The organism is Pseudomonas sp. CFBP 8758, from assembly GCF_014841725.1.
Lineage (GTDB): Bacteria > Pseudomonadota > Gammaproteobacteria > Pseudomonadales > Pseudomonadaceae > Aquipseudomonas > Aquipseudomonas baltica.
In genome coordinates this window covers 394,327-450,214 of the sequence record NZ_JACYUK010000004.1, presented here as the reverse complement: position 1 = coordinate 450,214, position 55,888 = coordinate 394,327, and the positions used below count along the sequence as shown (strand labels likewise).

General features: G+C 64.3%; 55 protein-coding genes (2 of these 55 running past the window's edge). 27 read left to right on the top strand and 28 right to left on the bottom strand.

Annotated elements, in window-relative coordinates:
* The 4 genes in view from IFT75_RS11490 to IFT75_RS11475 are tightly spaced (at most 19 nt apart) and all read right to left on the bottom strand, a layout consistent with a single transcriptional unit that may run on beyond the window.
* Positions 1-451 carry the 5' portion of a mandelate racemase/muconate lactonizing enzyme family protein gene (locus tag IFT75_RS11490; protein ID WP_192054861.1) on the bottom strand. 653 nt of this gene lie to the left of the window's left edge, so 451 of the gene's 1,104 nt are visible here — the first part of the coding sequence; the start codon lies at positions 449-451; the stop codon falls past the left edge of the window.
* Positions 448-1,761, bottom strand: a complete 1,314-nt coding sequence (locus tag IFT75_RS11485) for an NAD(P)-dependent oxidoreductase (RefSeq protein ID WP_192054859.1) — start codon at positions 1,759-1,761, stop codon at positions 448-450. Before IFT75_RS11485 ends, IFT75_RS11490 begins: the two co-directional genes overlap by 4 nt.
* A gap of 19 nt (positions 1,762-1,780) precedes the next feature.
* Entirely contained in the window at positions 1,781-2,704 is a 924-nt protein-coding gene (locus IFT75_RS11480; protein ID WP_192054857.1) for an isopenicillin N synthase family dioxygenase, read from the bottom strand.
* A 14-nt stretch (positions 2,705-2,718) separates the two neighbouring features.
* On the bottom strand, positions 2,719-3,396 hold the full coding sequence (locus IFT75_RS11475; RefSeq protein ID WP_192054855.1) for a class I SAM-dependent DNA methyltransferase: 678 nt from the start codon (positions 3,394-3,396) through the stop codon (positions 2,719-2,721).
* Positions 3,397-3,898: 502 nt separating this feature from the next.
* Here IFT75_RS11475 and IFT75_RS11470 point away from each other — a divergent pair.
* Entirely contained in the window at positions 3,899-4,426 is a 528-nt protein-coding gene (locus IFT75_RS11470; protein ID WP_192054854.1) for a glyoxalase superfamily protein, read from the top strand.
* Between the two features lie 346 nt (positions 4,427-4,772).
* On the opposite strand, the gene ppa is transcribed toward IFT75_RS11470, so the two are convergent.
* The 4 genes from ppa to exaC all read right to left on the bottom strand — a co-directional run bounded on the left by ppa (position 4,773) and on the right by exaC (position 8,719).
* A complete protein-coding gene (gene ppa, locus IFT75_RS11465; RefSeq protein WP_122475569.1) occupies positions 4,773-5,300 on the bottom strand; it encodes an inorganic diphosphatase in 528 nt (175 codons plus the stop codon).
* A gap of 268 nt (positions 5,301-5,568) precedes the next feature.
* Positions 5,569-6,360, bottom strand: coding sequence for a M90 family metallopeptidase (locus IFT75_RS11460; RefSeq protein ID WP_192054852.1), 792 nt, complete (start codon positions 6,358-6,360; stop codon positions 5,569-5,571).
* A gap of 4 nt (positions 6,361-6,364) precedes the next feature.
* Positions 6,365-7,012 (bottom strand): DedA family protein, encoded by a 648-nt coding sequence (locus IFT75_RS11455; protein ID WP_122475565.1) that lies wholly within the window; start codon positions 7,010-7,012, stop codon positions 6,365-6,367.
* Between the two features lie 186 nt (positions 7,013-7,198).
* The gene (gene exaC, locus IFT75_RS11450; RefSeq protein ID WP_192054850.1) at positions 7,199-8,719 is read right to left on the bottom strand and encodes an acetaldehyde dehydrogenase ExaC; all 1,521 of its coding nucleotides are present in this window, start codon (positions 8,717-8,719) and stop codon (positions 7,199-7,201) included.
* Between the two features lie 186 nt (positions 8,720-8,905).
* Here exaC and mpl point away from each other — a divergent pair, with 186 nt between their 5' ends.
* Together mpl and ubiX are read left to right on the top strand one after the other, a co-directional pair.
* A complete protein-coding gene (mpl, locus tag IFT75_RS11445) occupies positions 8,906-10,255 on the top strand; it encodes a UDP-N-acetylmuramate:L-alanyl-gamma-D-glutamyl-meso-diaminopimelate ligase (protein ID WP_192054848.1) in 1,350 nt (449 codons plus the stop codon).
* The gene (gene ubiX, locus IFT75_RS11440; protein WP_122795472.1) at positions 10,252-10,881 is read left to right on the top strand and encodes a flavin prenyltransferase UbiX; all 630 of its coding nucleotides are present in this window, start codon (positions 10,252-10,254) and stop codon (positions 10,879-10,881) included. The genes mpl and ubiX overlap by 4 nt, the downstream gene beginning before the upstream one ends.
* Before the next feature lie 15 nt (positions 10,882-10,896).
* Here ubiX and IFT75_RS11435 read toward each other — a convergent pair whose 3' ends face one another.
* Both IFT75_RS11435 and IFT75_RS11430 read right to left on the bottom strand, forming a co-directional pair.
* On the bottom strand, positions 10,897-11,538 hold the full coding sequence (locus IFT75_RS11435) for an oxidoreductase (protein WP_122475557.1): 642 nt from the start codon (positions 11,536-11,538) through the stop codon (positions 10,897-10,899).
* A 40-nt stretch (positions 11,539-11,578) separates the two neighbouring features.
* Positions 11,579-13,288, bottom strand: a complete 1,710-nt coding sequence (locus tag IFT75_RS11430; protein ID WP_192054846.1) for a C13 family peptidase — start codon at positions 13,286-13,288, stop codon at positions 11,579-11,581.
* A 203-nt stretch (positions 13,289-13,491) separates the two neighbouring features.
* Here IFT75_RS11430 and IFT75_RS11425 point away from each other — a divergent pair, with 203 nt between their 5' ends.
* From IFT75_RS11425 to IFT75_RS11415, 3 genes are read left to right on the top strand one after another with little or no spacing between them, the layout of a single operon-like run.
* On the top strand, positions 13,492-13,857 hold the full coding sequence (locus tag IFT75_RS11425) for a CidA/LrgA family protein (RefSeq protein WP_122475553.1): 366 nt from the start codon (positions 13,492-13,494) through the stop codon (positions 13,855-13,857).
* Positions 13,854-14,570 (top strand): LrgB family protein, encoded by a 717-nt coding sequence (locus tag IFT75_RS11420; protein ID WP_122475551.1) that lies wholly within the window; start codon positions 13,854-13,856, stop codon positions 14,568-14,570. The genes IFT75_RS11425 and IFT75_RS11420 overlap by 4 nt, the downstream gene beginning before the upstream one ends.
* A gap of 11 nt (positions 14,571-14,581) precedes the next feature.
* Positions 14,582-15,172, top strand: a complete 591-nt coding sequence (locus tag IFT75_RS11415; RefSeq protein ID WP_192054844.1) for an LON peptidase substrate-binding domain-containing protein — start codon at positions 14,582-14,584, stop codon at positions 15,170-15,172.
* A 48-nt stretch (positions 15,173-15,220) separates the two neighbouring features.
* Here IFT75_RS11415 and IFT75_RS11410 read toward each other — a convergent pair whose 3' ends face one another.
* Positions 15,221-16,540: a bifunctional DedA family/phosphatase PAP2 family protein gene (locus IFT75_RS11410; RefSeq protein ID WP_185795132.1), complete on the bottom strand. Its 1,320-nt coding sequence runs from the start codon at positions 16,538-16,540 to the stop codon at positions 15,221-15,223.
* 3 nt (positions 16,541-16,543) lie between these two features.
* On the bottom strand, positions 16,544-17,215 hold the full coding sequence (locus tag IFT75_RS11405; protein WP_192054842.1) for a DNA-3-methyladenine glycosylase: 672 nt from the start codon (positions 17,213-17,215) through the stop codon (positions 16,544-16,546).
* Between the two features lie 168 nt (positions 17,216-17,383).
* Between IFT75_RS11405 and IFT75_RS11400 the strand changes: the two genes are divergently transcribed.
* The 13 genes from IFT75_RS11400 (at position 17,384) to IFT75_RS11340 (ending at position 29,675) form a co-directional block, all read left to right on the top strand.
* Positions 17,384-18,655, top strand: coding sequence for a glutamate-5-semialdehyde dehydrogenase (locus IFT75_RS11400; RefSeq protein ID WP_192054841.1), 1,272 nt, complete (start codon positions 17,384-17,386; stop codon positions 18,653-18,655).
* A complete protein-coding gene (gene nadD, locus IFT75_RS11395; RefSeq protein WP_122475541.1) occupies positions 18,624-19,346 on the top strand; it encodes a nicotinate-nucleotide adenylyltransferase in 723 nt (240 codons plus the stop codon). The genes IFT75_RS11400 and nadD overlap by 32 nt, the downstream gene beginning before the upstream one ends.
* 17 nt (positions 19,347-19,363) lie before the next feature.
* On the top strand, positions 19,364-19,753 hold the full coding sequence (rsfS, locus tag IFT75_RS11390) for a ribosome silencing factor (protein WP_122475539.1): 390 nt from the start codon (positions 19,364-19,366) through the stop codon (positions 19,751-19,753).
* A gap of 9 nt (positions 19,754-19,762) precedes the next feature.
* Complete coding sequence (rlmH, locus tag IFT75_RS11385; RefSeq protein WP_043192648.1) at positions 19,763-20,230, top strand: 23S rRNA (pseudouridine(1915)-N(3))-methyltransferase RlmH; 468 nt, start codon at positions 19,763-19,765, stop codon at positions 20,228-20,230.
* A 15-nt stretch (positions 20,231-20,245) separates the two neighbouring features.
* Entirely contained in the window at positions 20,246-22,141 is a 1,896-nt protein-coding gene (mrdA, locus tag IFT75_RS11380) for a penicillin-binding protein 2 (RefSeq protein WP_122795465.1), read from the top strand.
* 31 nt (positions 22,142-22,172) lie between these two features.
* Complete coding sequence (gene rodA / locus IFT75_RS11375; RefSeq protein ID WP_163007397.1) at positions 22,173-23,276, top strand: rod shape-determining protein RodA; 1,104 nt, start codon at positions 22,173-22,175, stop codon at positions 23,274-23,276.
* A gap of 17 nt (positions 23,277-23,293) precedes the next feature.
* Positions 23,294-24,304 carry a lytic murein transglycosylase B gene (gene mltB, locus IFT75_RS11370; RefSeq protein WP_122475533.1) on the top strand — a complete coding sequence of 337 codons (1,011 nt, stop codon included), beginning with the start codon at positions 23,294-23,296 and terminating at the stop codon, positions 24,302-24,304.
* The gene (locus IFT75_RS11365) at positions 24,304-25,323 is read left to right on the top strand and encodes a septal ring lytic transglycosylase RlpA family protein (protein WP_192054839.1); all 1,020 of its coding nucleotides are present in this window, start codon (positions 24,304-24,306) and stop codon (positions 25,321-25,323) included. Before mltB ends, IFT75_RS11365 begins: the two co-directional genes overlap by 1 nt.
* Positions 25,324-25,444: 121 nt before the next feature.
* The gene (locus IFT75_RS11360) at positions 25,445-26,605 is read left to right on the top strand and encodes a D-alanyl-D-alanine carboxypeptidase family protein (RefSeq protein WP_122475529.1); all 1,161 of its coding nucleotides are present in this window, start codon (positions 25,445-25,447) and stop codon (positions 26,603-26,605) included.
* 79 nt (positions 26,606-26,684) lie between these two features.
* Positions 26,685-26,960 (top strand): DUF493 domain-containing protein, encoded by a 276-nt coding sequence (locus tag IFT75_RS11355; protein ID WP_122475527.1) that lies wholly within the window; start codon positions 26,685-26,687, stop codon positions 26,958-26,960.
* The gene (lipB, locus tag IFT75_RS11350) at positions 26,960-27,607 is read left to right on the top strand and encodes a lipoyl(octanoyl) transferase LipB (RefSeq protein WP_122475525.1); all 648 of its coding nucleotides are present in this window, start codon (positions 26,960-26,962) and stop codon (positions 27,605-27,607) included. Before IFT75_RS11355 ends, lipB begins: the two co-directional genes overlap by 1 nt.
* 1 nt (position 27,608) lies before the next feature.
* A complete protein-coding gene (lipA, locus tag IFT75_RS11345) occupies positions 27,609-28,640 on the top strand; it encodes a lipoyl synthase (protein ID WP_122475523.1) in 1,032 nt (343 codons plus the stop codon).
* 123 nt (positions 28,641-28,763) lie between these two features.
* Positions 28,764-29,675 (top strand): S66 peptidase family protein, encoded by a 912-nt coding sequence (locus tag IFT75_RS11340; RefSeq protein ID WP_192054837.1) that lies wholly within the window; start codon positions 28,764-28,766, stop codon positions 29,673-29,675.
* A 34-nt stretch (positions 29,676-29,709) separates the two neighbouring features.
* Here IFT75_RS11340 and IFT75_RS11335 read toward each other — a convergent pair whose 3' ends face one another.
* From IFT75_RS11335 to leuS, 4 genes are all read right to left on the bottom strand, one after another.
* Positions 29,710-31,029 (bottom strand): lytic murein transglycosylase, encoded by a 1,320-nt coding sequence (locus IFT75_RS11335; protein ID WP_192054835.1) that lies wholly within the window; start codon positions 31,027-31,029, stop codon positions 29,710-29,712.
* A 293-nt stretch (positions 31,030-31,322) separates the two neighbouring features.
* On the bottom strand, positions 31,323-32,360 hold the full coding sequence (gene holA, locus IFT75_RS11330; RefSeq protein WP_192054834.1) for a DNA polymerase III subunit delta: 1,038 nt from the start codon (positions 32,358-32,360) through the stop codon (positions 31,323-31,325).
* A gap of 74 nt (positions 32,361-32,434) precedes the next feature.
* Complete coding sequence (locus IFT75_RS11325; protein ID WP_122800624.1) at positions 32,435-33,040, bottom strand: LPS-assembly lipoprotein LptE; 606 nt, start codon at positions 33,038-33,040, stop codon at positions 32,435-32,437.
* 72 nt (positions 33,041-33,112) lie between these two features.
* The gene (gene leuS, locus IFT75_RS11320) at positions 33,113-35,719 is read right to left on the bottom strand and encodes a leucine--tRNA ligase (RefSeq protein ID WP_192054833.1); all 2,607 of its coding nucleotides are present in this window, start codon (positions 35,717-35,719) and stop codon (positions 33,113-33,115) included.
* Positions 35,720-35,969: 250 nt separating this feature from the next.
* On the opposite strand from leuS, the gene IFT75_RS11315 reads away from it, so the two are divergent.
* Together IFT75_RS11315 and IFT75_RS11310 are read left to right on the top strand one after the other, a co-directional pair.
* A complete protein-coding gene (locus IFT75_RS11315) occupies positions 35,970-36,308 on the top strand; it encodes a hypothetical protein (RefSeq protein ID WP_192054832.1) in 339 nt (112 codons plus the stop codon).
* Positions 36,309-36,367: 59 nt separating this feature from the next.
* On the top strand, positions 36,368-37,132 hold the full coding sequence (locus tag IFT75_RS11310) for a YdcF family protein (RefSeq protein ID WP_192054831.1): 765 nt from the start codon (positions 36,368-36,370) through the stop codon (positions 37,130-37,132).
* Between the two features lie 42 nt (positions 37,133-37,174).
* Here IFT75_RS11310 and lnt read toward each other — a convergent pair whose 3' ends face one another.
* The 5 genes from lnt to miaB all read right to left on the bottom strand — a co-directional run bounded on the left by lnt (position 37,175) and on the right by miaB (position 42,665).
* On the bottom strand, positions 37,175-38,692 hold the full coding sequence (lnt, locus tag IFT75_RS11305; RefSeq protein WP_192054830.1) for an apolipoprotein N-acyltransferase: 1,518 nt from the start codon (positions 38,690-38,692) through the stop codon (positions 37,175-37,177).
* Positions 38,693-38,725: 33 nt separating this feature from the next.
* Positions 38,726-39,565, bottom strand: coding sequence for an HlyC/CorC family transporter (locus IFT75_RS11300; RefSeq protein ID WP_122475507.1), 840 nt, complete (start codon positions 39,563-39,565; stop codon positions 38,726-38,728).
* 6 nt (positions 39,566-39,571) lie between these two features.
* Complete coding sequence (ybeY, locus tag IFT75_RS11295) at positions 39,572-40,072, bottom strand: rRNA maturation RNase YbeY (RefSeq protein ID WP_185795146.1); 501 nt, start codon at positions 40,070-40,072, stop codon at positions 39,572-39,574.
* On the bottom strand, positions 40,065-41,072 hold the full coding sequence (locus IFT75_RS11290) for a PhoH family protein (protein WP_122475502.1): 1,008 nt from the start codon (positions 41,070-41,072) through the stop codon (positions 40,065-40,067). Before IFT75_RS11290 ends, ybeY begins: the two co-directional genes overlap by 8 nt.
* A 264-nt stretch (positions 41,073-41,336) precedes the next feature.
* Positions 41,337-42,665 carry a tRNA (N6-isopentenyl adenosine(37)-C2)-methylthiotransferase MiaB gene (miaB, locus tag IFT75_RS11285; protein ID WP_185795147.1) on the bottom strand — a complete coding sequence of 443 codons (1,329 nt, stop codon included), beginning with the start codon at positions 42,663-42,665 and terminating at the stop codon, positions 41,337-41,339.
* Positions 42,666-42,798: 133 nt separating this feature from the next.
* On the opposite strand from miaB, the gene IFT75_RS11280 reads away from it, so the two are divergent.
* Positions 42,799-43,125 carry a DUF1820 family protein gene (locus IFT75_RS11280; RefSeq protein WP_043192686.1) on the top strand — a complete coding sequence of 109 codons (327 nt, stop codon included), beginning with the start codon at positions 42,799-42,801 and terminating at the stop codon, positions 43,123-43,125.
* A gap of 24 nt (positions 43,126-43,149) precedes the next feature.
* On the opposite strand, the gene IFT75_RS11275 is transcribed toward IFT75_RS11280, so the two are convergent.
* From IFT75_RS11275 to IFT75_RS11260, 4 genes are all read right to left on the bottom strand, one after another.
* Complete coding sequence (locus IFT75_RS11275; RefSeq protein ID WP_185795148.1) at positions 43,150-43,701, bottom strand: tetratricopeptide repeat protein; 552 nt, start codon at positions 43,699-43,701, stop codon at positions 43,150-43,152.
* A gap of 362 nt (positions 43,702-44,063) precedes the next feature.
* A complete protein-coding gene (gene hemL / locus IFT75_RS11270; RefSeq protein WP_122715033.1) occupies positions 44,064-45,347 on the bottom strand; it encodes a glutamate-1-semialdehyde 2,1-aminomutase in 1,284 nt (427 codons plus the stop codon).
* Positions 45,348-45,364: 17 nt separating this feature from the next.
* Entirely contained in the window at positions 45,365-45,991 is a 627-nt protein-coding gene (thiE, locus tag IFT75_RS11265; RefSeq protein ID WP_185795149.1) for a thiamine phosphate synthase, read from the bottom strand.
* A 34-nt stretch (positions 45,992-46,025) separates the two neighbouring features.
* Positions 46,026-46,823: a hydroxymethylpyrimidine/phosphomethylpyrimidine kinase gene (locus IFT75_RS11260; RefSeq protein ID WP_185795150.1), complete on the bottom strand. Its 798-nt coding sequence runs from the start codon at positions 46,821-46,823 to the stop codon at positions 46,026-46,028.
* Between the two features lie 152 nt (positions 46,824-46,975).
* Here IFT75_RS11260 and IFT75_RS11255 point away from each other — a divergent pair, with 152 nt between their 5' ends.
* From IFT75_RS11255 to IFT75_RS11245, 3 genes are all read left to right on the top strand, one after another.
* Positions 46,976-49,399 (top strand): hybrid sensor histidine kinase/response regulator, encoded by a 2,424-nt coding sequence (locus IFT75_RS11255; RefSeq protein ID WP_192054829.1) that lies wholly within the window; start codon positions 46,976-46,978, stop codon positions 49,397-49,399.
* A gap of 81 nt (positions 49,400-49,480) precedes the next feature.
* Positions 49,481-50,950, top strand: a complete 1,470-nt coding sequence (amn, locus tag IFT75_RS11250; RefSeq protein WP_122715037.1) for an AMP nucleosidase — start codon at positions 49,481-49,483, stop codon at positions 50,948-50,950.
* 118 nt (positions 50,951-51,068) lie between these two features.
* Entirely contained in the window at positions 51,069-51,635 is a 567-nt protein-coding gene (locus IFT75_RS11245) for a pseudouridine synthase (protein WP_185795243.1), read from the top strand.
* A 69-nt stretch (positions 51,636-51,704) separates the two neighbouring features.
* Here IFT75_RS11245 and IFT75_RS11240 read toward each other — a convergent pair whose 3' ends face one another.
* Entirely contained in the window at positions 51,705-52,181 is a 477-nt protein-coding gene (locus tag IFT75_RS11240) for an Lrp/AsnC family transcriptional regulator (RefSeq protein WP_122475484.1), read from the bottom strand.
* Positions 52,182-52,652: 471 nt separating this feature from the next.
* On the opposite strand from IFT75_RS11240, the gene IFT75_RS11235 reads away from it, so the two are divergent.
* Positions 52,653-53,684 carry a DUF6515 family protein gene (locus IFT75_RS11235; protein ID WP_192054828.1) on the top strand — a complete coding sequence of 344 codons (1,032 nt, stop codon included), beginning with the start codon at positions 52,653-52,655 and terminating at the stop codon, positions 53,682-53,684.
* A gap of 259 nt (positions 53,685-53,943) precedes the next feature.
* Here IFT75_RS11235 and IFT75_RS11230 read toward each other — a convergent pair whose 3' ends face one another.
* Together IFT75_RS11230 and IFT75_RS11225 are read right to left on the bottom strand one after the other, a co-directional pair.
* Positions 53,944-54,813, bottom strand: a complete 870-nt coding sequence (locus IFT75_RS11230; protein ID WP_122475480.1) for a cation diffusion facilitator family transporter — start codon at positions 54,811-54,813, stop codon at positions 53,944-53,946.
* Positions 54,814-54,822: 9 nt separating this feature from the next.
* Complete coding sequence (locus IFT75_RS11225; protein WP_185795154.1) at positions 54,823-55,242, bottom strand: polyribonucleotide nucleotidyltransferase; 420 nt, start codon at positions 55,240-55,242, stop codon at positions 54,823-54,825.
* A gap of 166 nt (positions 55,243-55,408) precedes the next feature.
* On the opposite strand from IFT75_RS11225, the gene hrpB reads away from it, so the two are divergent.
* On the top strand, positions 55,409-55,888 hold the 5' end (the start) of the coding sequence (gene hrpB, locus IFT75_RS11220; RefSeq protein WP_192054827.1) for an ATP-dependent helicase HrpB. 2,028 nt of this gene lie beyond the right edge of the window; 480 of the gene's 2,508 nt are visible here — the first part of the coding sequence; its start codon is at positions 55,409-55,411; the stop codon falls past the right edge of the window.

Here is a 55,888-nt window from a genome sequence, read left to right as displayed (position 1 = left end):
TGTCGGCGACCATTTGCCGGGGCGTGGCGGTGGGGATGCTGCTCTGCAGGGTCAGCTCGGCGTTCAGGCGCCCCCCCAGCAGGGCGTGTACCGGCAGGTTGCTGTGGCGCCCGAGAATGTCCCAGCAGGCCATGTCGATCGCTGTCTTGACGTAGGGGTGGCCAGGCAGTGCCTGGTCCATGACCTGGTTGATCGCATTCAGGTTGAGCGGGTTGCAGCCCAGCAGGTGAGGTGCCAGTTCGGCCAGCCCGGCACGCACGCCGAGGGCGAACGCCGGCAGGTACGAGGCGCCCCACGGGCAGCTTTCGCCGATTCCGAACAGCCCCTGGTCGGTTTCGATCACCACGATGGTGCTGTCCAGCGCGCTGTAGTGCAGGCGCCCGCCGGACAGCGCGTAGGGTTTGTCCAGCGGCAGGTCGACCTGGTAGATACGCAGGCGGGTGATCTTCATGATGCATGCCTCACGGGGTCGACGACGGTGGCGAGGTTCAGCTGATGCAGCATGGGCAGGTGCAGCGAGCCCATCAGTTCGGGGAGGTCACGCAGCAGCGCAAGGTTCGGCCTGTAGTGGTCGCGGTGATCATCCACCCAGCTGGCGCCGCAACTGCGGCTGACCACCTGCTCGAGCAGCGACGGCTCCAGGCCCATGGCGCGCCCCAGTTGCAATGCCTCCTGCCGGAGGTTGTGGTTGATCCAGGCCATGACCTCCAGCAGGCACTGGGCGTAGCGACCGCAGGCGGGATGGCTGAGCGGGTAGCGAAAGCGTTCCGGCAAGCTGGGCTTGTGCCGCCCGCGCGCGTCGATGACAAAGGTGCCGGGATGGCGATAGGTGCGGTCGGCGCCATAGGGGGAGGGCGCGGTGAAACCGTCGATCAGCAGGCGGCGCTGGTTTTCCGTTTCCATCAGCGCCACCACCTTGAGGTGGTTGGCATGGGCCGGATAACGTTTGCCGGCCTGGCGATAGCGCGTCTCGATCCAGCGACCCAGCCGCAGCTCGACATCGAGTTCGTCGGCCAGGGCCACGGTCAGGGCCATGTCCTTGACGGTGATCTCCAGGGTGCAGGAGTGGTCATAGCTGCCGTCGAGGAGCATCGGTGTGACCTGGTCGACGACGAAGCAATCGGCTCGCGAGTCCTTCGCCACGTTCCACAGCCAGCGCAGGTCCAGGCCCTGGTTCTGTGCCACCAGCAACAGCTCGCCCCACGCCAGCGTGGCGCCGTAGAACAACAGGTTGGTCAGTAGCTTGACCGACTGGCCGTGACCAATGGCGCCGACGTGAAGCGTGTGTTGGCCCATCGCGTCCAGCACCGGGCGCGCGATGTCGCACGCCGCTTGCTCGCCGCCGACATAGAAGCAGACGTTGTTGAAGTCCACGCCCATGTGCGAGAGGTTGCTGACCGGTGCTTCCAGGCTCATGACCCCGCGCTGCCCGGCCAGTCGGGCGATATCCAGCGTGTTGTGGTAGTCGGTGGTCGAGGTGTCGATCCATACCGCGCCACTGCCCAGGGCAGCCAGGGCGCCGCCGTGACCGAGCATCGTTTCGCGTACGTGCTTGGGCAGCGGCAGGCAGGTGATCAGCACGGCGGCGCCTTCGGCCGCAGCGGCGGGGGTCGCTGCCCAGTGCGCACCTTGGCTGCGTACCCAGCGCTCGCAACCGGGGTCATGGTCGTGGACGGTCACTGTGAAGCCGTTGTCGAGCAATGCGCGAACGAATGGGCGGCCCATGTTGCCTGCGCCGATAAAACCGATAGAGGGGGTCATCGAACCAATCCTTGTGTGTTCAAACCAGTTGGCGGGCCCTTCCAGCGCCCTGCTTGCGTACCCAGATCGAATCGAAGTTCTCCAGCATCACCTCGGCCGTGGAGAAGCTTGGCCCGCCGCCGATGGGTGCGATGATCGCGTCGATATCCGGGTAGATGAAAAACGCCAGTGACACCCGTGGGCTCGGCTGACGATGCAGGACCTGATGCGCGGTGCTGACCAGGCGCTCGTTGGTCCAGCGCTGCAGCATGTCGCCCAGATTGACCAGTACCGCGCCCTCCAGGCACGGCACGTCGACCCACTGGCCACGGCTGTAGATGCGCAGTGAAGGCTGCGGCAGGGGTTGCTGGATCAGCAGGGTGAGAAAGCCGTTGTCGGTATGTTTGCCGGCCGTTCCCGCCCCGGCTGGATAATATGAAGCGCGCTGGATCAGGGTTGGCTGACGGAAGTGCGCATCGAACGCCTGCGCTGGCAGCTGCAAGGCGCTGGTGATGGCTCGGCGCAGCTGGGGAAACACCTGTTCCATGACGTTGTCCTGCAGGGCGTAGGCGCAAGCGTTCAGACCAGGCGCGAGCTCGTCGTCGGGCAGCAGGCTCGGCCCGCTGAACGGCGCGCCACCGGGCCGGTCGATGCCCCAGTCCAGGTGCTGCTTGTTGTCTGGGCCTGCATCGGGATGCAGCGTTTCGCCATAGGCCCCGACGTAACCCCGTGCGGTGTGCGGGTAGCCGGGCTGGTGAGCATGGCCGAAGCGCTGCTTGACCGGCTCTGGCAGCGCGAAGAACGCCTCGGCGGCACTCAGGTAGCGCTCGATCAACGCGGCCGGAAGCCCGTGATCCACCAGATAGAAGAAGCCGTCGTCGGCGCACGCTGCGCTCAGTTGCGTAATTGCCCCAGGCTCACGTGCCGCCAGTTGCGCCAGGGAGATGACAGGAAGAATCGGCATGTCGTAGACCCCGTTCATGCGACGTACAAGGCCAGGTAGTGGGCGCGCGCGTTTTGCAGGTAGCGGGCCGACATCCGGGCTTCGAGCACGACGAGTCCCTGCTCGCGCCCCAGGCTTTGCAACAACGGCTCGAAGCCGGCGGTGTCGAAGTAAGTCTCGCGAACACTCAGCACCACCACGCCGCCAGGCCGGGTCATGGCGACCAGGCCACGCAGTGCGGAGGCAGGCAGGTGCCCGGGAATGAAGGCGCCGCAGCAGACTACCGCGTCGAAGTGCCGAAGCAGGGCCGGTGGCAACGGCTGGGTCAGGTCTATCTGGCTGTGCAGATGCTGGTAGGCCCGGGAAGCCTGAGCCTGGTCGAGCATGGGCCGGGACAGGTCGCAGCCGCTGATCTGCCGATAGCCGCGCTCCTGCAGGGTGCGTCCGACCAGGCCGGTGCCGCAGCAGGCATCGAGCACGCGACTGTCGTGACCGAGGTTGCCTCGCTGAGCCACGGCATCGAGCAAGTCGACGACCATCGTCGGCCCGCAATAGGCCTCGGCCTCGACGTCGGCGTCATAGTGGCGAGCCCAATGATCGTAATAGCGCTCCAGGTTGTGAATGCTCTGGTGCGACAGCGCAGCGGCGATCGAGCGGGTGCTCGAAGCCTCTGGCGGCAAGGCCGGGGGTAGGGCGGTCGTGGCTGTATTCATGGATAGCGCCTCGAAGGAAAACTGACGGTCGGTGTCGCTGTCCTAAGAGTTAGCAGCGCGCCAGGGCATGGTCAATCGAGGCGGAACAGGCTTGGTTTGAAAGGATTTTTACACTCGGGCACGCACCGTTCGCACGCATGAGCCTGTCATCGCAGCCCTCGCCAATCACCCACAACGATATCCCCATGAATGCGAGTCGGCGGGTCTGAAAATTCCTGCACACGGGTTTTTTCACGCCGGTTGCCCACGCCCCAGTCACGATATTTTCGATGGCCATGCCGGCCTTTTAATCGTGTCTGAAAAACGGGATTTTCCAGTGGCGAGAGTGTCTCGTGGTGACCCCTTCGACGCTTTGCGCTAACATCGGCGGCGGCCCATGCTGCCCGCCGCTCGCTCCGCAAGGAAAGGTGAAAGCATTGTTGCACCCTCACGCCTTCACACCTCTCTTGATGGTCGAGGCCTGGCAACGCGAGCACCAGCATGCATCGACTCGGGAGTTGTCATGTTTTCAATCGAGCACGCCAAGCAGATGGCCAAGACGCTGCGCGTCGCACTGCAGGCGCAGGGTCACGACGTATCGCATTCCACCGCCCTGGAAATGGTTGCACGGCAGTTGGGGCACAAGGACTGGAACACCGCTTCGGCCACCCTGGCACCGACTGCCTCAGCGGTGATCGGTTTCGACAAGGCCATCCCCATCCTGCGGATTTTCGACGAAGCCAAGGCCCGCGAGTTCTATCTTGACTTCTTGGGTTTCACGGTCGAGTTCGAGCATCGCTTCGAGGCCGACCTGCCGCTGTACCTGGGGGTCGAGCGGGGGAGTCTGCAGTTGCATCTTTCCGAACACCACGGCGATTGCTCACCGGGCTCGACCGTGTTCGTGCCGATGCACGGTGTCGAAGCGTTGCGTGATGAACTGCTGGCCAAGCGTTATGGCTACGGCCGTCCGCAGATCGTCGAGCAGGGCTGGGGGCGGCTGTTGGAGGTGTATGACCCCTTCGGTAACCGGATTCGGTTCTGCGAGGGGTGATGAGGGCAGGGTCGGGTCGGCCGCGGTGGAGTCTTCGTGGCCGATGACCGCTTTCACAGGGAGCGTGTTTCCGCTGCTGTTCGGTAGGAGCGGTCCGTGGCCGCGAAACAGGCGCTACGGACTTTTCTCGGGGCATTAAAAAGCCGGCTTATGGCCGGCTTCTCGTCGACGATCTTGCCTTACTTTTGGTAAGCCGCAACCGCCTGCAACTGATGACCAGCCTGGGCTGGTGAGGGCCAAAGAATACGCAGGGCCGCTCGCCGGTGCAAATCTCTTTTCGCCCGATACCTTTGCAGCGCCCATGAAAAACCCCGGCCATGGCCGGGGTTTTTCGTACAGCGACGGCTCAGCCCTTGAACGCGGCGACCGACTTGGTGATTTCGGCGCGGGCGGCGTCTGCGTTGCCCCAGCCTTCGATCTTCACCCATTTGCCTTTTTCGAGATCCTTGTAGTTCTCGAAGAAGTGCTTGATCTGTTCCAGCAGCAGCGGCGGCAGATCGGTGTATTCCTTGACGTCGACATACAGCTGCGACAGCTTGTCGTGCGGTACGGCGATGACCTTGGCGTCGCCGCCGCCGTCGTCGGTCATGTGCAGGATGCCGACCGGACGGGCGCGGATGACCGCACCAGGCGTGACCGGGTAAGGCGTGACGACCAGCACGTCGAGGGGGTCGCCGTCGTCGGCCAGGGTGTTGGGGATGAAGCCGTAGTTGGCCGGGTAGAACATCGGCGTGGCCATGAAACGGTCGACGAACAGCGTGTCGCTGTCCTTGTCGATTTCGTATTTGATCGGCGCGTGGTTGGCCGGAATCTCGATGGCGACGTAGATGTCGTTCGGCAGGTCTTTGCCAGCCGGAATCTTGCTGTAGCTCATTGGGCGTTGCCCCCGTGGTTTGGGCCAGTCTGAAGGCCATGCAGGCCGAAAATGTGGGCGCGATTATAGGCACATTGCAGGGGCGCATGCCATATGCGCCGTGGGCCACGTGACATCATGCGGCGCCCGCCGACGCGGCTTGCGCCGCTGCTACAGGGAATGGTTTTGCCATCAAGCACGGCGTTGGGGAATGGGATTGGATGTCGACGGCCGACGCGGCGTGGATGAACGCGGTCCCTGTAGCAGCGGCGCCAGCCGCGTCACGGCGTTACGCAGGTCGGGGGAGGGCCGAGAGCCGTTCGAGCGGATCCTGGCGGTAGAACAGGCGCAACTGCTCGTAGACCTGTGGGTAGGCCTGGTGCAGCAAATCCGGCGCGGTGAAGAAATACTCGCTGGTGACGGCGAAGAATTCCGCCGGGTTTTCCGCGGCATAGGGGTCGATGGCGGTTTGCGCATCAGGATTGGCATCGAGCTGGCGATCGAGGTCGTCGTAGGCGTCCTGCATGGTGCGGGCCCAGTCGCTCACGCGCATGTCGCCATGCAGTGGCGGCAGCCCATTGGCGTCGCCATTGAGCATGTCGAGCTTGTGCGCCAGTTCGTGGATGACCAGGTTGTAGCCATCCCAGCCGCCGCTGGCTGCCACACCCGACCAGGCGAGAATCACCGGCCCCTGCTGCCAGGCCTCGCCACTGTGCTCGCCGTCCCATTGATGCTCCACGCCGCTGGGGTCGCGGTAGCGCTGGGGGCTGACGAAATCGTCGGCGTACAGGACGATCTCGTGGAAACCGTGGTACCAGTCCAGATCGCCCAGCTGCAGCAACGGCAGTTGCGCCTGTGCCGCCAGGTGCAGGCGCGCCCGGTCGTCGAGTTCGACGCCGGGCAGGCAGGTCAAGGTCTTGGCCTGCAGGAACAGCACGCAGGCCTCGCGCAAACGGAGGTCCTGCCGGGCATCGAGGCCGTCGAGGATCGGCAGCTCGGCACGCACCGCCCGCCACAGCGATTCATCGATACGGTGGCGGTTCAGGGTTCGCTGTCGCCGCCAGGCCTTGTACGACCACATGGGCTCAGCGCGTCGGTGCGGTGCGGGCCGTGCGGCTGCGCAGCAAGCCGACGATCATCGGCAGCAGCGAAATCAGAATGATCGCGACGATCAGCAGGGTCAGGTTCTGCTTGATGAACGGCATGTTGCCGAAGAAGTAACCCAGGGTCACCAGACCACCGACCCACAACACCGTGCCCAGCACACTGAAGCCCAGAAAGCGCGGGTAGTGCATCTTGCCAACGCCAGCCACGAACGGGGCGAAGGTGCGCAGGATCGGCAGGAACCGCGCCAGGGTTACCGTCTTGCCGCCGTGGCGGGCATAGAAGGCGTGAGTCTGGTCCAGGTAATCGCGGCGGAAGATCTTCGAGTCCGGGTTGCTGAACAGCTTGTCGCCCACGGTACGCCCGACGATGTAGTTGGTGCTGTCGCCAAGGATGGCGGCGGTCATCAACAGGCCAGCGAGCAGGAACGGGTCCATGCCGCCGCCTGCCGCCACCGCGCCGGCGATGAACAGCAGCGAGTCGCCAGGCAAGAAAGGCATTACCACCAGGCCGGTTTCGCAGAAGATCACCAGGAACAGGATCGCGTAGACCCAGGTGCCGTACTGGGTCACCAGCATGTTGAGGTACACATCCAGGTGCAGGATGAGGTCGATGAAGCTGAATTCCATGGGAGGTACCTGTGCGGATCCGGTCGTGAAGAATCCGCGCAGTATACCGATGGGTGAGGCAGGTTTGTTGGGCAGGCTCGTCACGCCGGGCAAACCGACGAACGGTCGCGCGCCGGGCGTGCGCAACATCCCGTGTTCGCAGCGGTAGGCGACGGACGCCGGAGCGTCCCTGCGCCGCCGTTTGGGTCAGAAAAAGCCCAGTGGGTTGATGTCGTAGCTGACCAGCAGGTTTTTGGTCTGCTGGTAGTGGTCGAGCATCATCTTGTGCGTCTCGCGGCCTACACCGGATTTCTTGTAACCGCCGAACGCGGCGTGCGCCGGGTACAGGTGGTAGCAGTTGGTCCAGACACGCCCGGCCTTGATCCCACGGCCCATGCGCCAGGCGCGGTTGATATCGCGGGTCCAGACCCCGGCGCCCAGGCCGAACTCGGTGTCGTTGGCGATGGCCAGGGCTTCGGCTTCGTCCTTGAAGGTGGTGATGCTGACCACCGGGCCGAAGATTTCTTCCTGGAAGACACGCATCTTGTTGGTGCCCTTGAGCAGGGTCGGCTGGATGTAATAGCCGGTCGACAGGGCACCTTCAAGTTTCTGCACCTGGCCACCGGTCAGCAGCTCGGCGCCTTCGCTCTTGGCGATCTCCAGGTAGGACAGAATCTTGTCGAACTGTTGCTCCGACGCCTGGGCGCCGACCATGGTGTCGGTGTCCAGCGGATCGCCGCGTTTGATCTGCTCGACCTTCTTCATGACTTCCTTCATGAAGGCCGGGTAGATGGATTCCTGCACCAGCGCGCGGGAAGGGCAGGTGCACACCTCGCCCTGGTTGAAAAAGGCCAGCACCAACCCTTCGGCGGCCTTCTCGATAAAGGTCTGCTCGGCCTGCATGATGTCTTCGAAGAAGATGTTCGGCGATTTGCCGCCCAGTTCCACGGTCGAGGGAATGATGTTCTCGGCGGCGCACTTCATGATGTGCGAGCCCACCGGCGTCGAACCGGTGAAGGCGATCTTGGCGATGCGCTTGCTGGTGGCCAGGGCTTCGCCTGCTTCCTTGCCGAAACCCTGGACCACGTTGAGCACGCCCGGTGGCAGCAGGTCACCGATCAGTTCCATCAGCACGGTGATGCCCAGCGGCGTCTGTTCGGCCGGCTTGAGCACCACGCAGTTGCCGGCGGCCAGTGCCGGGGCGAGCTTCCACGCCGCCATCAGGATCGGGAAGTTCCACGGGATGATCTGCCCGACCACGCCCAGCGGTTCATGGATGTGGTAGGCGACAGTGTTGCCGTCGATCTCGGCAGCGCTGCCTTCCTGGGCGCGCAGACAGCCGGCGAAGTAGCGGAAATGATCGGCCGCCAGCGGAATGTCGGCGTTCAGGGTTTCGCGGATAGCCTTGCCGTTGTCCCAGGTTTCGGTGATGGCCAGGGTTTCCAGGTTTTGTTCGATACGGTCGGCGATCTTCAGCAGGACCAGCGAGCGGGCCTGCACCGAGGTCGCGCCCCAGGCGTCGGCGGCAGCGTGGGCGGCGTCCAGCGCCTTGTCGATATCCTTGGCGTTGGAACGGGGAAATTCGGCAATGGGCTGGCCGTTGACTGGCGAGGTGGTGGTGAAGTAATTGCCGTCCACCGGCGCGACGAACTCACCGCCGATATAGTTGCCGTATTTGGCCTTGAATTCGACCTTGGCGCCTTCGGTGCCCGGGTGTGCGTAACGCATGGGGTGTCTCCTGCTGTTGTGGTTCTGTGGAGGACGCGCCGTGGCGCCCAGTAAGCGTAGAACAAAGGCGAGCACGGCGCCTTGAAACACCTGTAAACAGCAGGCCGAAGAGCAAGGATCACCAATCAAAGGATGCGATTTTTCCTACCCTACGCTACCCTGCCTCGACGTTTTACGAGGCCAATCATGCACATTCACATTCTCGGTATCTGCGGCACCTTCATGGGCTCCCTGGCAGTGCTCGCCAAGGAACTGGGGCACCGTGTCACCGGTTCGGACGCCAATGTCTATCCGCCCATGAGTACCCAGCTGCAGGCTCAGGGCATCGAGCTGACCCAGGGTTACGACGCTGCCCAGCTGGAACCTGCGCCTGACCTGGTGGTGATCGGCAATGCCCTGTCGCGCGGCAACCCGGCGGTCGAGCATGTCCTGAACAAGGGCTTGCCCTATGTATCGGGGCCGCAGTGGCTGGCCGACCACGTGCTGCAGGGACGCTGGGTGCTGGCCGTGGCCGGTACCCACGGCAAGACCACCACCAGCAGCATGCTGGCCTGGGTGCTGGAGCATGCGGGCATGGCGCCCGGCTTCCTGATCGGCGGCGTGCCGCAGAATTTCGCGGTGTCGGCGCGCCTGGGGCAGACGCCGTTCTTCGTGGTCGAGGCAGACGAGTACGACAGTGCGTTCTTCGACAAGCGTTCCAAGTTCGTCCACTACCGTCCGCGCACGGCGATTCTCAACAATCTGGAATTCGATCATGCCGACATCTTCCCCGACCTGGCCGCCATCGAGCGCCAGTTCCACCACCTGATTCGAACCGTGCCCAGCGAGGGCCTGGTGATCCACCCCACCACCGAGCCGGCACTGGGCCGAGTGATCGAGATGGGTTGCTGGACACCGGTACAGACCACGGGGGAGAACGGCCAGTGGCAGGCAAACCTGCTCAGTGCGGATGGGTCGCGCTTCGAGGTTTCCTTCGAAGGTGTCGTGCAGGGCACCGTGGAGTGGCCGCTGACCGGCCAGCATAACGTGGCCAACGCCTTGGCAACGCTGGCTGCTGCCCGCCACGTGGGCGTGGTCGCGCCGTTGGGTATCGAGGCGCTGTGCGCGTTCAAGAGCGTCAAGCGGCGCATGGAGTGGGTGGCCGAAGTGCAGGGCGTTACCCTCTATGACGACTTTGCCCACCACCCCACGGCTATCGCCACTACCCTGGACGGCTTGCGCAAGCGCATTGGCGATGCAGCGTTGATCGCCGTGATCGAGCCGCGCTCCAACTCCATGAAGCTGGGCGCGCACCGCGACGGCCTGCCCGAGAGTGTCCGCGATGCCGATCAGGTCATCTGGTATGCGCCGCCCAACCTGGGCTGGGATCTGGCCGCCACGGCTGCCCAGTGCCCGGTTCCGGCCATCGTCGCCGATTCGCTGGAAGCCATCATCGAGCGGGTCAAGAGCCAGGCACGGCCAGGCACCCACGTGGTGATCATGAGCAACGGCGGTTTCGGCGGCCTGCATCTGAAACTGGCGGAGGCCCTCAAGTGAGCGGCCCGCAGCGGATCACCCTGGCCATGACCGGCGCGTCGGGCGCGCAGTACGGCTTGCGCCTGCTCGACTGCCTGGTGCGCGAAGACCGCGAGGTGCATTTCCTCATCTCCAAGGCCGCGCAACTGGTGCTGGCCACGGAAACGGACGTCAGCTTGCCGGCCAAGCCCCAGGCCATGCAGGCCTTTCTCAACGAGTACACCGGGGCGTCCGCCGGACAGATCCGCGTGTATGGCAAAGAAGACTGGATGTCGCCGGTGGCATCGGGCTCCGGCGCGCCCAGCGCCATGGTGGTGGTGCCGTGCTCGACCGGCACCCTGTCGGCCATCGCCAGCGGCGCCTGCAACAACCTCATCGAGCGCGCTGCCGATGTAACGCTCAAGGAACGTCGGCAGTTGATCCTGGTGCCGCGCGAGGCACCGTTCTCGACCATCCATCTGGAGAACATGCTCAAGCTGTCGCAGATGGGCGCGGTGATCCTGCCGGCAGCGCCGGGCTTCTATCACCAGCCGCAGACCATCGACGACCTGATCGACTTCGTCGTCGCACGGGTGCTCAACCTGCTGGATATTCCTCAGGACATGCTGCCGCGCTGGGGCGAGCACCACCACGGCAGCGACGACTGACGCGCCGGCTGCGGGCTATTTGCCCAGGCGCCGCAGCTCGTCCGACTCCACCACGCGCACGCCGTCCTGCTCTTCGAGCGCCAGGCGCCACAGGGCGCGCGCCAGTTGCAGCGCTTCGATGCCGTGGTACTTGCCCGGAATCAGCTTCGACAAAGGCCCGGCAATGCGCTCGGCCAGGCGTGCTTCGACGCGGTCGCCGATCAGCACCGACGGCCGGGCGATGGTCAGTTGCGGCCAGCCCTGGGCACGCAGCGCCTGCTCGGTCTCACCCTTGACGCGGTTGTAGAACACCGAGGATTGCGGGTCTGCATCAATGGCGCTGATCAGCAGGAAGTGACGTGCACCCAGTTCGCGGGCACGCTGGGCATAGGCGACGATGAGCTGGTGGTCGACTTCGCGAAACGCCTCTTGCGAGCCGGCCTGCTTGATGGTCGTGCCCAGGCACGAGAAAGCGATGTCCACCGGGCCCTGCAGATCCGCCAGCAAGGCCAGCAGTGGCCCCACCGGGTTGTCCAGGTGCGCGTGCTCGGCCAGAGGGCGCCGGGTGGGGGCCAGGACCCGTTGCACGGTCGGCTCGGCGAGCAGGCGGTCGAGCAAATGCTCGCCGGTCAGGCCGGTGGCGCCGGCCAGAAGGATGTGCTGCGGCGTCAAGTACATGCAATGTCTCCCTTGATACAGGCAGCGTGAAGCAGATGCCCTATTGCTTGTTGTCAGGCGTGGCGGCGTCGAGCAGCGCCCGCTTGGCCTGTTGTTGGCGCAATCGCTGCCAATGCGCGAGGACCCCTTTGGGCGCCCAGATCTGCGGCTGCGAGGCTTCGTAATTATCGGCGATCTCCCGTTCGGCAACGTGCCGGCTGGCAAGTTCGAAAGCCTGCTGCAGGTCGTCCGTCTGGTTGAAGGCCTGGGCGAACAAGGCGTCGCCGAAATAGGTAAAGTCGGCTTCTTCGGAGCAGCCGAAAGACACCCGGTCGGCCCGCGAAGCGGTCATGACCAGGGTTTTCTCGTCCCTGAGCGCGGGGATGAATCCGCCCGAATAGCAAGCCGAGATGACCACCACCTTGTCGCGGCCCTTGAGCGGCGCCAGCACTGCGGCGAGTTCATCGGCCGGCAGGTCGCCCAACTGCAGGCGTGGCTGATCGAGCACCAGTTCATGTTCGCTGGTGCCGTGACTGGTCAGGTAGATGAACACCAGGTCTTCCGGGCCGCTGCGCGCGGCCAGCGTCTGCACGCTGCGGCTGAGGGTCTCGCGGCTGGCCATCAGCCGATCGGCCAGATGATCGCGGTGGTTGGCCAGGGTGATCTGTCCGACCGCGCCAAAACGACTGGCGAGCATGCCGGAGACGTAGTCGGCTTCGCGCATGAACACGCTTTGCTTGCCGTCGCCAGCCAGCGCCAGGCTGTAAAGCTCGATCGCTGCAGTGGACTGCGGGATTGCCGCGAGCGCTTGTTCCAGCAGTTGCCCCTGATTGAGCAGCCCCAGTTCCAGCGGATCGGGCAACAGATGACCTTGCGCATCACGGATACGCTGGCCATTGAGCCAATAGCCGACCTGGCTGCTGCCGTCCTTCAGGGTCAGGCTGCCCTGGCCCTGGTAGGTGTCGTTCTCGAAGGTGCCGCTGTAGATGCTGCCGTCGGCCAGCGCCAGCCAGCCCTTGCCACTGAAGCGCCAATCGGCGAACTCGCCCTTGTAGTGGCTGCCGTCGCTGGCGAACATCTCGCCCTTGCCGCTGAGTACGCCTTCCTTGAACGTGCCGATCCACACATCGCCTGCGGCGTTTTCGTAGCGGCCGCGACCATGCAGCTGGTTGAGGTGGAAGTTGCCGATGTACTGATCGCCGTCGGCATTGCTGAACGTGCCGTGGCCTTCGAGCAGGCCATTGACGAAGGTGCCGCTGAACTGGTTGCCTGCGGCATCGCTGCGGGTGCCTTCGCCATTGGGCTTGCCGTGGGCGAACCAGCCCTGGTACTGGCTGCCGTCGTCGAGTTCGATGTGCCCGGCACCCGAATACTGGTCTTCCTTGAACCCGCCGCGGTACGCCACGCCGGCTTCCTTGAAGGTCCCTTCGCCCTGGCGCCGACCCTTGACGAAGCCGCCGGTGTAGGTGGTGCCGCGAGCGATCAGGGTGCCCTGGCCATGGAACAGGCCATGATCGAAGCCGCCGGTGTAGACCTCGCCGTTGCGCCCATGCCACTGGCCCTGACCCTGCCACTGGCCGTCCTTGAACTGCCCGGCGTAGCCGCTGCCATTGGGATAGTCGACACGGCCCTGACCCTGCAACAGCCCATTGACCACCTCTCCGCGGTAGCGACCGCCATCGGGCAGTCGCGCGTCGGGCGGCGACAGTGGCTCGCCATCTCCGCAAGCGGCGATCAACAACGAAAGGGCGAGGGGGGCGAGAGGGCGCATGACGGGGTCCGGGCGATTGAGGCGCCGAGTATGCCGCAGATGCCAGGGTGCACAACAGATGCAGGGCGCTTTTAAGGCCAGAGCCGGACGACTGTCGGATGGGTGTACCGTTGCCGGGTCCGATCATGGGGGTGCGCCATCTTGCATCACCCTGGGGCATGCCTTGGGGGCTTATAATGCCTGGCTTGCGAAGGAGACCTGCAATGTTGCTACGCGGTTTGACCTGGCTGGTCCTGTTCCAGCTGCTGGGCACGGCCCTCAATCATCTGTTGCTGCCCGTGTTGCCCGGTCCGATCATCGGCCTGGTGCTGCTGCTCATCTACCTCATGGTACGTGGCGAGGTCGGCGAACCCCTGGGCCTGGCGGCCAACAGCCTGCTGCGCTACCTGCCGCTGCTGCTGGTGCCACCTGCGGTGGGCGTGATGGTCTATGCCCAGCAGATCGCCGATGACTTCTGGGCCATCGTCGGCTCGCTGGTGATTTCCGTCACGGTCTCTACCGTGTTCGTCGGTTGGTTGATGCAGCGGTTGATTCGCAGGCGTCGGCATGATCACCCGGTGCAACCATGATGCTGGACTGGCAAGGCACCCTGCAGGCGGTCATCCACCATCCGCTGTTCGGCATCGGCATCACCCTGGGCGCCTACCAGTTGGTGCTCGCCGGCTACGAAAAAACCCGCTGGATCTTTCTGCAACCGGTGCTGCTGTCCATGTTGCTGCTGGTTGCGGTGCTGGTAGGCTGCGGCATCAGCTATGCCGAATACCGCAAGAGCACCGAGATTCTCGGCATCCTGCTCGGCCCGGCGACCGTGGCCCTGGCGGTGCCGCTGTTTCTCAACCTGCGGCGCATTCGCCAACTGCTCTGGCCGACCCTGATTACCCTGGGCCTGGGCGGCCTGTTCGCGACCGTGCTGTGCCTGCTGCTGGGTTGGGGTTTGGGCGCCGACCACATGATTCTGATGACCATGGCGCCCAAGTCGGTCACCTCGCCGATCGCCATGCTGGTGGCGGAGCAGATCGGCGGCGTCGCGGCGCTGGCGGCCGTGTTCGTGCTGATCACCGGCGTCATCGGCGGAATCTTCGGCCCCGGCCTGCTGTCTTTGCTGGGCATCGACCACCCGGCGGCGCGGGGCATGGCATTGGGCCTCAACGCGCATGCCGTGGGCACATCGCTGGCGTTGCAGGAAAGTGAAGAAACCGGCGCCTTCGCGGCGTTGGCCATGAGTCTGATGGGTGTCGGTACCGCCGTTTTTCTGCCCCTGGCCATCAGCGTATTCGCGTGAGGACACAAGCCATGACATTGCCACTCTTTCCCCTCAATACCGTGCTGTTCCCCGGTTGCGTGCTGGATCTGCAGCTATTCGAAGCGCGCTACCTGGACATGATCGGGCGCTGCATGAAGCAGGGCGCCGGCTTTGGCGTGGTCGGCATCATGGCCGGGCGCGAAGTGGGCCAGGCACCCAGCGAACACGCCGCAGTCGGCTGCGAAGCGCTGATCACCGATTTCCAGCAGCAAGACAACGGTCTGTTGGGTATCCGCGTGCAGGGCGCTCGGCGTTTCCGTGTCGAGGCCACCCATGTGCAACGCGATCAATTGCTGACGGCAGACGTGCACTGGCTGGAAGAGCAGGCGGACCGACCGCTGGCCGATGCGCATGCCGACCTGCAGGCACTGTTGCTGGCCTTGGCCGAGCACCCGATGGTGGCGGCGCTGGGCATGACCGCCGGCGCTCAGGGCCAGCAATCGCTGGGCAACCAGTTGGCCTATCTGCTGCCGTTCACCGAGCAGGAGAAAGAACAGCTGCTCGCCGAAAGCGACCCAGGCCTGCGCCTGGTGGCGATCCAGGCCCTGCTCGACAGCCTGCAGGGCGACGCCTTGGTCTGAGACGGACAGGCCTGGGACGAACAGGCCCAGCGCGCCGGGTGCGCCTGGTTACATGTAGCGATACCCTTCGAGTGCCGACGGCAGCCCGTGCACCGCAAAAAAGCCCAGCAGCAACGCGCACGCCGGTACCACCAGCCACCAGACACGCAACGGCATCGCCGGCAGCGGCTGGCGATATTCCACGGCCGCCAGGCACGAAGCGCAGACGAAGCAGGCCAGCATGCTGCCGGCAATGATGTCGGTCGGCCAATGCGCGCCCAGGTACACCCGCGACAACGCAATCGACAGCGCCGGAATGCTTGCCAGAATGACCCACACCAGGCGCATGCGCGGTGTCTGCCGACGCCCGGCGAGTATGGCCAGGCTCAGAAAGAAGGCAAAGGCCGCCGAGCTATGCCCGCTGGGCATGCTGAACGTGGTCAGCGGTTCGAGCAGCACGTCGGGCCGCTGCCGGGCGACCAGGTGTTTCAACGAGCCGTTGAGCAGCGCCGTGATCAGCATGGTCGCGCAGGCGAACAGCGCCTGACGCCATTGCCGGGTGATCAGCAGCAGCGCGGTGAGCAGTCCGGCCACCATGAACTGAGTGCGGAAATCACCGATGCGCGTGACCAGCACCACAAAGGTTTCCGCCGCCTCACTGCGATGCTCCTGGACCAGCGCCTTGAGGCCGTTGTCCAGCGCGCTCAGGTGCGGGAAGCCGAAGAACAGGGCAATCAGCATGATCAGCGAGGCGAGGGCGATGAGCAGCGTGCCGCGTCTGCGATCGCGCCAGGTGGCATGCAGGCTCAGGCCCATCAGCAGGGCGATGCAGGCTGCAACGATACCGGCCTGTGGCCAGAAGTCCTCGGGCAGCGGCAGGCGGAAAGCGGCGCCCGTCGCCCAGCCCGGCAGCAGATAGGCCACCGACCAACCGGCGGCCGCCACCAGGCTGACCAGGATGAAGCGCGGCAACGGCATTTCCAGCATGCCGGCGACCATGGGCAGCATCGGCCGCAACGGGCCGATGAAGCGCCCGATCAGAAGGCTCGCCACGCCATAGCGATGGAAGTAGCCTTCTGCGGTTTCCAGCCATTGCGGGTGCGTGCGCAGCAGCGGCAGGCCACGGATGCTCTGTTGAAACCGTCGACCCAGAGCGTACGAGATGGCGTCGCCGAGAAGGCCGCCGGCATAGCCCAGCATCAGTGTCTCACTGAGCGACAACGCGCCGTTGCCGGCCAGTACGGCCACAGCGAACAACACCACGGTGCCGGGTACGACGATGCCGGCGATCGCCAGGCATTCGATGCAGGCGATGGCGAAGATTGCCACCCCCAGCCACTGTGGATGCAGCGTCAGCCAGCCTGTCAGACTGTCCAGCCATTCGCCCATGAGTCAGGTTCCTTGAAAGATCGAGAAGTAATCGCGGCCGTCTGTCTGGCCGCGACGCAGGGGGTTGCGCGTGCAGAACCGGGCATAGCCGGCATCCACGAAGCGGTACGGCAGGTGTTCGTCGCGGCCTAGGGGAATACCCAGGCGCGTGGTCTGCAGGATGTGCGGGACATCGGCGCCGACGTCGTCGACGAACAGCTGTTCAGTGTCGAAGCGCTGGGCGTCCCACACCGGTACCTTCAGCCCCAGGGCCTTGCACAGCAGGGTCTGCCCAGCGCACAGGCGCTGGGCCGGGCGCGGCAGGCCGCTGGCGTCGGGGTTGTTGAGCTGCATCCGGGCGAAGGCATCGTCGCCGGTGTGTGCGTCGAGCCAAGGGTAGGCGGACTTGATCAGTACCGCGTTGCCCGGACCCTGCGCGCTGAAGTTCAGCGAGTCGCCGCCACGGGCGTAGTACATATAGATGTGCCCGCCTTCGAGGAACAGCGCGCGGCGTTTGTGGGTATAACCCAGCGATGCATGGCTGCCGCGATCCGTGACGTAGTACGCCTCGGTTTCGATGATGCGCGCCGACAACCAGTACGGACCCTGACGGTGGCGGATCACCTTGCCCAGCAGTGCAAGGGCGAGGGATTGCGCGTCGGTGTCGAAAAAGGCATCGGGCAACGGGTTGAACATAACGGGGTCCATTCGGTGTCGCGGTGGATGATAGCAATTGCACATCGGTGAGGCCCGCGGACATATGTTTAAAGAGGTGTTTTCGACCATCCGCCCGTCACCGCTGTTAGTGGGCGTACGTGACAGCTATAATCAGCCGCTTTCCTCTTTGCCAAGACCACAGAGACCATGACCGAGTCCGTTCTTGACTACATGACCCGCCTGGGTCGCGCTGCCCGTGAAGCCTCGCGGGTCATTGGCCGTGCCAGCACCGCGCAGAAGAATCGCGCCCTGCAGGCGGCGGCCAGTGCCTTGGACAGCGCCCGTGCCGAACTGGTTGCCGCCAACGAGCAGGATTTGGCAGCCGGTCGCGCCAATGGCCTGGACGCGGCCATGCTCGAGCGGTTGGCGCTGACCCCTGCGCGTATCGACGGCATGATCGTCGGCCTGCGCCAGGTGGCCAGTCTGCCGGATCCGGTCGGGGCGATCCGCGACATGAGCTACCGGCCCTCGGGCATCCAGGTCGGCAAGATGCGCGTGCCGCTGGGTGTGGTCGGCATCATCTACGAGTCGCGGCCCAACGTGACCATAGACGCGGCCAGCCTGTGCCTGAAATCGGGTAACGCCACCATTTTGCGTGGCGGCTCCGAGGCCATCCACTCCAATCGTGCCATCGCCACCTGCATCCAGCGCGGCCTGGCCGAAGCCGGCTTGCCCGCCGCCGTGGTACAGGTCGTGGACACCACCGACCGCGCCGCGGTCGGCGCGCTGATCAGCATGCCCGAGTACGTCGATATCATCGTGCCAAGGGGCGGGCGAGGGCTGATCGAGCGGGTCAGTCGTGATGCCAAGGTGCCGGTGATCAAGCACCTGGACGGCATCTGCCATGTGTTCGTCGACGCAGGCGCCGACCTGGCCAAGGCGCAACGGATCGCTTTCAACGCCAAGACCTATCGCTACGGCATCTGCGGCGCCATGGAAACGCTGCTGGTCGACCAGTCGGTGGCGGCGAGTTTCCTGCCGCCGATGGCGGCGCAGTTCCGCGAGAAAGGCGTCGAGCTGCGCGGTTGCCCGCGCACCCGCGACCTGATCGAAGCCGTACCGGCCAGCGAAGAAGACTGGAACACCGAGTACCTGGCCGCCATCCTGTCCATTCGAGTGGTCGACGGCCTGGACCAAGCCATCGAACACATCAACCAGCATGGCTCCCATCACACCGATGCGATCGTCACCGAGCAGCAGGGCCATGCCCGTCGCTTCGTTGCCGAAGTCGACTCCGCGTCCGTGATGGTCAACGCGCCGACCTGTTTCGCCGATGGTTTCGAATATGGCCTGGGTGCCGAGATCGGCATTTCCACCGACAAGATCCACGCCCGCGGCCCGGTGGGCCTCGAAGGCCTGACCTGCGAGAAATACGTGGTGATCGGCGATGGCCAGTTGCGCGGCCAGGAGCCGGTCTGAGTTGACCGCACCGAACCGGCCCGGTCCCTACGCTGTACAATCGCGCACTGCACGTCGAATCGGCGTGCTGGGCGGTACCTTCGACCCGGTGCATATCGGTCATCTGCGCGGCGCCGTGGAAGTGGTCGAGGCCCTGGGCCTGGACGATCTGCGATTGGTGCCCAGCGCCCGGCCGCCGCATCGCGACCAGCCGCAGGTATCGGCCGAGCAGCGCCTGGCCATGGTGCGGGCCGCAGTAGAGGGGCTGGCGCCCCTGACCGTGGATGACCGTGAACTGGCGCGCGACAAACCGTCGTACACCCTCGACACGCTGGTGTCGATGCGTGCCGAGCTCGACCCGCAGGACCAGTTGCTCCTGCTGCTGGGGTGGGATGCCTTTTGTGGCTTGCCCTCCTGGTACCGCTGGGAAGAACTGCTGCAACACTGCCACATCGTCGTGTTGCAGCGACCTGATGCGGACACCGAGCTGCCGGATGCCCTGCGCAACCTGGTGGCGGCGCGTTCCATCAGCGACCCGCAAGCCCTCAAGGGGGCCTGCGGGCAGATTACTTTCGTCTGGCAGGCACCGCTCGCGGTGTCGGCCACCCAGATCCGTCAACTGCTGGCCAGCGGCAAGTCGGTACGTTTCCTGGTGCCCGACGCAGTATTGGCCTACATCGAGGCGCACGGGCTGTACCGTGCGTCCAATTGAACTGAACGAGTTTTTTTATGAGCAATAAGCAAGCAATCCCCGCTGAAGAAATCGTCGAGCTGACCCAGCTCGCCCTCGAAGACGTCAAGGCTCAGGACATCCTGGTCATCGACGTGCGTGACAAGAACAGCATCACCGACTTCATGGTGATCGCCACCGGTACCTCCAACCGCCAGATCAGCGCCATGCGCGAAAAGGTGCGCGAGCTGGTCAAGGCCAAGGGCGTCAAGCCACTGGGCGAAGAAGGCGCGGGCGACAGCGACTGGGTGCTGCTGGACCTGGACACCGTCGTGGTGCACATGATGACCGCTGCCGCGCGCCAGTTCTACGACCTGGAACGCCTGTGGCAGGGTGCCGAGCAGAGCCGTGCCGCCAGCGCTGCGCACCACACCCCTGGCAACGAATAAGCCTGGGCCATGCGTCTGCGTCTGATCGCGGTGGGTTCGCGCATGCCCAAGTGGGTGGAAGAAGGCTGGCATGAATATGCCAAGCGTCTGCCCGCCGAGCTGGCACTGGACCTGGTCGAAATTCCGCTCAATACCCGCGGCAAGAACGCTGACGTGGCCCGCTTTATCCGCCAGGAAGGCGAAGCGATGCTGGCCAAGGTCGGTCCGGGGGAGCGCATCGTTACCCTGGAAGTGCACGGCAAGCCCTGGAGCACCGAGCAGTTGGCGGTGGAACTGGATCGCTGGCGCCTGGACTCGCGCACGGTGAACTTCATGGTCGGTGGCCCCGAGGGGCTGGCGCCGGAAGTCTGCGCCCGTGCCGAGCAGCGCTGGTCGCTGTCGCCGCTGACCTTGCCTCACCCGCTGGTACGGATACTTATCGGTGAACAGCTGTATCGCGCCTGGACCGTGCTGTCCGGGCACCCTTATCACAAATAGGCCGCAAACCAGCCGATGTCCCAGCCGATTCGCCTCAAGGACCACGAGAAAGACGCGCGCACCGTGCGCAGCCGCGTCGTGGTCGGTGCAGCGGCCATCCTGGTTCTCATCTGCGTGCTGATCGCGCGCCTGTATTTCCTGCAGGTGATCCAGTACGAATATCACTCCACGCTTTCGGAGAACAATCGGGTGCATGTGCAGCCGATACCCCCCACCCGTGGGCTGATCTTCGACCGCAACGGCGTGGTCGTGGCCGACAACCGCCCCAGCTTCAGCCTGAGCATGACCCGCGAACGCTCCGGTGACTGGCGTCAGGTACTCGATACCATCGTCGAGGTGCTGGAGCTCAGCGACGAAGACCGGCAGCTGTTCGAGCGTCGCATGAAGCAGGGCCGCCGGCCGTTCGAACCAGTACCGATCCTGTTCGAGCTCAACGAAGAGCAGATCGCCCGGGTCGCGGTGAACCAGTTTCGCCTGCCGGGTGTGGAGGTGGTCGCGCAGTTGGTACGGCATTACCCGCAGGGGGCGCATTTCGCGCACTCGGTGGGCTATGTCGGGCGCATCAACGAGAAGGAACTCAAGACCCTGGATCCGGTGGACTACAGCGGCACGCACCATATCGGCAAGACCGGCATCGAGCGCTTCTACGAGCCTGAATTGCACGGCACGGTGGGCTACGAGGAAGTCGAGACCAACGCTCGCGGTCGCGTGCTGCGGGTGCTCAAGCGCACAGATCCGAAACCGGGCAAGGACATCGTCCTGAGCCTGGACATCAAGTTGCAGGAAGCCGCCGAAGAGGCGCTGGGCGGCCGTCGCGGCGCGATCGTGGCGATGGACCCGCGCACCGGGGAGGTGCTGGCAATGGTCAGCCAGCCCAGCTTCGACCCCAACCTGTTCGTCACCGGCATCGGTTTCCAGGCCTATGCCGACCTGCGCGATTCCATCGACCGGCCGCTGTTCAACCGTGTGTTGCGCGGCCTGTATCCGCCCGGTTCGACGATCAAGCCTGCGGTGGCGATCGCCGGGCTGGACTCAGGCGTGATCAACGCCGGGTCGCGGGTGTTCGACCCAGGCTTCTATCAACTGCCCAACTACGACCATAAATACCGCAACTGGAACCGCACAGGCGATGGCTGGGTAGACCTGGACACCGCCATCATGCGTTCCAACGACACCTATTTCTACGACCTGGCGCACAAGCTGGGCATCGACAAGCTGGACAACTACATGGGCCAGTTCGGCATCGGCCAGAAGGTCTCGCTGGACATGTTCGAAGAGTCGCCGGGCCTGATGCCCTCGCGCGAATGGAAACGCAAGACCCGCCGGCAAGCCTGGTTCCCCGGCGAAACGCTCATTCTGGGTATTGGTCAGGGCTACATGCAGGCCACGCCACTGCAACTGGCCCAGGCCACCGCCCTGGTCGCCAACAAGGGCAAGTGGAACCGCCCGCGGCTGGCGCGCACCATCGAAGGCGTGCCGCCGGTGGACGAGAACCCGGTGCCCGACATCGTGCTGCGCAATCCGTCCGACTGGGCCAAGGTCACCCACGGCATGGAGCAGGTCATGCAGGGTGCCCGCGGTACCGCGCGCAAGGCTGCCATCGGTGCCAAGTACCGAATCGCCGGCAAGTCCGGTACGGCCCAGGTCGTCGCCATTCGCCAAGGCGAGAAGTACGACCGCAGCAAGGTCCAGGAGCGCCATCGCGACCATGCCTTGTTCGTCGGCTTCGCGCCCGCGGACAACCCGCGCATCGTGGTCTCGGTCATGGTCGAGAACGGCGAGTCCGGCTCGGGCGTGGCGGCGCCGGTGGTGCGCCAGATCATGGACGCCTGGCTGCTCGGCCCCGACGGCCAGTTGAAACCCGAATACGCCAGCGCCACGGGCGCGGAGATCACCGCCCTTGAAGAGTAATTTCGACCGCATCCTCTCCAGTGAGGATGTGATGCGTCGCCGCGCAACATTTTTGCAGCGCATTCACATCGACGGCCCGTTGCTGATCCTGCTGCTGACCCTGGCGGCGGGCAGCCTGTTCGTCCTCTATTCGGCCAGCGGCAAGAACTGGGACCTGCTGATCAAGCAGGCCACGTCCTTCGGCCTGGGCCTGGTGTCGATGTTCGTCATCGCCCAGCTCGAACCGCGTTTCATGGCGCGCTGGGTGCCCCTGGCCTACGTGACCGGGGTGATACTGCTGGTGGTAGTGGACGTCATGGGCCACAACGCCATGGGCGCCACGCGCTGGATCAACATCCCCGGGGTCATCCGCTTCCAGCCCTCGGAGTTCATGAAGATCATCATGCCGGCGACCATCGCCTGGTACCTGGCCAAGCGGACCCTGCCGCCGACCCTCAAGCACGTGGTGGTGAGCCTGGCCCTGATCGGCATTCCCTTTGCGCTGATCGTGCGCCAGCCAGACCTAGGCACGTCACTGCTGATCCTGGCTTCCGGCTCCTTCGTGCTGTTCATGGCCGGGCTGCGCTGGCGCTGGATTGCCAGCGTGCTGGCAGCGGCGGTGCCGGTGGCGGTCGGCATGTGGTTCTTTATCATGCACGACTACCAGAAGCAGCGGATCCTGACCTTTCTCGATCCGGAGAGCGACCCGCTGGGTACCGGCTGGAACATCATCCAGTCCAAGGCGGCGATCGGTTCGGGTGGCGTGTTCGGCAAGGGCTGGCTGCTGGGCACCCAGTCGCACCTGGACTTCCTCCCCGAAAGCCACACCGACTTCATCATCGCGGTGCTCGGCGAGGAGTTCGGCCTGGTCGGTATCTGCGCGCTGCTGTTGATCTATCTGCTGCTGATCGGCCGTGGGCTGGTGATCACCGCGCAGGCCCAGACCCTGTACGGAAAGTTGCTCGCCGGCAGCTTGACCATGACTTTTTTTGTTTACGTTTTCGTCAATATCGGTATGGTCAGTGGCCTGCTGCCGGTGGTGGGGGTGCCGTTGCCTTTCATTAGCTACGGCGGAACTTCGCTGGTGACCCTGCTGTCAGCGTTTGGCGTTTTGATGTCGATCCACACCCATCGCAAGTGGATCGCACAGGTTTGAATAAGGTGAGCAATTGCATGCAAGTAATGCGTAGCTGGGCAGCTCGGAACGTTCCCTGGATCGGCCTGATGGGCCTGTTGGGGTCGGCACAGCATGCCAGCGCCGGCGACTACGGTGGCTCGCCCCAGGTGACCCAGTTCATTGGTGAAATGACCCGCGACTATGGCTTCGCCAGCGAGCAGTTGAACGAAGTGTTCAGGGAAGTCGAGCGCAAGCAGTCGATTCTGGACGCGATCTCGCGTCCCGCCGAACGGGTCAAGCCGTGGAGCGAGTATCGGCCGATGTTCATCACCGATGCGCGCATCGCCCGCGGCGTGGATTTCTGGCGCCAGCACGAAGCGGTGCTGGCCCGTGCGGAACGCGAATACGGCGTACCGGCGCAGGTCATCGTCGCGATCATCGGTGTCGAAACCTTCTTTGGTCGCAACACCGGCAATTTTCGGGTGATCGACGCGTTGTCCACCTTGAGCTTCGATTACCCGCCACGCGCGGCATTCTTCCGCAAGGAGCTGCGGGAGTTCTTCCTGCTGGCCCGCGACGAACAGCTCGACCCACTGACCCTCAAGGGTTCGTACGCCGGCGCCATGGGCCTGCCGCAGTTCATGCCCAGCAGCTTCCGCGCCTACGCGGTGGATTTCGACGGCGACGGTCACATCAACATCTGGACCAACCCCGATGACGCCATCGGCAGTGTTGCCAGCTATTTCAAGGAGCATGGCTGGGTGGCCGGGCAACCGGTGGTCAGCCGTGCCGGCGTTTCCGGCCCGCAGGTCGACGACGGCTTGAGCCCGGGCATCGACCCGGTCAAGAATGTCGCGCAGTTGCGGGCGCTGGGCTGGTCGAGTCATGATGCGCTACGCGATGACCTGCCGGTGACCGCCTTTCGCCTGCAGGGCGCCGAGGGCCCGGAATATTGGCTGGGCCTGAAGAATTTCTATGCAATCACTCGCTATAACCGCAGTGTGATGTACGCCATGGCTGTGCACCAACTGTCGGAATCGCTGGTTCAAGCACGGGGCGTCAAGTAATGCGGGCAATGCCGATACATACATCCTCCGCCATCGCGGCCTGCGCGGTCTTGGGCCTGCTGCTCGCCAGTTGCTCATCGACGCCGCCGCCGTCGCGTACCGTGAAGCAATCCGGCCCGACCGTCAAAGCCATGCCTGGCCTGAACATCAACCGGGCACACAAGGACGGCGCGCCGTGGTGGGACGTCGACGTGTCGAAGATTCCCGACGCCGTGCCCACCCTGCACACCGGACCGTACAAGGCCAACCCCTACACGGTACTGGGCAAGACCTACTTTCCGATCGCCGAGTCGCGTCAGTATCAGGCGACCGGCACGGCGTCATGGTACGGCACCAAGTTCCATGGCCAGAACACCGCCAACGGTGAGGTCTACGATCTGTATGGCATGAGCGCGGCGCACAAGACCCTGCCGCTGCCCAGCTATGTACGCGTGACCAACCTGGACAACAGCCGCAGCGTGGTGCTGAGGGTCAATGATCGCGGGCCGTTCTACTCCGACCGCATCATCGACCTGTCCTATGCCGCGGCGAAAAAGCTGGGCTACGCCGAAACGGGTACGGCGCGGGTACGTGTCGAAGGTATCGACCCGCAGGAATGGTGGGCGCAGCGCGGCCGTCCGGCGCCACTGGTGCTCAACCAGGGCCCGGTGGTGGCGCAGGCCCGGCCCAACATCACGCCGTCGGCTGGTACGGTCGAGCAATACACGCCGCCGCCGCAGCAGCACGCGGTCGCCACGCTGCCGGTGCAGATGGACGCAAAAAAAAACGGTTCTGCACAAGCGTCTGGCCTGTATCTCCAGGTGGGAGCGTTCGCCAACCCCGACGCTGCGGAGCTGCTGCGTTCCAAGCTGAGCTCGATGGTGAGCGCGCCGGCCTTCACCAGCCAGATCGCCGTCAACCAGCAGACGTTCTATCGGGTACGCCTGGGACCGATCAATTCCCAGGGTGAAGCCCAGCAGATTCAGGACAACGTGCGCATGGCCAATCTTGGCGTGCCCAAGTTGGTGACACTGGATTGAACCGCGCCGCCTGCGGGCGGCGCTGCAATGAGCGCCCGGCAACGGGCGTGCGACACCGGGCCGCCGCCCACAACAAGACTGCCCGCAAGGGCATGTGCCCATCAGCAATTTCGAGAGACGGATGAACATCACCACACTTGCCAAACGCCTGTGCCTGCTTGTACCGCTGATCATCGCCCCTGCCGCTTGGGCGGCAGATCAGATGATGCCAGCGCCGCCGCAACTGGCTGCCAAATCCTACGTGCTGATGGAAGCTTCCAGCGGTAACGTGCTGGTTGAAAACAACGGCGACCAGCGTCTGCCGCCAGCCAGCCTGACCAAACTGATGACCGCGTACATCGCGACCCTGGAAATCCGTCGTGGCCAGATCGGCGAGAACGACCCGGTTACCGTCAGCGAAAACGCCTGGCGCACGGGCGGTTCGCGGATGTTCATCAAGGTCGGTACCCAGGTATCGGTCAGCGACCTGCTGCACGGCATCATCATCCAGTCGGGCAACGACGCTTCGGTGGCGCTCGCCGAGCACATCGCCGGCAGCGAAGACGCCTTCGCCGACATGATGAACACCACGGCTGGCAAGCTGGGCATGACCAACAGCCACTTCATGAACCCGACCGGCCTGCCGAACCCCGAGCATTACTCCACGGCCCACGACATGGCGGTACTGGCCCGTGCCATCATTCACGAAGACCCGGCTCACTATGCGATCTACTCGCAGAAGGAGTTCTTCTGGAACAACATCAAGCAGCCCAACCGCAACCTGCTGCTGTGGCGCGACAAGACCGTCGACGGCCTGAAGACCGGCCATACCGAAGAAGCCGGCTACTGCATGGTGTCCTCGGCCGTACGTGACGGCATGCGCCTGATCGCCGTGGTCTTCGGCACCAACAGCGAGCAGGCCCGCGCTGCCGAAACCCAGAAGCTGCTGACCTACGGCTTCCGCTTCTATGAAACCCAGACCTTCTACCAGAAGGGCACCGAGCTGGCCAAGGCACCGGTGTGGAAGGGCGACATCCGCGAAATCAAGGCCGGCCTGGCCGAAGACCTGACCATGACCCTGCCCAAGGGCCAGTTGAAGAACCTGGCTGCGAGCATGACCATGAATCCACAGCTGACCGCGCCTATCGCCAAGGGCGACGTGATCGGCAAGGTCGAAGTGAAGAACGGTGACAAGATCGTTCAGACCACCGACCTGATCGCGCTGGACGATGTACAGGAAGGTGGTATTTTCCGCCGCGTATGGGATAGCGTTCGTCTATTCTTCTACGGCTTGTTCAACTGATATCGTGACCGCACGCCCTCGCCTTTGCAACAGGCGAGGGCGTTGTCGTTTTCACGGTTTACCCGAGGCCGTCATCGCCATGACCGATACCGAAGTAAAAGAGCCGAAAATCGAATTTCCCTGCGCCGACTACCCGATCAAGATCATCGGCGATACCGGTGTGGGCTTTCGCGACACGGTGGTGCAGATCGTCGAAAAGCACGCAGCCGTCAATCACGACAAGAATGCCGAGCGCCAGAGCAGCAACGGTAACTACACCACGTTGCAGCTGCATATCCTGGCCACCGGCCAGGAGCAGCTCTACAACATCAACAGTGAGCTGCGCGCCACCGGCATCGTCAAAATGGTGCTGTGATGCCGCAATGCCTGGGGTTTCGCGAACTCGGCCCGTTGCCTTACGAGCCGGTATGGCACGCGATGCAGCGGTTCACCGACCAGCGCGATGCAGAGACTGCCGATGAGGTCTGGCTGGTCCAGCACCCGGCCGTGTTCACCCAGGGCCAGGCCGGCAAGGCCGAGCATCTGCTGGTGCCCGGCGAGATCCCGGTGGTGCAGGTCGACCGCGGCGGCCAGGTGACCTACCACGGTCCCGGGCAGTTGGTCGTGTACCTGTTGCTGGACGTGCGCCGGCTGGGCTACGGGGTGCGAGAGCTGGTCACCCGCATGGAGCACACCCTGATCGATCTGCTGGCCTCCTACGGCGTGCAGGCTGCCGCCCGTGCGGATGCACCCGGAGTCTACGTGGACGGCGCGAAGATCGCTTCGCTGGGCTTGCGTATCCGCCGCGGTTGTTCGTTCCATGGGCTGGCGTTGAACGTCGACATGGACCTTGCGCCGTTCCGGCGGATAAATCCATGTGGATATGCCGGCCTGCCGATGACGCAGATGTGCGATCATGTCGCACCCCTTGAATTTGCCGAGGTCAGTGCAAGGCTGCGAGCGCAGCTGGTCAAGCACCTCGACTATGTTGAGCAGACGACCCTTACGGGCGGAATCGACTGATATGACTACCGCGACAGAAGCTGTGCAAACGCTGATCCCCCTGCAGAACCTCGCCGAGGGTGCGCCCAAGGCCAATGCGCCACGGCCCAGGGTCGAGGCGGGCGTCAAGCTGCGCGGTGCCGAAAAGGTCGCGCGCATCCCGGTAAAGATCATCCCCACCGAAGAGCTGCCGAAGAAGCCCGACTGGATCCGGGTACGCATCCCGGTGTCTCCCGAGGTCGACCGGATCAAGCAACTGCTGCGCAAGCACAAGCTGCACAGTGTCTGCGAAGAAGCCTCCTGCCCCAACCTGGGTGAATGCTTCTCCGGTGGTACCGCGACTTTCATGATCATGGGTGACATCTGCACCCGCCGATGCCCGTTCTGCGACGTCGGCCACGGTCGCCCCAAGGCACTGGATGCCGACGAGCCGATGAACCTGGCCGTGGCCATCGCCGACCTGCGCCTCAAGTACGTGGTGATCACCTCGGTGGACCGGGACGATCTGCGCGACGGCGGTGCCCAGCACTTCGCCGACTGCCTGCGGGAAATCCGCAAGCTGTCGCCGGGCGTGCAGCTGGAAACCCTGGTCCCCGACTACCGTGGGCGCATGGACGTGGCCCTGGCCATCACCGCGCAGGAGCCGCCGGATGTGTTCAACCACAACCTGGAAACCGTGCCACGCCTGTACAAGGCCGCGCGCCCTGGTTCTGACTACCAGTGGTCGCTGACCCTGCTGCAGAAGTTCAAGGAGCTGGTGCCTCATGTGCCGACCAAGTCGGGCCTGATGCTGGGTCTGGGCGAGACCGACGAGGAAGTGATCGAGGTGATGCAGCGCATGCGCGAGCACAACATCGACATGCTGACCCTGGGCCAGTACCTCCAGCCTTCGCGCAGTCACCTGCCGGTACAGCGCTTCGTGCATCCGGACATCTTTGCCTGGTTCGCCGAAGAGGGCCACAAGATGGGCTTCAAGAACGTCGCCTCCGGGCCGTTGGTGCGTTCCTCGTACCACGCCGATCAGCAGGCGCACGAAGCCAAGATCAAGCTCTGATCGACCAGATCATGTGGGCGCGGGGCGAGTGGCGAGCCATCTGCCCGTGAAGCGCGTCCACGCGCTGCATAGCCTGAGGGCAGGGCGCGCCGCTCGTTCCTGCCTGGATTGAGAATTTCGACCATGCGATTACCCCCACGCCTGCCCGACCACGGCACGATCGCCTTGATCGCGCCCGCCGGTCCCATCGAGCTGGACGTAGAGGCAGCTTGTGCCTGGGTCCGCGCGCGTGGCTATACGCTGCGCATCTACCCCGGTGTCGCGCTGGCCCAGGGTTACCTGGCCGGCAGCGATGAAGCCCGTGTGCAAGACCTTCACGACGCTTTCGCCGACCCCGAGGTAGACGCCGTTCTTTGCCTGCGCGGTGGCTATGGCACCCCCCGCCTGCTGGACAAGATCGACTTCGCGCTGCTGGCGCGACACCCCAAGCCATTGGTTGGCTACAGCGATATCACCGCGCTGCATCTGGCCATCGCTCGCCACGCCCGGTTCGTCACCTTCCATGGGCCACTGTTCAAGGCCGATCTGCTGACGCAGAAGCGGGCGCCTACCGAGTCGTCGCTGTGGCAGGCGCTGCGTGGCGAGATCGGCGCAGGTGACCTGCTGCGTCATCCGCCCGAGTGGCCGTTGACCACGGTAGTGCCGGGGCAGGCCCAGGGTTGCTTGATGGGCGGTAACCTGGCCATGATCAGTGCCACGCTCGGCACGCCGTACGAGCTTCCCGGTGATGGCATCGTGCTGTTCATCGAAGACGTCAACGAGCCCTTGTACCGCGTGGATCGCTTTCTGACTCACCTGCGTCTGGCAGGCAAGCTGAAGGGCGTGCAGGGCGTGATCGTTGGAGACTTCGCCGGAATCGCTGTCGAGCAGATGACCCCGTTGCTGCTCGAGACGTTCCAGGCCGAGGGTATCCCGGTCCTGGCTGGCTGGCGCAGTGGCCACTGCGACCCGAACCTGACCTTGCCGTTTGGCGTGCAGGTCAGGCTGGATGCCACTGCGCAGCAGGTCTGGCTGGAGCAGGATGTGGTGGCCTAGGCGAGGCCTGGGCCACCCGTGCAGGTCAGCGCGCTCACTGTTGCGTACGCAGCGCCTCGAGCAGCTTGTGGGTCGGGTACCCGTCGGCTGGCCAGCCCATGGCTTGCTGGGCACTGCGGATGGCCTTGCGGGTATTGGCACCGATGATGCCGTCCGCAGCGCCAGCATCGTGGTTGCGTGCGCTCAACAGGCTCTGCAGCTCGATGCGTTCGGTGCGCGTAAGTGGCATGTCATCCTTGGGCCAGGTGCCTTGGATGTAGCCCGACCCCTGCAGGCGCTGCGCCAGGAGGCTTACGCCCAACGCGTAGGACGAGGAATTGTTGTACTTGAGGATCGCGCGGAAATTGTCGAAGACCAGGAAGGCCGGGCCCCGGTAGCCCGCCGGCAGAAGCAGCGCTGCTGCGGCATTTTCGCTGCCCGCCGGGACTGTGCCGCCGGGCATCGCCGCAACGCCCAGGCGCTGCCATTCGCTGACCGGCCTGCGGCTGTTGCCGTCGGCCAGGGCGTAGTCGAAGCCCTCGGGCAGGCGCACTTCCAGCCCCCACGTCTGGCCGCTCTGCCAGCCCGAACTCTGCAGGTAGTGGGCGGTGGAGGCGAGGGCATCGGCGGCGCTGTTCCAGATGTCGCGCCGGCCATCGCCGTCGAAGTCCACGGCATGGGAATTGTAGGTGGTGGGAATAAACTGCGTCTGGCCCATGGCACCGGCCCACGAACCCAGCATGCGGTCGGGCTGGATGTCGCCGTTCTGCAGGATCTGCAACGCCGCCAGCAGCTGGCTCTGGGCGAATTCGGGGCGACGGCCTTCGTAGGCCAGAGTCGCCAATGAGCGGATTACCGATTTGTCACCCTGGATCTGGCCGAAGCTGCTTTCCATGCCCCATACAGCAACCAGTACCTGGCGTTCGACGCCGTAGCGCTGTTCGATGCTCGAGAGCACGTCGGCGTACTGCTCGAGCATGGCCTGACCACGGCGCAGGCGGGTCGGGGAGATCGCCCCGTCGAGGTATTCCCATACCGGGCGGCTGAATTCGGGCTGGCTGCGATCGGCCTTGATCACGCTCATGTCCGGTGTGACGCCCTCGAAGGCGCGGTCGAACAGCTGCGCGTCGACGCCGCTGCGCAGGGCTTGCTGACGAAAGCCCTGCTGCCATTCGGCGAATGTCTGGGTGGGCAGCACCGGAGTGTCGACGCTGCTCGGCGCGGGCGCCATGGGTACCGGCAACGCAGGCTGGACGATGGGGGCGGGCAGGGTATCGGCGACGGTGGGTTTTTCCGCGCAGGCAACCAGCAAGGCCAGGCAGGTAGTCACGGCGAACTGGCGCATGGGCCAGCCTGAGGTACGACGAGAAGACATTCACAAGTCCAGGGCTTTCGGGGCAGAGGCAAACCTTAACATGCCAGCCGAATCAGTAGCATGGGTTTAGCCTTGTCAGCGATCACCCCGACAGACCGCAGTGCAGCTTTCGCGGCCACGGACCGCTCCTACGGACACACTGCAGGTCACCTGTGGGAGCGGGCTCTGCCCGCGAAGAGGACGCCGCGGTCTGTCAGATGTACCGCAGCGGTCCTTTCGCGGCCACGGACCGCTCCTACAGACACACCGCAGGTCACCTGTGGGAGCGGGCTCTGCCCGCGAAGGGGGCGCTGCTATTCTGCGGGCAGGCTCAGCCGTTGGCCGGCCATCAGCAACGACAACCGCGACAGGCCTATCCATACCGACCCAGGCGCCTGGCCCTTGATCTGCGCGTCGATGCGCTGCGCATCCTGCAGCAGCTGTGCCCAGCGCAGCGCCGAATGCCGCTGCAGAGCCTTGCTCATCAATGGCTTGCGCTTGTCCCACACTGGCGGACGGGTCTGGCTGAAGGCCTTGTCCAACGGTACGCCCTGGCTGTACTGCTGCGACAGGCTGGCCAGCAAGCGCAGCTCACGGGCCAGCGCCCAGAGAATGACGGGTGGCTCGACACCCTCGCCACGCAGCCCTTCGAGCATGCGCAAGGCGTGTTCGGCCTGGCCGTTGAGGATCGCGTCGATAAGGCCGAACACGTCGAATCGGGCGCTGTCGGCAACCGCCGATTGCACCGTCTCCAGGGTAATCTGATTGCCCTCGGCGAGCAGCTTGAGTTTCTCGATTTCCTGCGCCGCCGCCAACAGGTTGCCTTCCACCCGAGCGGCGATCAGCTCGACCGCATCCGGTTGCGCAGCCAGCCCAGCCTGGGCCAGGCGCTGGCGGATCCACTGCGGCAACTGCTGCGCATCGACCGGCCAGATCTGCACGAACTGGGTCTGCGCGCCCTCCACCAGCGCCTTGCCCCACTTGGTTTTCTGCGCACTGCCGTCCAGTTTGGGCAGGCTGATCAACAGCACGGTATCTTCGGCAGGCCGCGAGCAATACTCGATCAGCGCTGCAGCGCCCTTGTCGCCCGGCTTGCCCGACGGCAGGCGCAGTTCCAGCAGGCGCCGCTCGGCAAACAGCGACAGGCTGGCGCCGGCCTGCAGCAGCGTGCCCCAATCGAAATTGTTGTCGGCGCTGAACACCTGGCGCTCGTCGAAGCCCTGCTGGCGCGCCGCCGCGCGAATGGCGTCGGCCGCCTCCTGACAGAGCAGTGGATCGTCGCCACTCACTACGTAGACGGGCGCGAGCGGCCCTTGCAGGTGCTTGCCGAGTTGGGCGGGGCTGATCTTCATGGACGCATCGACAGGATTCAAATCTTCACGGGGGCAATGACAGCGAAAAGGGCGCCTGAGCGCCCTTGTCTGCCTTACTGGTTGGGAATCTGGATCGGCGACTGCTGTGGCGTCGAATCCATCACGCGCTGAGCTTCGGCAGCAGCGTCGGCTTCAGCCTTGGCACGGGCGTTGGCGTCCACCTGGAGCTTTTCCAGCTGTGCAGGGGTGATCTGCTGCAGACGCAGCATCATGCGCTGCACCAGCTCGTTGCGCATTTCACGGCGCACCTGGCTCGCCTCTTGATCGGAGCCGGTCAGGTTGTTGCCGTCGTGGACGTAAACCTTCTGCACCTGGATCTTGTCGTTGAGCAGCGTCAGGTTGTTCTGCCCGCGGATCTCGTATTGCAGCGTGTTGCTCAGCTCGTACTCGGACGAGCGCGCCGACCCGCTGTAGCTGGCCGTGCGCTGGTCGCCACGCTCGTCCACCAGGTCCAGGGTGTACGGAGCGCCGCTGGCCACGTTGACGCCGCTGCCCTGCAGCGCCTTGCGCAGTTGCACCACGGTCTGGCCGTAGGCGTCGCGGGCAGTGAGGTTGAGTTCCTTGATGGCCAGCTGGTTGGTGCCGGTACCCCGGAGCTGGAAACCACAGGCGCTCAGCAGGACAGCCAGGCCCATAACCAGCAGATTGCGTTTGATCATCTTGTTGCTCCCTTGAAACCTTGTTGGCTGTGGCGTGCTTGACGGGCGCCCGATGAAGCGGGCGCCGGTCGATCAGCTGGCGACGATGTTGACCAGTTTACCCGGTACGACGATGACCTTGCGGATGGTCAGGCCGTCGGTGAAACGCAGCACGTTCTCATTGACCCGTGCGGCGGCTTCGATCTCTTCGCGGCTGGCGCTGGCAGGCATGTCGATCTGCCCACGCAGCTTGCCGTTGACCTGGATGACCAGCTGCAGGCTGTCCTGCACCAGCGCCGATTCGTCCAGCGTCGGCCAGTTGGCGTCGATCACGGCGTCGGTGTGGCCCAGTTGCTGCCACAGCTCATGGCTGATGTGCGGAGTGATCGGCGCCAGCAGCAAGGTCACGGCTTCCAGGCCCTCGTGCAGCAAGGCACGGTCCTGGTCGGTGGCCTGCGGGGCTTTTTCCAGCACGTTCATCAGGGTCATCACCTGGGCGATGGCCGTGTTGAACTTGTGGTTCTGGCCCACGTCCTGGCTGGCCTGCTTGATCGCCAGGTGAATGGCGCGGCGAATGGCCTTCTGCTCGTCATCGAGCGCGGCGACGTCGAGGGGCGCGTGCGAACCCTGGCCAACATGGGCCTGGGCCAGACGCCAGACGCGCTTGAGGAAGCGGTGCGAGCCTTCCACGCCGGAGTCGGACCATTCCAGGCTCATGTCGGGTGGTGAGGCGAACATCATGAACAGGCGGCAGGTGTCGGCGCCGTACTGGTCGATCATCGATTGCGGGTCGACGCCGTTGTTCTTCGACTTGGCCATCTTCTCGGTGCCGCCGATTTCCACCGGCAGGCCGTCGCTGATGAGCTTGGCCGAGATGATCTTGGCCTTGGCATCGCGTACCAGTTCGACGTCGGCCGGGTTGAACCAGGTCTTGCTGCCGTTGGCTTCGAGACGGTAGTAGGTTTCGGCGATGACCATGCCCTGGGTGAGCAGGTTCTTGAACGGCTCGTTGGAGCTGACCAGGCCTTCGTCGCGCATCAGCTTGTGGAAGAAGCGCGCGTACAGCAGGTGCAGGATCGCGTGCTCGATACCGCCGATGTACTGGTCCACGGGCAGCCAATGGTTCGCCGCTGCCGGGTCGACCATGCCGCCTTCATAGTGCGGCGACGCATAGCGGGCAAAGTACCAGGACGATTCCACGAAGGTGTCCATGGTGTCGGTTTCGCGCTTGGCCGGCGCGCCGCATTTCGGACAGCTGCACTCGTAGAACTGGGGCATGCGCGCCAACGGCGAACCGGCGCCATCGGGGACGACGTCTTCGGGCAACACGACCGGCAGTTGATCTTCCGGGACCGGCACGTCGCCGCAGGCGTCGCAGTGCACGATCGGAATCGGGCAGCCCCAGTAGCGCTGGCGGCTGATGCCCCAGTCGCGCAGGCGGAACTGGGTACGCGACTTGCCCAGGTCCTTCTTGATCAAGGCTACTTCGATGGCATCGAAAGCGCCTTCGAAATCGAGCCCGTCGAATTCGCCGGAGTTGATCAGCGGACCGTGCTCGTTGTAGGCAGCCAGCCACGGCGCAGGCGTCAGGTCGCCTGCGCTGGTGCGCACCACCGGCTTGATCGGCAGGTCGTACTTCAAGGCGAACTCGAAGTCGCGCTCGTCGTGGGCCGGCACGGCCATGACCGCGCCGTCGCCGTAGTGCATCAGTACGTAGTTGGCGACCCAGACCGGCAGCTTCTCGCCGGTGAGCGGATGCTCGACGAACAGCGTGGTCGGCATGCCGCGTTTTTCCTGGGTGGCCACGTCGGCTTCGGCCACGCTGCCGCTCTTGCACTCGTCAATGAACGCCTGCAGCGCAGAATCGGAGCGTGCTGCCAGGGTAGCCAGGGGGTGTTCCGCAGCGACGGCCACGTAGGTGGCGCCCATCAGCGTGTCGGGACGGGTGGTGAAGACCTTCAGCGTGCCGGCTTCGCCAATGGAGGCCTGGTGATACGGGAACTGGACTTCCATGCCCTTGGACTTGCCGATCCAGTTGCGCTGCATGGTCTTGACCTGTTCCGGCCAGCCCGGCAGTTCGTCGAGGCTTTCCAGCAGCTCATCGGCGTATGCAGTGATCTTGAAGTAGTACATCGGTATTTCGCGCTTCTCGATCAGCGCGCCCGAACGCCAGCCACGACCGTCGATGACCTGCTCGTTGGCCAGTACCGTCTGGTCGACCGGGTCCCAGTTCACGGTGCCGTTCTTGCGGTAGATCACGCCTTTTTCGAACAGGCGGGTGAACAGCCACTGCTCCCAGCGATAGTAGTCGGGCTTGCAGGTGGTGACTTCGCGCGACCAGTCGATGGCCAGGCCCAGGCTCTTGAGCTGGGTCTTCATGTAGGCGATGTTTTCGTAGGTCCACTTGGCCGGCGCGACGTTGTTCTTCATGGCCGCGTTTTCCGCCGGCATGCCGAACGCATCCCAGCCCATCGGCTGCAGGACGTTCTTGCCCTGCATGCGCTGGTAGCGCGCGATCACGTCGCCGATGGTGTAGTTGCGCACGTGCCCCATGTGCAGTTTGCCGCTGGGGTAGGGGAACATCGACAGGCAGTAGTACGTGTCCTTGCCTGGCTGTTCACTCACTTCAAAAGACTTCTTCGCATCCCAGAAAGACTGGGCGGCGGCTTCGATTTCGCGGGGCTGATAGAGTTCGTGCATGGCTACTTTGCGCTGAGAAATGGGTGACCTTATCCGGCAGCTGCTAAATAGGCTGAGCCTGTTGGCAAGGTACGATGATATTAAACGCCGTAGCATACATGACCCCCCTCTATCGAGGGAAACCTTGATTGCAGCTGCCTGGACGTGGCAGGCACTTGACGCATTCCGTTGGTCGCTGCAACCGGCTGATTTTCCAGCCAGCGCTAAGCTGATGAAGCAAAGAACGTTTTTTCTCTAGTGAGGTGAGCGAATGCTGGAGCCGCCTATCAAAGCCACGCAGCCCGATGTCTACGAGCGACTCATCGACCGCTTGGGCCTAGCCCTGGATGTGGCCCGCACTGCGGTGCGCCTGCGCGATGAAAAACCTGCGGAACTGGAGTTGCGCGGTTTGAGCCGGGCCGAATACGAACTGATCGATGCCTACCTGCACGCCTGCGGCGAACGCGCCTGCGTCGAGCCCCAGGCTCCGGCTCCGGCTCCGGTCGCGCCTGCGCTGAAGCCCTCGGCGAAAGTGTACTGGCTGCACGAGCACGATCGGCGCCGTTCGCCAATCGGCAAGCACGGTCACGGGTATTCGGGAAAGTCGTGACGACAGTTGTTCGTCATCGTGGCAACCCTTAGGCTTCGGGCATCTTCTGGAGATGCCCGATGTTTTCCCGCTTTGTGCTCAAACAGCTGTTATTGCCCCCCGCTATCTTTCTCGTCCTATTGTTGGCGGGCTGGTGGCTGCGCCGTCGTTGGCCGCGCCTGGCCGGGGCCTGTTTCGTGGTCGGGCTGGGCGGGCTGTGGTTGATGAGCCTGCCGGTGGTGGTGCAGGGTGCGGCCGGCTGGCTGGAAGACCAGCCGGCACTGCCTGTGCAAGCGTGGAGCAGCCTGGCGCAGCGTGCCGACGCCATCGTCATTCTCGGCGCCGGTCGCGAGCGCGGCGACCCGGCCTGGGATGGTATCGACCAGCCTACCGGCGTCGCGCTCGAGCGGGTTCGCTATGCGGCGCGGCTGGCCAAGGCATCCGGGTTGCCGGTGCTGACGTCCGGCGGCTTGCACTTCGGCTCGCCGCCCAGCGAAGCGTGGATCATGGCGCAGTCGTTGCGCGACGATTTCGGCACTTCCGCGCGCTGGATGGAAGAGCGCAGCCGCACGACCTGGGAGAACGCCCGGTTCAGCGCCGAACTGCTCGCCGAGCATGGCATCAAGCGTGTGGTGGTGGTGACCCAGGCCTGGCACATGCAGCGCTCGCGCTGGAGCTTCGAGCAGAACGGGTTGGAAGTGGTGCCGGCGCCGGTGGGGTTCCTGGGCACCGACAATGCACGGCCGCTGGGAGGCTGGCTGCCTGAGAGCAAAGCCATCTGGCAGAACGGCCAGCTGCTCAATGAGGCGGTGGGGTTGGTAGGGTACAAGATGTTTTATCGGTGATCTTGAGGGCCTCTGCCCGCGAAGAGGCCAGCACAAACGCCATCAAACCCTGCCAGCAGCCCTTCTACGCAGCAACGCCCAACCCAGCAGCAATACGCACACTACTGTCATCGGCCACGAGCGCAGCAATAGATAAGGCGTCAAGCCCTGCATGGGCGTCACCTCCCCATACAGCACCGCCTCTTCGAACTGCGGCACCTGAGTGGTGATGTCGCCGAACGGATCGATCAGTGCCGTGACCCCATTGTTGGTAGCGCGAATCATCCAGCGCCCGGCCTCCAGCGCGCGCATCTGCGCCATCTGCAGGTGTTGCAGCGGGCCTATCGAGGTGCCGAACCAGGTGTCGTTGCTGATCGTCAGCAGCAGGTCGCTGCGCGCAGCCATGCTCGCCGCCAATTCCGGATACACCACTTCGTAGCAGATGAACGGCGCGATCCGATACCCCTTGGCCTGCAGCAGCGGCTGGTCGGCCGGGCCGCGGGCGAAGTCGGACATGGGCAGGTCGAAAAACGCGATCAGGCCGCGCAGCAGATCCTGCAAGGGCACGTATTCACCGAAGGGTACCAGCTTCTGCTTGCGATACAGGCCTTCGCCTTCACCCACCACGGTGATGCCGTTGTAGAACCGGCGCTGCCCGTCCTCGACCTGGCGAATGGGGACGCCGGTGATCAACGCCGAATGACGGTCGCTGGCAAACCGGCCCATCACGGCCAGATAGCCTTGCGCCGAGTCCATGAGCACCGGCACCGCCGTTTCCGGCCAGACGATGATATCCGCCGGCTTGGAGACGAATGTCTTGTCGCGGTACAGCTGCAGTTGATGGTCGACCGCTTCGGGGTTCCATTTGATGCTCTGGGCAATGTTGCCCTGCACTGCGGCCACCGTGAGTGGCTCGCCCGCGGGCGCCGTCCACCCGTGCCCCTTGAATGCCAGGCCCAACAGCCAGGGCGCCAGCAGCAGGATCACGCCTGCGGCCAGCAACGGCTTGCGCTCGCGCAGGCGCGACAGGTTGCACAACAGCGCTGCGCTCAGGGCCAGGGCAAAGGACACCAGCCACATGCCGCCCATGGGTGCAAGGCCGGCGAGCGGGCCGTGCAGCTGGCTGTAGCCACTGTAGAGCCAGGGAAAGCCTGTCAGAAACCAACCGCGGAACGCTTCCTGGCCCAGCCACAGCGCAGCGAAGGCAAGCGCGTCGGCCAGCGGCGCATCGGTGCGCCGGAACCAGCGCGCCCAGGCCCAGGCGGGCAGGGCGAAGAACAGTGCCACGGCGGCGACGAAGCCGAGCATCAGCAGCGCCGCCAGCACCACCGACGCACCGCCGTAGGTGTGGATGCTGACGTAGATCCAACTGGTGCCGGCGCCGAACAGGCCGAAACCGTAGCACCACCCACGGCCCAGCGCCTGGCGCGGTTTCAACTCGCGCAGGCCGAGGTAGAACAGGGCCAGCGAAAGCAGGGCCAGCGGCCAGATATCGAATGGGGCCAGGAACAGCGGGGTCAACCCGCCGGCCGCCATGGCCAGCAGGTTACCGGGCCAGCCGGGGCGGGTGATCCAGCGCATTATTTTCCTTAACGAGGAGTCTGGGCAGAGGCCTCAGCGAGCGATTGGCGTGAGGCGCAGCAAATGGATGCGGCGGCTGTCGGCATTGAGGATGCGAAAGCGATAGGCACCGATCTCGGTCGTCTCGTTGCGCTTGGGCAGATGGCCGAAGGCACTCATCACCAGGCCGCCGACGGTGTCGAATTCGTCGTCCGAGAACTGGCTTTCGAAGAACTCGTTGAAGTTCTCGATCGGCGTCAGCGCCTTGATCAGGAAGTCACCGCTGGGCAGCGGCTTGATGTAGCTGTCTTCCTCGACGTCGTGCTCGTCCTCGATGTCGCCGACGATCTGTTCCAGCACGTCCTCGATGGTCACCAGGCCCGCCACACCGCCGTATTCGTCGATGACGATGGCCATGTGATTGTGGTTGGCACGGAACTCGCGCAGCAGCACGTTCAGGCGCTTGGACTCGGGCACGAAGGTGGCCGGACGCAGCAGGTCCTTGATATTGAAGTTCGCGTGGTCGTTCTGCAGGATCAGCGGCAGCAAGTCCTTGGCCAGCAGCACGCCGATCACGTCGTCGTGATTCTCGCCGACCACCGGGTAGCGCGAGTGCGCAGCGTCGATGACCGCGGGCAGGAATTCCTGCAGCGTCTGGGTGGACTTGATGCTGATCAGCTGCGAGCGCGGCACCATGATGTCGCGCACTTGCAGGTCGGCGACCTGGATGGCGCCTTCCACGATGGTCAATGCTTCGCTGTCCAGAAGCTTGTTCTGGTGCGCTTCGCGCAGCAGTTCCAGCAGTTCCTGGCGGTTCTTGGGCTCATGGGCAAAAGCCTGGGTCAGTTTACCCAACCATGACTTCTGCCCGTTGCTCGATCGATCTTCGCTCATAGCCCTTTACTCGTGATCCTTGCCAATTGCTTTGGTGGGGGTGTCGTCGACGTGCTCGTCGGCGGCATAGGGGTCCGGATGACCCAATTGTGCAAGCAACTCTCGTTCCAGTGCTTCCATTTCCTCGGCCTCATCGTCGTCGATGTGGTCGTAGCCCAGCAGGTGCAGGCAGCCGTGCATCACCAGATGCGCCCAGTGGGCGTCCAGGGCCTTGCCCTGTTCGGCGGCTTCGCGTTCCACCACAGGCACACAGATGACCAGGTCGCCCAGCAACGGGATGTCGAGCATCTCGTCCGGCACGTCCGCAGGGAATGAAAGCACGTTGGTTGCGTAATCTTTGTGACGATAGGTCAGATTCAGCTCGCGGCCTTCGGTTTCATCGACCAAGCGAATGGTCATCTCCGAATCGGCGCTGCGCTGGCGCAACGCCAGCTCGCACCAGCGGCGGAACTCGGCGTCGCTCGGGCCAGGCGCGGTGCTGGCCCGTTGCAGGTCAAGCTCAAGCATCGCGGCGTTTGTCCCCGGCCTCGTTGACGGTGGCGGGCTGGGCGTCGAAGCGCTCGTAGGCCTCGACGATGCGCTGCACCAGCGGGTGACGGACGACGTCCTTGGGCTTGAAGTGGGTGAAGCTGATGCCCGGTACGTCCTTGAGCACTTCGATGACCTGGCTCAGGCCCGACTTGGTGCCCTTGGGCAGGTCGACCTGGGTGATGTCACCGGTGATCACCGCCGTCGAGCCGAAACCGATCCGGGTCAGGAACATTTTCATCTGTTCCACGGTGGTGTTCTGGCTTTCATCGAGGATGATGAAGCTGTTGTTCAAGGTGCGTCCGCGCATGTAGGCCAGCGGCGCGATCTCGATGACCTGTTTCTCGATCAGCTTGGCGACGTGTTCGAAGCCGAGCATTTCGTAGAGCGCATCGTAGAGCGGGCGCAGGTAGGGATCGATCTTCTGCGCCAGGTCACCGGGCAGGAAGCCGAGCTTTTCGCCCGCTTCCACGGCAGGGCGCACCAGAAGAATGCGTCGGACCTGCTCGCGCTCGAGCGCATCGACGGCGGCGGCCACGGCCAGGTACGTCTTGCCGGTACCTGCCGGGCCGATCCCGAAGTTGATGTCGTTGCTCAGGATTTCCTTGACGTAGCGCTGCTGGTTCAAGCCGCGCGGCTTGATCATGCCCTTGCGGGTACGCAGCGCGACCGGGACTTCTCCGGACGCTGGATCGTCGAGTTCCTGGACCGCCGACTCCTGCAGGAACAGGTGGACCGTATCGGGGGACAGCTCGGTGGCCTTGGTTTCCCGGTACAGGCGGCGCAGCAGGTTTTCTGCTGAGCGCGTGTGTCGGGCGTCGCCGATCAGTTCGAACTGATTGCCACGGTTGCGGATTTCGATTTCCAGGCGCTGTTCGATCAAGCGCAGATGCTCGTCGAATTGCCCGCACAGGTTGGCGAAGCGGCGAGCCTCGAAAGGCTCGAGCAGGAAGCGATGTGGTTCGATAGGTGCGTTCAAGGTCGTATTCGGCCGCCCGACGGCAATTGAAATGAGTCCAAGGATAACCCCTGTCAGGGGCGGGGCGAAAGGGGTGGGCGGCGAATGGCCTTGGCCAGCGCCTGGCTGGCTGCCGGCGGTGCGGCTTTCGCGGCCACGGACCGCTCCTACAAGGATCGCGGTCACCCTGTAGGAGCGGTCATCGGCCGCGAAGGGTTCGGCGCGGTGGAGCTGACAAACCGCGGTTCATCGTTCGCGGCCACTAACCGCTTCCGCGGGAAAAGCTCAGGCCAGCAGTTCGCCGCGCAGCGAGTGCGGGCGGGCCTCGGCAATGTGGATGTCGACGAACTGGCCGATCAGCCGTGCATCCGAGCAGGTGAAATTGACGATACGGTTGTTCTCGGTACGCCCCTGCAACTGGCCGGGATCCTTGCGCGAATAATCGGTGACCAGAATGCGCTGGGTAGTGCCCACCATCTGACGACTGATCTCGAAGCCCTGCTGGTTCAGCCGATGCTGCAGCGCATCCAGGCGCTGTTTCTTCACCGGCTCGGGCGTGTCGTCGGCCAGATCCGCCGCCGGCGTACCAGGCCGCTGGCTATAGATGAAGGAGTACGAGAAATCCATGCCCACATCGGTCACCAGTTTCAGGGTCTGCTCGAAGTCTTTCTCGGTTTCGCCGGGGAAACCGATGATGAAGTCCGAGCTGATGCAGATGTCCGGTACCGCCGCCTTGAGCTTGCGCAGCTTGGATTTGTATTCCAGCACCGTGTGGCCGCGTTTCATGGCCGCCAGCACGCGGTCCGAGCCCGATTGCACCGGCAGGTGCAGGTGCTTCACCAACTGCGGCACTTCGGCATGGGCCAGGATCAGGCTGTCGGAAAACTCCAGTGGGTGCGAGGTGGTGTAGCGGATGCGCTCGATCCCGTCGATCTGTGCCACCACCCGGATCAGCTCGGCCAGGTCGGCCAGGCGACCGTCGTCGGTCTGGCCGCGGTAGCCGTTGACGTTCTGCCCCAGCAGGGTGACTTCGCGCACGCCGTTGTCGGCCAGGTGCATGACCTCGGCCAGGACATCGTCGAACGGTCGGCTGACTTCTTCGCCGCGGGTGTAGGGCACCACGCAGAACGTGCAGTATTTGCTGCAGCCTTCCATCACCGAGACGTAGGCGGTCGGGCCGTCGATGCGCGGTTCGGGCAAGTGGTCGAACTTCTCGATCTCGGGGAAGGAGATGTCCACCTGCGGCAGGCGGGTGATGCGCGCCGCGTCGATCATCTCGGGCAGGCGATGCAGGGTCTGCGGGCCGAACACCACATCGACGTAGGGCGCGCGATCGCGGATGGCTGCGCCTTCCTGGCTGGCCACGCAGCCGCCGACCGCAATGACCATGTCCGGCTTGGCCAGCTTCAGTTCGCGCCAGCGGCCCAGTTGCGAATAGACGCGGTCCTGGGCGCGCTCGCGGATCGAGCAGGTATTGAGCAGGATCACGTCGGCGTCTTCTGCGCGTGCCGTGACTTCCAGGGCTTGATGTTCACCCAGCAGGTCGACCATGCGCGAGCTGTCGTACTCGTTCATCTGGCAACCGTGGGTTTCGATATAAAGCTTCTTGGCCATGGGGTGATCATCAAGTGGTTCAAAGAACCGCGCATTATAGTGCCCGTGGTCGGTGGTTCCTAGCATTGCCTGTCGGGCGGCTATGCTATAGTTTTCGCCCTCTTTCAAGCTCACGACCTTATATCTGCCGACGATGACCAAACGCGAAGCTCCAATCTACAAAGTGATTTTCCTCAACCAGGGCCAGGTATTCGAGATGTACGCCAAGCAGATCTACCAGAGTGATCTGTGGGGGTTTCTGGAGGTCGAGGAATTCGTCTTTGGCGAGCGCACCACCGTGGTCGTCGACCCCAGCGAAGAAAAGCTCAAGGCTCAGTTCGAAGGCGTGACGCGCAGCTTCGTGCCCATGCACTCGATCGTGCGCATCGACGAAGTGGAGCGTCTGGGCACGCCGAAGATCAGCGAGGCACGCATGACCGGCAATGTCATGCCATTCCCGATGCCGATGCCCGACAAGTAGTCATCAGTCGGGCCGCTGCCAGGCTCAGGGCAGCGGGGCGAAAGGCGAACGGCTGCCTTCGGCCGTCTGCAATTCGAGCAGGTACTTGCGGAAAATCTGCCCCAGCACCTGAGTGGCCACTTCGAGGTCTTCGCGGCGCATCTGCCCGGACACCTCGTCGGCGACGTCCAGTGCATCCTCGGCGCCATTGACCGCCGCCATCTTCAGCACGATATAGGCCTGGATGTTGTTGGCCGCCACGCCTTCGCCCTTGAAGAACATCGTGCCCAGGTGATACTGGGCCTCGGCATGGCCTTGCAGGGAGGCTTGTTCGAAGTAGCTGAGGGCCTGGTTCAAGTCGCGTTCGGTTCGAGTACCGTCGTAATAGAACTGACCGAGTTCGAATTGCGCCTGGGCGTCGCCGTCCTTTGCAGCCTGCTGACACGCAGTCAGCGCCGCGGGCAATGCCTGGGCAGAGGTATTGAGGGTGCAGCGACCCACCGCCGGAATCAACAACGAATTGCCGCCTGCGGTAGCCATTAGCGGCTGAAGAAGCAACAGGCAGCCCAATGCAAGGGCGCGGCCGGTGCGGTTCATGGGGATCGACTTACCTCTGCGGAATGCGGGCGGACCCGACGTCGAAACGTGGCGGGTGCTGCATTATGAAATAAGCGGGGGGGCTGTTACAAAGTCTTTACTCGTTTTTCTGCGATATCGCCCAGATGGCACTGTTTCACGGGGTGCCAGCCGCAGCAGCGGTCCGTGGCCGTAGACAATCCAGCACGCTGTGTCAGGCGCACCGTGTTGCCTTCTTCGCGGCCGCTGACCGCTCCTACGGATTTAGATGCAACCTTCTGCGTAGGAGCGGTCCGTGGCCGCGAACGATGCGCTGCGGTCGGCCAGGCATACCGCAGCGTCCTTTTCGCGGCCGCTGACCGCTCCTACGGGAGTGAAGGTGGTTATTTCAGCGCAGCGAACGCTTTTTCGGCAGCATCCAGGGTAATCGCCAGCTCGGCATCGCCGTGGGCGATGGACGTGAAGCCTGCCTCGAATGCACTTGGCGCCAGGTACACGCCGCCGTCGAGCATCAGGTGGAAGAAGCGCTTGAAGCGATCGGCGTCGCTGGTCATGACGTCTTCGAAGGTGACGATGTCATCGGCGCCGCTGAAGTACAGGCCGAACATGCCCCCGGCCTGAGTGGTGACGAACGGGATGCCTGCGGCATCGGCACGCTGCTGCAGGCCGTCGAGCAGGCGTGCGGTGTAGTCGCTCAGCTCGTCATGGAAACCGGGGCGGCTGATCAGCTTCAGGGTGGTCAGGCCAGCGGCCATGGCCAGCGGGTTGCCCGACAACGTGCCGGCCTGATAGACCGGACCCAGCGGCGCAATGTGCGACATGATCTCGCGCTTGCCGCCGAAACAGCCGACGGGCATGCCACCACCGATGATCTTGCCGAACGTGCTCAGGTCCGGCGTCACGCCATAGTAGGCCTGGGCACCACCGAGGGCCACGCGGAAACCGGTCATGACTTCGTCGAAGATCAGCACCACACCGTACTGGTCGCAGAGGCGACGCAGGCCTTCCAGAAAACCGGGCGCTGGCGGTACGCAGTTCATGTTGCCCGCCACCGGTTCGACGATTATGCACGCCACTTCATCGGCGACTTCGGCGAGCATCTGCTCTACTGCGGCAATGTCGTTGAACGGCAGGGTCAGGGTGTGTTTGGCGAACGCCGCCGGCACGCCGGGCGAGCTGGGCACGCCAAGGGTGAGGGCGCCGGAACCGGCCTTGACCAGCAGGCTGTCGGAATGACCGTGGTAGCAACCCTCGAACTTGATGATGCTGTCGCGCCCGGTGAAACCACGGGCCAGGCGAATGGCGCTCATGGTTGCCTCGGTCCCCGAGCTGACCATGCGCACCATTTCCATGGACGGCACGATCGCGCAGACCAGGTCTGCCATCTGCGTTTCCATTTCGGTGGGGGCGCCGTACGACAGACCATGTTCAAGCTGCTTGCGCACCGCATCGAGCACGTCCGGATGGCTGTGGCCGAGAATCATCGGACCCCATGAACCCACGTAGTCGACGTAGCGCTTGTCGTCTTCGTCGGTGACATAGGCGCCGGCGGCGTGCTTGAAGAACAGCGGCGTGCCGCCCACGCTCTTGAAGGCGCGCACGGGCGAGTTGACGCCCCCGGGGATGTGCTTCTGGGCGTTGGCGAACAAGGTTTCGGAACGGGACATAGATAAGCTCTCTTGCATCAGGCAGTTTCGAACAACGCGTTCAGCGCGCGGGCGCGGCGGGTGACTTCCTGGGCCGTGTCGGCGCCGAACAGCGCATGCACCACGGCCAGCAGGTTGGCACCCTGGGCCACCAGCGGGGCGGCGTTGTCCAGGGTGATGCCGCCAATGACGGCAATCGGCAATTTCAATTCGGCACGCGCCTGCGCCAACAGTTCCAGGCTGGCAGGCGATGCGTCGGGCTTGGTCTGGGAGGCGAAGAAGCGTCCGAAGGCCACGTAGCTGGCCCCTTCGCGGGCGGCCTGGTGGGCCAGGTCGAGACGGTTGTGGCACGTGCTGCCGATGATCGCCTTGCGGCCAAGCAAGGCGCGTGCAGGCGTCAGCGGGCCATCGGTCTGCCCCAGGTGCACGCCGACGTTGAGCCGCGCGGCCAGTTCGGCGTCGTCGTTGATGATCAGGTGCGCCTTGTAGCGCTCGCACAGCTGGCGCAATTTCTCGGCTTCGCGCAGGCGTCGGGCGTCGTCGTTGCTCTTGTCACGGTATTGCAGCAAGGTAATGCCGCCGTCCAGTGCAGCCTCGACGTACTTGAGGAACTTGCCGGCCAACAGCTGGCTGTCGGTGATGGCATAGACGCCACGTAGGTTCATCGCTCGGTCCTGAGGCAGGGGGCAGGGGTTCGGCTCAAGAGCAGAAATCCAGGGGCAGGCGGCGCGGCACGAATTGCCCGTGGCCCAACTGCTCGGCGTCGCGCAGGGTGCGCCAGGTGTAGTCGAGCGCCGACTGCACCGCGCTTTCCAGGCCTTCACCCAACGCCAGGCGGCCGGCCAGGGCGCTGGCCAGAGTGCAGCCGGAGCCATGGTAGCTGCCAGGCAGGCGCTGGCAGGTAAACGTGCGGCGACTGCCGTCGCGGCTGTACAGACGGTTGTGCACTTCGTGCTCGTCGCCATGGCCGCCGGTGATCAACAGGTGCTTGCAGAACCGCAGCAGCTTCTGTGCGCATTCATCGGCGCTGCCGTCGGGCAGGTCGGCGAGAATGCGCGCTTCGGGCAGGTTCGGCGTCGCGATGGTCGCCAGCGGCAGCAGCTGTTCGCGCATCGCGTAGCCGACCTCGTCCTTGCCCAGGCTACCGCCACCACCGGCACGCAATACCGGGTCACAGACCATCGGCAGATGGGGGTGGGCGGACAACAGCTCGACCACGGTTGCGACCATGTCCACCGAACCGAGCATGCCCAGCTTGACCGCCGCCACCGGCGAGTCGCTGAGCACGGCATTGGCCTGGGCCAGGATCCACTCGCGGTCGAGCACGCGGAAATCGCTGACATTGACCGTGTTCTGCACGGTCAGCGCCGTGATCGTCGGCGCGGCATGGCAGCCCTGCGCGAGCAAGGCTTCGATATCTGCCTGCAGGCCGGCGCCGCCACTGGGGTCGTGGCCGGAGAGACAGAGGACAACGGGGCGGGAACTATAGATATTCATGGTGCGCGAGCTTATCACGGCGCACGCCGTTGTAGCAGGGCCGCAAGCGGCGGTGCGCGTGTCTGACGGTCTGCGTTGGCGACCGGCGTTCGCGCTTTTCAGGGGGGCTATGTATCATATTGACACTACGCTGCAACACTCCCGAAGGCACCATGCGCTATTTGCTTATCTTGATAATGGCCTGGCTGCCCATGCTGGCAGGTGCGGTCGACTTCGACGAGACCACCCGCAGCCTCGCGCTGGGGCGCACGATGCAGGTCTACGAGGATGTGTCGGGCGCCGCCACCATCGAGCAGATCACCACCGGCCTGGCCCCCGCTTTTCGTCAGCACCACAGCGACGTGCTCAATGCCGGCTACTCGCGATCCGTGTATTGGCTGCGCATCGATCTGCGCTATGTACCGCGCGCCGACGGATCGCCGCACAGCTGGCTGCTGGAACTGGCCTATCCGCCCATGGACCACCTGGAACTGTTCTTGCCCGATGCCGCCGGGCAGTACCGCTCGGTGCAGCGAACCGGCGATGCCTTGCCGTATGCCAGCCGCCAGATCAAGCAGAACAACTACTTGTTCGAACTGCCATTCCAGCCAGGCGAAGCGAAGACCGTGTATCTGCGCCTGCACAGCCAGGGCTCGGTGCAGGCGCCGGTCAGCCTGTGGTCGGCCAACGCGTACCTCGAGGCCCAACCTTCAAGGCTGTACGTGCTCGGGCTGATCTACGGCGTGCTGCTGGGCATGCTGGTGTACAACCTGTTCATCTTCCTCAGCGTGCGTGATCGCAGCTACCTGTACTACATTGTCTATATCGCGTCGTTCGGCCTGTATCAGGTGTCAGTGAACGGTGCCGGGGTCGAGTATTTCTGGCCCGACAACCCATGGTGGGCCAACGCGGCCACGCCGTTCTTCATTGGCGCGGCCGGCTTCTTCGGTTGCCAGTTCTCGCGCAGCTTCCTGCAGACGGCGCGGCACAGCCGCTGGATGGACCGACTACTGCTCGGCCTGATGGTCTACGGCGCCGTAGTCATGGTGCTGTCGCTGTCGACCAGCTACGCCCTGGCATTGCGCCTGGCCACGTTGCTGGCGCTGTGTTTCACCGTGGTGATCTTCTCCGCCGGCATCCTCGCCTGGCTGCGTGGCATGCGCCTGGCGCGTTACTTCATCATTGCCTGGAGCGCGTTCCTGCTGGGCGGCATCGTCAATACCCTGATGGTGCTGGGCTATCTGCCCAATGTGTTCATCACCATGTACGCCAGCCAAATCGGTTCGGCGCTGGAAGTCGGCCTGCTGTCGCTGGCCCTCGCCGACCGGATCAATGTGCTGCGCGACCAGCAGGCGCAGACCTTGAAGGAAGCCGGGCTGAAGCTTGAGCAGGCGAACCAGGAACTGGCGGCCAGCAACCGGCTCAAGGACGAATTTCTCGCCACCGTCACCCATGAGCTGCGCACCCCGATGAATGGCGTGATCGGCTCGCTGGAACTGATGCAGACCGTGCCCATGGGGCCGGAGCTGGCGCAGTACCAGCACACCGCGGCAGGTTCGGCGCGGCACATGATGCGCATGGTCGACGACATCCTGATCCTCACCGAGCTGCAGGCCGGACGGCTCTATCCGCGCAACGAACCGTTCAGCCTGCAGGCGCTGCTGGACAGCATGCAGATGCAATTCAGCCGCCAGGCCCAGAGCAAGGGACTGGCGTTCACCGTGGAGCGCGTAGCCGGTCTACCCGACCGCTTGCAGGGCGATTCGCAGAAGCTTGCCCTGTGCCTGGGCTGCCTGATCGACAACGGCATCAAGTTCACCCGCGAAGGCAGTGTCAATGTGCGCGTCAGTGGCGGCGAGCCAGCAAGTGATCACCTGCAGATAAACTTCACGGTCAGCGACAGCGGCATCGGTTTCAGCCATCGCGACGAAGAGACCCTCTACCAACGCTTCTACCAGCTCGATGGCTCGGTGACCCGCGAGTACGGCGGATTGGGTATAGGCCTGGCGATCTGTCGGCAGCTGGCCGAACTGGTAGGCGGGCAGCTTCATCATCAGTCCGAGCCCGGACGCGGCAGCTGTTTCGAACTGAGCGTGCGCCTGGGTGTTGTCGAAGCGCATCCGGGCCGTGCCTTGAGCACCAGCGCCGGTGCCTTTGGCACCCAGCGCGCCGCCCATGAATGCACCGTATTGCTGGTGGACGCCAACAGCGTCGACCAGTTGGTGGTGCGGGCCATGCTGCTCAAGCTCGGCTACCGCGTGCGCACCGCCGAGGACGGCGCCGGTGCGCTGGCCCTGCTGGCTCGCGAGCGTTTCGATGCCGTGCTCATCGAGCACAGCCTGCCCGCAGAGAGCGCTCTGCACACCACCCGCGAACTGCGCAGCGTGCCGGGGTGCGAGCGATTGCCGGTGCTGGCGATCACCGAACCCGGCCAGGCTCGGCGCGAGGCGTGCCTGGCTGCCGGGGTGTCGATCTGCCTGGCGCGCCCGGTGCGCTTCGAAGAGCTTCAGGCGGTTCTGCACGGCTGCATCCTCAGCCATCCCAAGCCGGTGTCGCCACCGATTGCAGATGCGCCCCCCGGCGCTGCCCCGGCGTAACCAAGGCCGTCGCACCGGGGGTGCCTTTCGTCGGCATTGCAGGCAAGATGCAAGCCTGCCAGATCAGCCAGGACATGCCCCATGAGTAATGCTCCAGACTTCGTAGTTGTGGAAACTGCCGAACAAGCCGTGGATCGGTTGGCAGAACTGCACGAACGGGCCACTCGCGCCTTGAGCCAGGCGCTCAAGCGCTACCTCAAGGATCGCAGCGAGCCGGATGCGGCCGAGCGCGATCTGTTTCGCTACCCTGAACTGCGCCTGACCTACGCCTACGGCGGCGAACTGCCTGCCATCACCCGAGCCTACGCCAAGGTCAACCTGCCTGGCGTATACTCGGTGACCGTGACCCAGCCGGCCGCCTTCCGCGGTTATCTGCTGGACCAGTTGCGGCCGCTGATGCGCGACTTCGCGGTCACCATCGAAGTCGGCGTCAGCGAGCAGAACATTCCCTATCCCTATGTCGTCGACCAGGGCGACGAGCTGGCCGGCAGCGGTGTGACCGCGGCCGCCCTGGCGCGGGTGTTCCCCAGTACCGACCTGTCTGCCGCCACCGACGGCATCGCCGACGGCCTGTACGACTGGGCCACTGCCGATCCGCTGCCGTTGGCGCTGTTCGACGCCGCGCGGGTGGATTTCTCCCTGCGTCGCCTGATCCACTACACCGGCAGCGACTGGAAGCACGTGCAGCCGTGGATCCTGCTGACCAACTACCATCGCTACGTCGACCAGTTCGTCACCCACGGCCTGGAACAACTGCGCAACGACCCGCGCTTCGTGCGCCTGGTGATGCCCGGCAATGTGATCATCGAAAAGAGCATGGACAACGGTGAGGCCCAGGCGCTGGTGGCCAGCGTGGTATGGCACCGCTATCAGATGCCGGCGTATCACCTGATTGCCGAGGACGGCGACGGCGTGACCCTGGTGAACATCGGCGTCGGCCCTTCGAACGCCAAGAACATCACCGACCACCTGGCCGTGCTGCGTCCGCATTGCTGGCTGATGATCGGCCACTGCGGTGGCCTGCGACAGTCGCAGACCATCGGCGACTATGTGCTGGCCCACGCCTACATGCGCCAGGACGGTATTCTCGATCGGGTCCTGCCACCGAACATTCCCATTCCGGCCCTGGCCGAAGTGCAGCTGGCATTGCAGGAAGCGGCGGCGCAGGTCACCGGCGAGCGTGGCGACGACCTCAAGAAGCGCCTGCGCACCGGCACCGTGCTGACCTACGATGACCGCAACTGGGAACTGCGCTGGGCCCAGGAGCGACCGCTGATCAACCTGTCGCGCGCCGTTGCGGTGGACATGGAGAGCGGCACCATTGCCGCCCAGGGTTATCGCCTGCGGGTGCCGTACGGCACTCTGCTGTGCGTGTCGGACAAGCCGTTGCACAGTGAGATCAAGCTGCCGGGCTCGGCCAACGCGTTCTACAACCGCGCGGTCAGCCAGCATCTCAACATCGGCATCACGGCCTTGAACCTGCTGCGCAACCAGCTCAACTCGCTGCACTCGCGCAAGCTGCGCAGCTTCGACGAGCCGCCGTTCCGCTGACAGGTTTGCCGTGGCTGGCAAGGGCCTCTAGCATGAGCGCCCTTGCCAGCCCGAAAGCCGCTTCGTCATGCCTCTTCCTCCTCGCTCCAACAAACGTCCACCCACCAGCGGCCGCCGTGTGGCCAAAGCCCCGCCGGCCCAACCGCGGCTGCTGCTGTTCAACAAACCGTTCGATGTGCTGACCCAGTTCAGCGACGGTGAAGGGCGGGCGACGCTGAAGGATTTCATCGACATTGCCGGGGTCTATCCGGCCGGTCGCCTGGACCGTGACAGCGAGGGGCTGCTGTTGCTGACCAACGACGGCCAGTTGCAGGCGCGCATTGCCGACCCGAAGCACAAGCTGGCCAAGACCTATTGGGTGCAGGTGGAAGGCGTACCCGACGAAGAGCAGTTGCAGCGTCTGCGCACCGGGGTCGAGCTCAACGATGGCATGACTCTGCCGGCGCAAGCGCGGCTGCTGGACGAGCCGGACCTGTGGCCGCGCGATCCGCCTGTGCGCTTTCGCAAGAGCATACCGACCCATTGGCTGGAGCTGGTGATCAAAGAGGGGCGCAACCGTCAGGTGCGGCGCATGACGGCGGCAGTGGGCCTGCCGACCTTGCGCCTGGTGCGGGTGCGCATCGGCGACTGGAGCCTCGAGGGCCTGGGGCAGGGCGAGTGGCGCGAGGTGCCGGCCAGTCTTTAGCCAGCCTGCACCCCTGTGGGAGCGGGTTCTACCCGCGAAGGAGCTTCAAGTCTGACTCAGGCCTGAAGCTCAGCGCAGATGGGTCAACGGCAGTTCAGTGCTGGCCATGACCTGGTTGAGAACGAAGCTGGAACGCACGCTGGTGACGCCCTCGATCCGCGTCAGGTGGCCCAGCAGCAGCTTTTGGTAGTGGTCCATGTCCGGCACCACCACCTTGAGCTGGTAGTCGGCATCCATTCCGGTCACCAGGCTGCATTCGAGTACCTGAGGCAGTCCGCGAATCGCCGCTTCGAAGGTTTCGAAGCGTTCCGGCGTGTGCCGGTCCATGCCGATCAGCACGTAGGCCGTCAGGCTCAACCCCAGCTTCTTGCGGTCCAGCAGGGCGACCTGACGGGAAATGTAGCCGTCGTCTTCGAGCTGCTTGACGCGCCGTGAGCAGGGCGAGGGCGAGAGACCGATGCGTTCGGCCAGTTCCTGGTTGGAAATGCGCGCGTCACGCTGCAGTTCCGCCAGAATGCTCAGGTCATAGCGATCAAGCTTGCTCATCAAATCTGCCTTCGTGTTTTGCGTTGCGGCAAATTATCTATCCGAAGGCAAAAATTGCGCAAGTGCTGTGTAAATCAGCAATGTTCGCAATCGGCTGCTGCGCCCGTGGCGCTATTGTTATCCACAGAATCACTGCCCGGACACATGTCCACTGCGATGCGCTGAATCAAGCGAATTGCGGCCACCGCCCCCACCGGGGTCGCGCTGGCCCCCGGGCTGCATGCGGCCCAGAAGGCAGCGTGAGGTGAGCCGACGTCACAAGCGTCGAGCAAGGACACAGTTTCGCGAGAGGAGGCCTATGGGTCTCCTCTTTTTTCGTCTGCGAAATGTATGCGACCGGTGCCTGGCGTGCGGTCATGAACGCGCGGTACGTGCCGATATCCTTTGCAGGCACCTGACGGGATCTTCACAGAACCGCGTTCGGGTTTGTCAGTCTGATACTGGGTCACCCCCTTTTCTACGAGGAACAGCATGAACTTGCCCCTATGGCGTATGGCCGGTGTCGCTGTGCTCTGCCTGGCTGTGGGCGCGCCTGCGTATGCGGAAGGCCCGCAAGACCAGTTGCGCGGCAGTTCCAATGGTGGCCAGCGTGGGCAGGGAGGGGGTAATGCCGGGCCTGGGCAGCCGCAAGGCGGTGGGCAGTACCGCCCACAGCAAGGTGGCAATCAGGGTCAGTGGCAGGGGCGACCGCCGCAAGGCAATCAGGGCCAGTGGCAAGGTCGGCCAGGCGGCGGCAGCCAGAACCAGTGGCAAGGCAACCAGCCGGAGCAGGGTCGTCCAGAACAGGGTCGCCCGGATCAGGGTCGTCCCGAAGGTGGCCAGCAGGACAATCGGCCGCCGATCATCGGCAAGCCCGACGCAGTGCGCCAGACCCAGGCGCCGCTGCGCGGCAGTTATCCAGACCTGCGGCGCGACAACGACAGGCGCTGGGAGGGCGGTCGAGACCGTTGGCCCGGCGGCCACGGCGGTGGTTGGGGGCCTGGCCCGCAGTATCGTCCGGGGCAGGTGATTGATCGCTTCCCCGGCCAGAATTATCGCGTGCCGTATCGGGGGCAGGATTATTACTACTCCGGTGGGTACTGGTATCGGCCCCAGGGCCCGCGGTACGTGGTGATTGAGCCACCTCGCGGCGTTCGGGTGCGTGTGCTGCCCGACTACGCCCAGCGCATGTGGATCGGCAGTTCCGTGTTCTTCGTGGCGGCCGGCACTTACTATCAATGGGCCGACAATACCCAGGAATACGTGGTGGTGAATCCGCCGGTGAATGCCAGTATCCCGCAGCCAGCCCCGACTTTGACCAACTATGACGTCGCAGCCTATCCGGCCCAGGGTCAGAGTCCGCAGCAGATCGCCCAGGATCAATACGAGTGCAAGCGCTGGGCTGTCGAACAGAGCCGCTTCGACCCAGCCAGTGCTACCTATGCGCCGTCGCCGGAAGTGGTCAGCGTGTACCGGCAGAGCCTGGCCAATTGCTTCGCGTCACGTGGGTACACGGTGAATTGATCGGCCTTGCAGCGCTGCAATGGGGCACCGCGTTCTGGCTGACACATCGCATCCACCGCCGACGCGGCTCGCGCCGCTGCTACGGGGACCGCTTTTGCCTGACATACCGCATTCGCCGCCGACGCGGCTTGCGCCGCTGCTACAGGCATCGCGTTCTGTCGGCACGCGGCATGGGTTTATGTGGTGCCGAGATCCCCTGTAGCAGCGGCGCAAGCCGCGTCCGGGGACACTGCGGTTTTGCAGGCTGACCGCGCTTCTCTCAAATGGGGTCTGCGTGAACCAGCACTTCGGCACGTGGATACCGGCTTTCAATGGCAACTTCCACGCTCTCGCAGATGCCATGGGCCTCGGCCAGCGACAGCTGCCCCGGCAACTCGAGATGCAACTGCACGAACCAATGATTGCCCGACATGCGCGTGCGCAGGTCATGGGCGCCAAGCACGCCCGGCACATCGCACGCCAGGGCCAGCATCTGCTCACTGACATCCACTGGCAACTCCTTGTCCATCAGAATCGCCGTGCTTTCGCGAGCGATCTGCACCGCGCTCCACAAGATGTACAGCGCAATGCCCAGGCCAAAGAAAGCATCCAGCTGCGGCCAACCGTAGCTGGCCAGGACCAGCGCTACCAAAATGCTGCCATTGAGCAGCAGGTCGGAACGGTAGTGCAGCGAGTCCGCCCGCACGGCGGTCGAACCGGTTTCGCGAACGACCTTGTATTGCAGGGCCAGCAGCGCCACGGTCAGCGCCAGCGAAAGAATCATCACCGCGATGCCCACCCCGGCCGCGCCCAGCGGCTGCGGGTCCTGCAGCTGTTTCCATGCCTGGTACCCGATCAACACCGCGCTAGAACCGATGAACAACGCCTGGGCCATCCCCGCCAGAGCCTCGGCCTTGCCGTGTCCATACCGATGATCGTCATCGGCCGGACGCAGCGCATAGTGCACCGCCAGCAGGTTGAGAAACGACGCCGCGCCATCCAGCACCGAATCGGTGAGCCCCGCCAGCAGACTCACCGAACCACTGAGCCACCAGGCAACGGCCTTGGCCACGATGAGAATGCTGGCGACCGCCAGTGACGCCCTTGTCGCCAGTCGCAGCAGGCGTGCGTGTTCCTTACTGGTTGCCATTACAAATCCCTAGATGACCGGCTTCAAGCCATACATGGCCAGCTGTTCGACGCTGCCGGTGTGCTGGATCAGGCGCGGATCGTCGAGCGGCAGACTGCGGCCCAGCTCGGTTTCCAGGATGGCCTGCAGCTTCAGGTTGTCGACCTTGCCGTCGCGACCAATCGCATGTTGCAGCTTTTCCGGCGCTACCTGCGCGGTCTTGCCGTCGTTGAGGTAGATCGCGCCGGTGGCGAAGTCCACACCGAAGGCAATCAGCCCAGGCAGCACATAGAAGAGGATGCCGATGGCGTCCAGCGCGGCCACCACAGGGTCGATACGCCCTTCGATCTGCCCGCGCCGATCCGGCCAGAACAGGGTGCCGCAGGCGGTCAGTTGGGTCACCAGGGCAGCGACAACGGCGCCGCCGATCAAACGTGAAGGAATACGCATGGCAATCTCCGCAAAATAGGCCGCAACGATACAAGCAAATGGTCAAGCCGAGTAGATGGACCTTGTTACCTGAGGGTCAGTTCGCTGACCTTGGCGTGCTATCCATACGTGCGCGGCGCCTGCACGTCGGACCGGCGTTATACTTCGCGCCCGACCTGGAGCCCTCATGATCTCGCTACCCATCGACGCCGTCCTGCCTGCCCTGCGCCAAGCCCTGGCCAAGCGCCATGAAGCGGTGCTCGAAGCCCCGCCCGGCGCGGGCAAGACCACTCGCGTGCCTTTGGCACTGTTGCACGAGCCTTGGCTGGCCGGGCAGACCATTCTCATGCTCGAACCGCGGCGCCTGGCCGCGCGGGCGGCGGCGGAGCGGCTGGCCAGTGAGTTGGGCGAGCGGGTTGGCGAGACGGTCGGCTACCGCATTCGGTTGGACAGCAAGGTAGGTCCGAACACCCGTATCGAGGTCGTGACCGAGGGTATTCTTACCCGGCGCCTGCAGGATGATCCGGCCCTGGACGGGGTGGGGCTGGTGATCTTCGACGAGTACCACGAACGCAGTCTGGATGCCGACCTCGCGCTGGCCTTGAGCCTCAACGGCCGGGAGCTGCTGCGCGACGAGCCGCCGCTGAAGATCCTGCTGATGTCCGCC

Coding starts and splice junctions, on each gene's coding strand:
- IFT75_RS11415 (WP_192054844.1), top strand. CDS start 14,582: ATGACATTGCCACTCTTTCCCCTCAATACCGTGCTGTTCCCCGGTTGC.
- IFT75_RS11235 (WP_192054828.1), top strand. CDS start 52,653: ATGAACTTGCCCCTATGGCGTATGGCCGGTGTCGCTGTGCTCTGCCTG.
- IFT75_RS11410 (WP_185795132.1), bottom strand. CDS start 16,540: ATGGGCGAATGGCTGGACAGTCTGACAGGCTGGCTGACGCTGCATCCA.
- IFT75_RS11230 (WP_122475480.1), bottom strand. CDS start 54,813: ATGGCAACCAGTAAGGAACACGCACGCCTGCTGCGACTGGCGACAAGG.
- mltB (WP_122475533.1), top strand. CDS start 23,294: ATGCAAGTAATGCGTAGCTGGGCAGCTCGGAACGTTCCCTGGATCGGC.
- rodA (WP_163007397.1), top strand. CDS start 22,173: ATGCGTCGCCGCGCAACATTTTTGCAGCGCATTCACATCGACGGCCCG.
- IFT75_RS11300 (WP_122475507.1), bottom strand. CDS start 39,565: ATGAGCGAAGATCGATCGAGCAACGGGCAGAAGTCATGGTTGGGTAAA.
- IFT75_RS11435 (WP_122475557.1), bottom strand. CDS start 11,538: ATGTACTTGACGCCGCAGCACATCCTTCTGGCCGGCGCCACCGGCCTG.
- mpl (WP_192054848.1), top strand. CDS start 8,906: ATGCACATTCACATTCTCGGTATCTGCGGCACCTTCATGGGCTCCCTG.
- IFT75_RS11225 (WP_185795154.1), bottom strand. CDS start 55,242: ATGCGTATTCCTTCACGTTTGATCGGCGGCGCCGTTGTCGCTGCCCTG.
- IFT75_RS11470 (WP_192054854.1), top strand. CDS start 3,899: ATGTTTTCAATCGAGCACGCCAAGCAGATGGCCAAGACGCTGCGCGTC.
- IFT75_RS11355 (WP_122475527.1), top strand. CDS start 26,685: ATGACCGATACCGAAGTAAAAGAGCCGAAAATCGAATTTCCCTGCGCC.
- IFT75_RS11420 (WP_122475551.1), top strand. CDS start 13,854: ATGATGCTGGACTGGCAAGGCACCCTGCAGGCGGTCATCCACCATCCG.
- ybeY (WP_185795146.1), bottom strand. CDS start 40,072: ATGCTTGAGCTTGACCTGCAACGGGCCAGCACCGCGCCTGGCCCGAGC.
- miaB (WP_185795147.1), bottom strand. CDS start 42,665: ATGGCCAAGAAGCTTTATATCGAAACCCACGGTTGCCAGATGAACGAG.
- IFT75_RS11425 (WP_122475553.1), top strand. CDS start 13,492: ATGTTGCTACGCGGTTTGACCTGGCTGGTCCTGTTCCAGCTGCTGGGC.
- IFT75_RS11240 (WP_122475484.1), bottom strand. CDS start 52,181: ATGAGCAAGCTTGATCGCTATGACCTGAGCATTCTGGCGGAACTGCAG.
- thiE (WP_185795149.1), bottom strand. CDS start 45,991: ATGAACCTACGTGGCGTCTATGCCATCACCGACAGCCAGCTGTTGGCC.
- IFT75_RS11485 (WP_192054859.1), bottom strand. CDS start 1,761: ATGACCCCCTCTATCGGTTTTATCGGCGCAGGCAACATGGGCCGCCCA.
- hemL (WP_122715033.1), bottom strand. CDS start 45,347: ATGTCCCGTTCCGAAACCTTGTTCGCCAACGCCCAGAAGCACATCCCC.
- IFT75_RS11475 (WP_192054855.1), bottom strand. CDS start 3,396: ATGAATACAGCCACGACCGCCCTACCCCCGGCCTTGCCGCCAGAGGCT.
- holA (WP_192054834.1), bottom strand. CDS start 32,360: ATGAAGATCAGCCCCGCCCAACTCGGCAAGCACCTGCAAGGGCCGCTC.
- amn (WP_122715037.1), top strand. CDS start 49,481: ATGAGTAATGCTCCAGACTTCGTAGTTGTGGAAACTGCCGAACAAGCC.
- IFT75_RS11255 (WP_192054829.1), top strand. CDS start 46,976: ATGCGCTATTTGCTTATCTTGATAATGGCCTGGCTGCCCATGCTGGCA.
- IFT75_RS11430 (WP_192054846.1), bottom strand. CDS start 13,288: ATGCGCCCTCTCGCCCCCCTCGCCCTTTCGTTGTTGATCGCCGCTTGC.
- IFT75_RS11460 (WP_192054852.1), bottom strand. CDS start 6,360: ATGTGGTCGTACAAGGCCTGGCGGCGACAGCGAACCCTGAACCGCCAC.
- IFT75_RS11360 (WP_122475529.1), top strand. CDS start 25,445: ATGAACATCACCACACTTGCCAAACGCCTGTGCCTGCTTGTACCGCTG.
- mrdA (WP_122795465.1), top strand. CDS start 20,246: ATGTCCCAGCCGATTCGCCTCAAGGACCACGAGAAAGACGCGCGCACC.
- IFT75_RS11365 (WP_192054839.1), top strand. CDS start 24,304: ATGCGGGCAATGCCGATACATACATCCTCCGCCATCGCGGCCTGCGCG.
- rlmH (WP_043192648.1), top strand. CDS start 19,763: ATGCGTCTGCGTCTGATCGCGGTGGGTTCGCGCATGCCCAAGTGGGTG.
- lipB (WP_122475525.1), top strand. CDS start 26,960: ATGCCGCAATGCCTGGGGTTTCGCGAACTCGGCCCGTTGCCTTACGAG.
- IFT75_RS11405 (WP_192054842.1), bottom strand. CDS start 17,215: ATGTTCAACCCGTTGCCCGATGCCTTTTTCGACACCGACGCGCAATCC.
- IFT75_RS11480 (WP_192054857.1), bottom strand. CDS start 2,704: ATGCCGATTCTTCCTGTCATCTCCCTGGCGCAACTGGCGGCACGTGAG.
- leuS (WP_192054833.1), bottom strand. CDS start 35,719: ATGCACGAACTCTATCAGCCCCGCGAAATCGAAGCCGCCGCCCAGTCT.
- IFT75_RS11335 (WP_192054835.1), bottom strand. CDS start 31,029: ATGTCTTCTCGTCGTACCTCAGGCTGGCCCATGCGCCAGTTCGCCGTG.
- IFT75_RS11315 (WP_192054832.1), top strand. CDS start 35,970: ATGCTGGAGCCGCCTATCAAAGCCACGCAGCCCGATGTCTACGAGCGA.
- IFT75_RS11280 (WP_043192686.1), top strand. CDS start 42,799: ATGACCAAACGCGAAGCTCCAATCTACAAAGTGATTTTCCTCAACCAG.
- IFT75_RS11455 (WP_122475565.1), bottom strand. CDS start 7,012: ATGGAATTCAGCTTCATCGACCTCATCCTGCACCTGGATGTGTACCTC.
- IFT75_RS11310 (WP_192054831.1), top strand. CDS start 36,368: ATGTTTTCCCGCTTTGTGCTCAAACAGCTGTTATTGCCCCCCGCTATC.
- lipA (WP_122475523.1), top strand. CDS start 27,609: ATGACTACCGCGACAGAAGCTGTGCAAACGCTGATCCCCCTGCAGAAC.
- IFT75_RS11260 (WP_185795150.1), bottom strand. CDS start 46,823: ATGAATATCTATAGTTCCCGCCCCGTTGTCCTCTGTCTCTCCGGCCAC.
- IFT75_RS11340 (WP_192054837.1), top strand. CDS start 28,764: ATGCGATTACCCCCACGCCTGCCCGACCACGGCACGATCGCCTTGATC.
- IFT75_RS11325 (WP_122800624.1), bottom strand. CDS start 33,040: ATGATCAAACGCAATCTGCTGGTTATGGGCCTGGCTGTCCTGCTGAGC.
- IFT75_RS11400 (WP_192054841.1), top strand. CDS start 17,384: ATGACCGAGTCCGTTCTTGACTACATGACCCGCCTGGGTCGCGCTGCC.
- IFT75_RS11275 (WP_185795148.1), bottom strand. CDS start 43,701: ATGAACCGCACCGGCCGCGCCCTTGCATTGGGCTGCCTGTTGCTTCTT.
- nadD (WP_122475541.1), top strand. CDS start 18,624: ATGGCCAGTTGCGCGGCCAGGAGCCGGTCTGAGTTGACCGCACCGAAC.
- exaC (WP_192054850.1), bottom strand. CDS start 8,719: ATGCGTTACGCACACCCGGGCACCGAAGGCGCCAAGGTCGAATTCAAG.
- ppa (WP_122475569.1), bottom strand. CDS start 5,300: ATGAGCTACAGCAAGATTCCGGCTGGCAAAGACCTGCCGAACGACATC.
- lnt (WP_192054830.1), bottom strand. CDS start 38,692: ATGCGCTGGATCACCCGCCCCGGCTGGCCCGGTAACCTGCTGGCCATG.
- rsfS (WP_122475539.1), top strand. CDS start 19,364: ATGAGCAATAAGCAAGCAATCCCCGCTGAAGAAATCGTCGAGCTGACC.